The organism is Microlunatus kandeliicorticis (assembly GCF_014137855.1).
In the GTDB taxonomy this organism is placed as follows: Bacteria; Actinomycetota; Actinomycetes; order Propionibacteriales; family Propionibacteriaceae; genus Microlunatus; species Microlunatus kandeliicorticis.
The window spans coordinates 56,913-114,583 of sequence record NZ_JACGWT010000003.1; the positions used below are offsets into that span (position 1 = coordinate 56,913).

Annotated in this window: 47 protein-coding genes and 1 tRNA gene (2 of these 48 cut by a window edge); 10 read left to right on the forward strand and 38 right to left on the reverse strand. The window is 72.3% G+C overall.

What is annotated here, in order from left to right; genetic code table 11:
• Positions 1–1,805: the 3' portion of an ADP-ribosylglycohydrolase family protein gene (locus FHX74_RS09375; protein WP_182559886.1), read on the forward strand. The gene continues 79 nt to the left of window position 1, outside the view; only the last 1,805 of its 1,884 coding nucleotides appear in the window; its start codon lies off the left edge, out of view; the stop codon is at positions 1,803–1,805.
• Between the two features lie 442 nt (positions 1,806–2,247).
• On the opposite strand, the gene uvrA is transcribed toward FHX74_RS09375, so the two are convergent.
• Positions 2,248–5,346 carry an excinuclease ABC subunit UvrA gene (gene uvrA, locus FHX74_RS09380; protein WP_328823733.1) on the reverse strand — a complete coding sequence of 1,033 codons (3,099 nt, stop codon included), beginning with the start codon at positions 5,344–5,346 and terminating at the stop codon, positions 2,248–2,250.
• Positions 5,347–5,389: 43 nt separating this feature from the next.
• Here uvrA and FHX74_RS09385 point away from each other — a divergent pair, with 43 nt between their 5' ends.
• From FHX74_RS09385 to FHX74_RS09395, 3 genes are all read left to right on the forward strand, one after another.
• Positions 5,390–6,169, forward strand: a complete 780-nt coding sequence (locus tag FHX74_RS09385; protein WP_182559888.1) for a maleylpyruvate isomerase family mycothiol-dependent enzyme — start codon at positions 5,390–5,392, stop codon at positions 6,167–6,169.
• Between the two features lie 86 nt (positions 6,170–6,255).
• On the forward strand, positions 6,256–6,918 hold the full coding sequence (locus tag FHX74_RS09390; RefSeq protein WP_182559889.1) for an MBL fold metallo-hydrolase: 663 nt from the start codon (positions 6,256–6,258) through the stop codon (positions 6,916–6,918).
• 10 nt (positions 6,919–6,928) lie between these two features.
• Entirely contained in the window at positions 6,929–8,281 is a 1,353-nt protein-coding gene (locus FHX74_RS09395; protein ID WP_182559890.1) for an ADP-ribosylglycohydrolase family protein, read from the forward strand.
• Positions 8,282–8,306: 25 nt separating this feature from the next.
• On the opposite strand, the gene FHX74_RS09400 is transcribed toward FHX74_RS09395, so the two are convergent.
• From FHX74_RS09400 to rpsA, 6 genes are all read right to left on the reverse strand, one after another.
• Entirely contained in the window at positions 8,307–9,317 is a 1,011-nt protein-coding gene (locus FHX74_RS09400) for a TerC family protein (protein ID WP_328823734.1), read from the reverse strand.
• Positions 9,318–9,593: 276 nt separating this feature from the next.
• Positions 9,594–11,687: an excinuclease ABC subunit UvrB gene (uvrB, locus tag FHX74_RS09405; RefSeq protein ID WP_220483745.1), complete on the reverse strand. Its 2,094-nt coding sequence runs from the start codon at positions 11,685–11,687 to the stop codon at positions 9,594–9,596.
• Positions 11,688–11,750: 63 nt separating this feature from the next.
• Positions 11,751–12,755, reverse strand: coding sequence for a hypothetical protein (locus FHX74_RS09410; protein WP_182559892.1), 1,005 nt, complete (start codon positions 12,753–12,755; stop codon positions 11,751–11,753).
• The gene (locus tag FHX74_RS09415; RefSeq protein WP_182559893.1) at positions 12,752–14,140 is read right to left on the reverse strand and encodes a PrsW family glutamic-type intramembrane protease; all 1,389 of its coding nucleotides are present in this window, start codon (positions 14,138–14,140) and stop codon (positions 12,752–12,754) included. The genes FHX74_RS09410 and FHX74_RS09415 overlap by 4 nt, the downstream gene beginning before the upstream one ends.
• Before the next feature lie 127 nt (positions 14,141–14,267).
• Positions 14,268–14,879, reverse strand: coding sequence for a dephospho-CoA kinase (gene coaE / locus FHX74_RS09420; protein WP_182559894.1), 612 nt, complete (start codon positions 14,877–14,879; stop codon positions 14,268–14,270).
• A 117-nt stretch (positions 14,880–14,996) separates the two neighbouring features.
• Positions 14,997–16,490 (reverse strand): 30S ribosomal protein S1, encoded by a 1,494-nt coding sequence (gene rpsA / locus FHX74_RS09425; RefSeq protein ID WP_182559895.1) that lies wholly within the window; start codon positions 16,488–16,490, stop codon positions 14,997–14,999.
• Positions 16,491–16,886: 396 nt separating this feature from the next.
• Here rpsA and FHX74_RS09430 point away from each other — a divergent pair, with 396 nt between their 5' ends.
• A complete protein-coding gene (locus tag FHX74_RS09430) occupies positions 16,887–17,219 on the forward strand; it encodes a hypothetical protein (RefSeq protein ID WP_182559896.1) in 333 nt (110 codons plus the stop codon).
• Between the two features lie 6 nt (positions 17,220–17,225).
• On the opposite strand, the gene FHX74_RS09435 is transcribed toward FHX74_RS09430, so the two are convergent.
• The 4 genes from FHX74_RS09435 to polA all read right to left on the reverse strand — a co-directional run bounded on the left by FHX74_RS09435 (position 17,226) and on the right by polA (position 23,063).
• The gene (locus FHX74_RS09435; protein WP_182559897.1) at positions 17,226–17,930 is read right to left on the reverse strand and encodes a response regulator; all 705 of its coding nucleotides are present in this window, start codon (positions 17,928–17,930) and stop codon (positions 17,226–17,228) included.
• The gene (locus FHX74_RS09440; protein WP_235970564.1) at positions 17,927–19,300 is read right to left on the reverse strand and encodes a sensor histidine kinase; all 1,374 of its coding nucleotides are present in this window, start codon (positions 19,298–19,300) and stop codon (positions 17,927–17,929) included. The genes FHX74_RS09435 and FHX74_RS09440 overlap by 4 nt, the downstream gene beginning before the upstream one ends.
• A 152-nt stretch (positions 19,301–19,452) precedes the next feature.
• Entirely contained in the window at positions 19,453–19,971 is a 519-nt protein-coding gene (locus FHX74_RS09445; protein WP_182559899.1) for a hypothetical protein, read from the reverse strand.
• A 278-nt stretch (positions 19,972–20,249) separates the two neighbouring features.
• Positions 20,250–23,063, reverse strand: a complete 2,814-nt coding sequence (gene polA / locus FHX74_RS09450; protein WP_182559900.1) for a DNA polymerase I — start codon at positions 23,061–23,063, stop codon at positions 20,250–20,252.
• A 65-nt stretch (positions 23,064–23,128) separates the two neighbouring features.
• Between polA and FHX74_RS19830 the strand changes: the two genes are divergently transcribed.
• Positions 23,129–24,178: a CG0192-related protein gene (locus tag FHX74_RS19830; protein WP_220483746.1), complete on the forward strand. Its 1,050-nt coding sequence runs from the start codon at positions 23,129–23,131 to the stop codon at positions 24,176–24,178.
• Here the strand turns inward: FHX74_RS19830 and FHX74_RS09465 are convergent.
• The 6 genes from FHX74_RS09465 to FHX74_RS09490 all read right to left on the reverse strand — a co-directional run bounded on the left by FHX74_RS09465 (position 24,160) and on the right by FHX74_RS09490 (position 30,437).
• Positions 24,160–24,867: an ABC transporter ATP-binding protein gene (locus FHX74_RS09465; RefSeq protein ID WP_182559901.1), complete on the reverse strand. Its 708-nt coding sequence runs from the start codon at positions 24,865–24,867 to the stop codon at positions 24,160–24,162. The two genes, FHX74_RS19830 and FHX74_RS09465, sit on opposite strands and share 19 nt — an antisense overlap.
• 1 nt (position 24,868) lies before the next feature.
• Positions 24,869–25,726, reverse strand: coding sequence for an ABC transporter ATP-binding protein (locus FHX74_RS09470; protein WP_220483747.1), 858 nt, complete (start codon positions 25,724–25,726; stop codon positions 24,869–24,871).
• Positions 25,723–27,450: a branched-chain amino acid ABC transporter permease gene (locus FHX74_RS09475; protein ID WP_182559902.1), complete on the reverse strand. Its 1,728-nt coding sequence runs from the start codon at positions 27,448–27,450 to the stop codon at positions 25,723–25,725. Before FHX74_RS09475 ends, FHX74_RS09470 begins: the two co-directional genes overlap by 4 nt.
• Complete coding sequence (locus FHX74_RS09480; protein WP_182559903.1) at positions 27,447–28,391, reverse strand: branched-chain amino acid ABC transporter permease; 945 nt, start codon at positions 28,389–28,391, stop codon at positions 27,447–27,449. The genes FHX74_RS09475 and FHX74_RS09480 overlap by 4 nt, the downstream gene beginning before the upstream one ends.
• 105 nt (positions 28,392–28,496) lie before the next feature.
• Positions 28,497–29,729 carry a branched-chain amino acid ABC transporter substrate-binding protein gene (locus tag FHX74_RS09485; RefSeq protein WP_182559904.1) on the reverse strand — a complete coding sequence of 411 codons (1,233 nt, stop codon included), beginning with the start codon at positions 29,727–29,729 and terminating at the stop codon, positions 28,497–28,499.
• A 138-nt stretch (positions 29,730–29,867) separates the two neighbouring features.
• The gene (locus FHX74_RS09490) at positions 29,868–30,437 is read right to left on the reverse strand and encodes an ANTAR domain-containing response regulator (RefSeq protein ID WP_328823790.1); all 570 of its coding nucleotides are present in this window, start codon (positions 30,435–30,437) and stop codon (positions 29,868–29,870) included.
• A gap of 302 nt (positions 30,438–30,739) precedes the next feature.
• Here FHX74_RS09490 and FHX74_RS09495 point away from each other — a divergent pair.
• Positions 30,740–30,825: transfer RNA gene (locus FHX74_RS09495), tRNA-Leu, on the forward strand.
• Between the two features lie 17 nt (positions 30,826–30,842).
• Here FHX74_RS09495 and FHX74_RS09500 read toward each other — a convergent pair.
• The 5 genes from FHX74_RS09500 to FHX74_RS19835 form a co-directional block, all read right to left on the reverse strand.
• A complete protein-coding gene (locus FHX74_RS09500; protein ID WP_182559905.1) occupies positions 30,843–31,574 on the reverse strand; it encodes a hypothetical protein in 732 nt (243 codons plus the stop codon).
• Between the two features lie 36 nt (positions 31,575–31,610).
• A complete protein-coding gene (gene pyk, locus FHX74_RS09505) occupies positions 31,611–33,026 on the reverse strand; it encodes a pyruvate kinase (RefSeq protein WP_182559906.1) in 1,416 nt (471 codons plus the stop codon).
• A gap of 86 nt (positions 33,027–33,112) precedes the next feature.
• Positions 33,113–34,036 (reverse strand): RluA family pseudouridine synthase, encoded by a 924-nt coding sequence (locus tag FHX74_RS09510; RefSeq protein ID WP_182559907.1) that lies wholly within the window; start codon positions 34,034–34,036, stop codon positions 33,113–33,115.
• Positions 34,033–34,650: a signal peptidase II gene (locus FHX74_RS09515; protein WP_328823735.1), complete on the reverse strand. Its 618-nt coding sequence runs from the start codon at positions 34,648–34,650 to the stop codon at positions 34,033–34,035. The genes FHX74_RS09510 and FHX74_RS09515 overlap by 4 nt, the downstream gene beginning before the upstream one ends.
• Before the next feature lie 35 nt (positions 34,651–34,685).
• Entirely contained in the window at positions 34,686–35,072 is a 387-nt protein-coding gene (locus FHX74_RS19835) for a TraR/DksA family transcriptional regulator (RefSeq protein WP_235970568.1), read from the reverse strand.
• A 130-nt stretch (positions 35,073–35,202) separates the two neighbouring features.
• Here FHX74_RS19835 and FHX74_RS20715 point away from each other — a divergent pair, with 130 nt between their 5' ends.
• Positions 35,203–35,772 (forward strand): hypothetical protein, encoded by a 570-nt coding sequence (locus FHX74_RS20715; protein WP_268926002.1) that lies wholly within the window; start codon positions 35,203–35,205, stop codon positions 35,770–35,772.
• A gap of 126 nt (positions 35,773–35,898) precedes the next feature.
• Here FHX74_RS20715 and FHX74_RS20720 read toward each other — a convergent pair whose 3' ends face one another.
• From FHX74_RS20720 to mraZ, 16 genes are all read right to left on the reverse strand, one after another.
• Complete coding sequence (locus FHX74_RS20720; RefSeq protein ID WP_182559910.1) at positions 35,899–36,795, reverse strand: DivIVA domain-containing protein; 897 nt, start codon at positions 36,793–36,795, stop codon at positions 35,899–35,901.
• 220 nt (positions 36,796–37,015) lie between these two features.
• The gene (locus FHX74_RS09530) at positions 37,016–37,312 is read right to left on the reverse strand and encodes a YggT family protein (protein WP_182559911.1); all 297 of its coding nucleotides are present in this window, start codon (positions 37,310–37,312) and stop codon (positions 37,016–37,018) included.
• A gap of 86 nt (positions 37,313–37,398) precedes the next feature.
• Complete coding sequence (locus tag FHX74_RS09535) at positions 37,399–37,983, reverse strand: cell division protein SepF (protein ID WP_182559912.1); 585 nt, start codon at positions 37,981–37,983, stop codon at positions 37,399–37,401.
• 232 nt (positions 37,984–38,215) lie between these two features.
• On the reverse strand, positions 38,216–39,460 hold the full coding sequence (gene ftsZ / locus FHX74_RS09540) for a cell division protein FtsZ (protein ID WP_182559913.1): 1,245 nt from the start codon (positions 39,458–39,460) through the stop codon (positions 38,216–38,218).
• Between the two features lie 421 nt (positions 39,461–39,881).
• Complete coding sequence (locus tag FHX74_RS09545) at positions 39,882–40,625, reverse strand: cell division protein FtsQ/DivIB (protein WP_182559914.1); 744 nt, start codon at positions 40,623–40,625, stop codon at positions 39,882–39,884.
• Complete coding sequence (gene murC, locus FHX74_RS09550) at positions 40,622–42,199, reverse strand: UDP-N-acetylmuramate--L-alanine ligase (protein WP_182559915.1); 1,578 nt, start codon at positions 42,197–42,199, stop codon at positions 40,622–40,624. Before murC ends, FHX74_RS09545 begins: the two co-directional genes overlap by 4 nt.
• On the reverse strand, positions 42,196–43,380 hold the full coding sequence (gene murG / locus FHX74_RS09555; protein WP_182559916.1) for an undecaprenyldiphospho-muramoylpentapeptide beta-N-acetylglucosaminyltransferase: 1,185 nt from the start codon (positions 43,378–43,380) through the stop codon (positions 42,196–42,198). The genes murC and murG overlap by 4 nt, the downstream gene beginning before the upstream one ends.
• Positions 43,377–44,687, reverse strand: coding sequence for a putative lipid II flippase FtsW (ftsW, locus tag FHX74_RS09560; protein ID WP_328823736.1), 1,311 nt, complete (start codon positions 44,685–44,687; stop codon positions 43,377–43,379). Before ftsW ends, murG begins: the two co-directional genes overlap by 4 nt.
• A gap of 39 nt (positions 44,688–44,726) precedes the next feature.
• On the reverse strand, positions 44,727–46,217 hold the full coding sequence (murD, locus tag FHX74_RS09565; protein ID WP_407941473.1) for a UDP-N-acetylmuramoyl-L-alanine--D-glutamate ligase: 1,491 nt from the start codon (positions 46,215–46,217) through the stop codon (positions 44,727–44,729).
• A gap of 11 nt (positions 46,218–46,228) precedes the next feature.
• Positions 46,229–47,317, reverse strand: coding sequence for a phospho-N-acetylmuramoyl-pentapeptide-transferase (gene mraY / locus FHX74_RS09570; protein ID WP_182559918.1), 1,089 nt, complete (start codon positions 47,315–47,317; stop codon positions 46,229–46,231).
• Positions 47,314–48,780, reverse strand: a complete 1,467-nt coding sequence (locus FHX74_RS09575) for a UDP-N-acetylmuramoyl-tripeptide--D-alanyl-D-alanine ligase (RefSeq protein ID WP_182559919.1) — start codon at positions 48,778–48,780, stop codon at positions 47,314–47,316. The genes mraY and FHX74_RS09575 overlap by 4 nt, the downstream gene beginning before the upstream one ends.
• Positions 48,777–50,480, reverse strand: coding sequence for a UDP-N-acetylmuramoyl-L-alanyl-D-glutamate--2,6-diaminopimelate ligase (locus tag FHX74_RS09580; RefSeq protein ID WP_182559920.1), 1,704 nt, complete (start codon positions 50,478–50,480; stop codon positions 48,777–48,779). The genes FHX74_RS09575 and FHX74_RS09580 overlap by 4 nt, the downstream gene beginning before the upstream one ends.
• Positions 50,481–50,562: 82 nt before the next feature.
• Positions 50,563–52,728 carry a peptidoglycan D,D-transpeptidase FtsI family protein gene (locus FHX74_RS09585; RefSeq protein ID WP_235970542.1) on the reverse strand — a complete coding sequence of 722 codons (2,166 nt, stop codon included), beginning with the start codon at positions 52,726–52,728 and terminating at the stop codon, positions 50,563–50,565.
• Between the two features lie 4 nt (positions 52,729–52,732).
• A complete protein-coding gene (locus tag FHX74_RS09590) occupies positions 52,733–53,374 on the reverse strand; it encodes a hypothetical protein (RefSeq protein WP_182559921.1) in 642 nt (213 codons plus the stop codon).
• Positions 53,375–53,465: 91 nt separating this feature from the next.
• On the reverse strand, positions 53,466–54,497 hold the full coding sequence (gene rsmH, locus FHX74_RS09595; RefSeq protein ID WP_328823791.1) for a 16S rRNA (cytosine(1402)-N(4))-methyltransferase RsmH: 1,032 nt from the start codon (positions 54,495–54,497) through the stop codon (positions 53,466–53,468).
• 318 nt (positions 54,498–54,815) lie between these two features.
• Positions 54,816–55,244: a division/cell wall cluster transcriptional repressor MraZ gene (gene mraZ / locus FHX74_RS09600; RefSeq protein ID WP_182560402.1), complete on the reverse strand. Its 429-nt coding sequence runs from the start codon at positions 55,242–55,244 to the stop codon at positions 54,816–54,818.
• A 267-nt stretch (positions 55,245–55,511) separates the two neighbouring features.
• Here mraZ and FHX74_RS09605 point away from each other — a divergent pair, with 267 nt between their 5' ends.
• The gene (locus FHX74_RS09605; protein WP_407941474.1) at positions 55,512–56,522 is read left to right on the forward strand and encodes an AAA family ATPase; all 1,011 of its coding nucleotides are present in this window, start codon (positions 55,512–55,514) and stop codon (positions 56,520–56,522) included.
• Between the two features lie 11 nt (positions 56,523–56,533).
• Positions 56,534–57,671: the 5' portion of a DUF58 domain-containing protein gene (locus tag FHX74_RS09610; protein WP_182559923.1), read on the forward strand. It continues 152 nt past the right edge of the window; 1,138 of the gene's 1,290 nt are visible here — the first part of the coding sequence; it begins with the start codon at positions 56,534–56,536; the stop codon falls past the right edge of the window.

The window sequence follows — 57,671 nt, forward strand, 5'->3', positions numbered from 1 at the left end:
GCAAGAACGCGGGCGGCACGCTCGGCACCCCGGTCGAGGAGGTCTGGGGGCGCGACGAGCCGTTCGACCTCGACTGGTACCCGGAGCTGCGGTCCGGGGGGTTGCCCAACGACGACCTCGAGATGCAGCTGGTCTGGCTGACCGCGCTGAGCCAGGTCGGGCCGGAGCTGCGGGCCGCCGACCTGGCCCGCTACTGGCTCGACCACATCGGCTACAACTTCGACGAGTACGGGCTCAATAAGGCCAACCTCCGGCTCGGGCTCCAGCCACCGGTCAGCGGGTCCTGGAACAACTGGTTCGTCGACTGCATGGGCTGCCCGATCCGCTCGGAGGTGTGGGCGTGTGTGGCGCCGGGGGTGCCGCGGGTCGCGGCCCGGTACGCCTACGAGGACGCGATCTGCGACCACGCCGGCGGCGAGTCGGTGTGGGGCGAGTTGTTCAACGTGGCGATCCAGAGCGCCGCGTTCGTGGTCGACGACGCCGACACCCTGCTCGACATCGGGCTCAGCTACGTGCCCGAGGGGACGGCGACCGCGCGCGCGGTGCTGGCGGCCCGGCGGGCGCACGCCGAGGGGCTGGACTGGCTGGCCGCCCGACGTCGGGTGCTCGAGGAGACGCCGAGCCGGGTCGCGCAGTACTCGCCGATCAACCTCGGGTTCCAGACCATCGGGCTGCTCTACGGCCGCGACTTCGGCGAAGCGCTCTGCCTCACCGTCAACTGCGGCTGGGACACCGACTCCTCCGGCGGCAGCCTCGGCAGCTGGTGGGGCATCCGGGCCGGGCGTTCCGGGCTGCCGGAGAAGTGGATCGAACCGTTCGGGACCGGGCTGTCGACCAACGAGTCGTGGGGCGGGGTCCGGCACCTCACCGACGGCAGCGCGCCGATCCCGACCGACGTGGTCGAGCTGACCGCGGCGATCCGGGAGCAGGCCGCGCGAGTGCTCGCGCACCACGGGGTGCCGGTCGAGAACGGCGTGATCACCGTCGAGCGGGAGTCGCTCTACGCTGACGACGGCGTGCGCGCGCTGTGGGCCCGGTCGCCGTGGACGGTCGCGCACGACCTCGGTCAGCTGCGGGTCGATGTCGACTACCAGGGCTCGGCGGCCGCGCGGCCCGGCGGCGTCCGCGAGCTCGCGCTGACCGTGCACAACCCGCACCCGGACCCGGTGGTCGTGGGGGTGTCGACGCTGGTGCCCGACGGCTGGCGTCCGGCCGTGCCGCAGACCGTCGAGGTCGCGGCCGCGGGCGCGGCGTCGGTCCGGCTGGAGATCGGCGTCGGCGGCCGGGCGGCGGTCGAGCAGAGCAACGTGGTGCTGGTGCGGGCCCAGCCGCAGGGCTACCCCACCGTCGCCCCCGTGCCGGTGACGCTGGCCGGCGCGCAGGCCTGGCGGTGGCGGACGGTCGGCGGCGAGGAGTGGACGGACTTGGCGGTCGACGGCAACGCCCTACCGCTGGCCGAGCTCCTGTCGAGCGCGACCGGTCCGGTCGAGCTCCGCGGCTGGATCGAGGCGACCGAACCCACCAAGGTCCGGCTCGGCGTCGACACCACCGTGGACACGGTGGTGCGGGTCAACGGCACGGTGTTGCTCGACTACGCGGGCCCGCGGCTGATCCGCCCGTCCTACGGCGTCGAGGAACTGGTCAACCGGGTGGTCGAGCTCCGTCCCGGCTTCAACGAGGTGTCGGTCACCCTGACCGTCCCATCGGGCGCGACCGAACTGGCCGGGCACACCTTCCTGTCCACGCCCGACCGGCTCCGGCACGGCATCGTCCATCTCCGCCGGACCCGCACCCCCGAGGACTGACCCCGTCCGCGCACCACCTCCGCGCGCTGAGCCTCTGGGGCGCATGGTGCCTGAGCCTGTCGGAGCGCAGCCGCCCGCTGAGCCTGTCGAAGCGCCGAGCCCGAAGGCCCTTCGACAGGCTCAGGGCACGGTGCACGGGTCGATCACGGAACGCGCGCTGAGCACCGTGCACGGGTGATCGCGAAACGCGCGCTGAGCTTGTCGAAGCGGTGCCACCCAACGCCCTTCGACAGGCTCAGGGCAGGGTGAGCGGGTCGATCACGAAACGCGCCCTGAGCTTGTCGAAGCCCAGACGCCCGCTGAGCCCGTCGAAGCGCTGCCGTTCAACGCCCTTCGACAGGCTCAGGGCACAGTGAGTAGGTCAACGCCTATCGGCAGGCTCAGGGCGCCGTGAGTGGGTCAACGCCCTTCGACAGGCTCAGGGCAGCGGATCGGGTTCGGATCAGGCGGCGGAACGCTTGGCCGGCGCTTTCTTGGTGGTCTTCTTGGCGGTCGTCTTCTTGGCGGTAGTGGTCTTCTTGGCCGCGGTGCTCTTCTTGGCCGCGGGGGCCTTCGTCGCAGCGGTCTTCTTCGCAGCAGTCTTCTTCGCAGCGGTCTTCTTGGTGACCGGAGCGGTGGAGACCGGGCGGCGGGCGTCGGTGGCGGCGACCAGCTCGCTCTGCGGCGACCCGACCGGGACCTCGTGGCCGGCGAGGATCGGGGCCAGGAAGGCGCCGGTGTGCGAGGCCTCGTGGCGGGCGACCTCCTCGGGCGTCCCCTCGATCAACACGGTGCCGCCACGCGAGCCGCCCTCGGGACCCATGTCGATCAGCCAGTCGGCGGTCTTGATCACGTCGAGGTTGTGCTCGATCACCACCACGGTGTTGCCGGCGTCGACCAGCCGGCCGAGCACGCCGAGCAGCTTGCGGATGTCCTCGAAGTGCAGACCGGTGGTCGGCTCGTCGAGTACGTACAGCGTCCGGCCCGTCGAGCGCTTCTGCAGCTCGCTGGCCAGCTTGACCCGCTGCGCCTCGCCGCCGGACAGGGTCGGCGCCGGCTGCCCGAGCCGGACGTAACCCAGACCGACGTCGACCAGGGTGCGCAGGTGCCGGGCGATCGCCGGGATGGCGGCGAAGAACTCGACCGCCTCCTCGATCGGCATGTCGAGGATCTCGGCGATCGTCTTGCCCTTGTAGTGCACCTCGAGCGTCTCGCGGTTGTACCGAGCGCCGTGACAGACCTCGCACGGCACGTAGACGTCCGGCAGGAAGTTCATCTCGATCTTGATCGTGCCGTCGCCGGTGCAGTTCTCGCACCGGCCGCCCTTGACGTTGAAGGAGAACCGGCCCGGCTGGTAGCCGCGGACCTTGGCCTCCGGGGTCTCGGCGAAGAGGTTCCGCATGTGGTTGAAGACCCCGGTGTAGGTGGCCGGGTTCGACCGCGGCGTCCGCCCGATCGGCGACTGGTCGACGTGGATGATCTTGTCGATCTGGTCGTCGCCGGTGATGGTCCGGTGCCGGCCGGGGACGTCGCGGGCGTTGTAGATCTTCTTGGCCAGCGCCGTGTAGAGGATGTGGTTGACCAGCGTCGACTTGCCCGACCCGGACACCCCGGTGACCGCGATCAGCTGCCCGAGCGGGAACGAGACGGTGACGTCGCGGAGGTTGTGCTCCACCGCGTTGTGCACGGTGATCGCGCGCCCGGGCGTGCGCGGACGGCGCTGCGCAGGCAGCGGGATCTGCCGCCGACCCGACAGGTAGGCCCCCGTCAGCGACTCCTCGCTGTCGAGCAGCTCCTGGACCGGCCCCGACACGACCACGTGACCGCCGTGCTCGCCCGCGCCCGGACCGATGTCGACGGCCCAGTCGGCGGTGCGGATGGTGTCCTCGTCGTGCTCGACCACGATCAGCGTGTTGCCCAGGTCGCGGAGCCGCACCAGGGTCTCGATCAGCCGACGGTTGTCGCGCTGGTGCAGCCCGATGCTCGGCTCGTCGAGGACGTAGAGCACCCCGACCAGCCCCGATCCGATCTGGGTGGCCAGCCGGATCCGCTGCGCCTCCCCGCCGGACAGCGACCCGGTGGGCCGGCTCAGCGACAGGTAGTCCAGACCGACGTCGAGCAGGAACCTCAGCCGCTCGTTGATCTCCTTGAGCACCCGCTCGGCGATCTGCCGCTCGCGCGCGTTGAGCTCGAGCGAGCCCAGGAACCGGGCCGCCTCGTCGATCGACATCGCCGAGACCTCGGCGATGTTCTTGTCGCCGATGGTGACCGCCAGCGAGGTCGGCTTGAGCCGGGCGCCGTGGCAGACCCGGCACGGCACCTCGCGCATGTAGCCGGCGAACCGCTCCCGCGAGCTGTCGGTCTCCGCCTCGGCGTGCCGACGCTCGATGTAGGACACCACGCCCTCGTAGCGCGCGTGGTAGCTGCGCTCGCGGCCGTAACGGTTCTTGTACCGGACGTGCACCTCGTCGCCGACGCCGTAGAGCAGCATCTTCTTCGCCTGGATCGGCAGCTCGTGCCACGGCTTCTTGGTGCTGAAGCCCTCCTGCTTGGCCAGGGCGTCGACCAGCCGGATGAAGTAGTCGGCGACGTGCGCCGACGCCCAGGGGGCGATCGCTCCGTTCTCCAGGCTCTTCTCCTGGTCGGGCACGACCAGCTCCGGGTCGACCTCCATCCGGGTGCCGATGCCCGAGCACTCCGGGCAGGCGCCCCAGGGCCCGTTGAACGAGAACTGGCGCGGCTCGAGCTCCTCGATCGCGATGTCGTGGTCGTTCGGGCAGGCCATCTTCTCGGAGTACCGGCGCTCGCGGTTCCGGTCCTTCGGGTCGAGGTCGACGAAGTCGATCGACACCACACCCTGCGCCAGCGCCAGCGCGGTCTCGACCGAGTCGGTGAGCCGCTGCTTGGCCGAGGCCTTGACCGCCAGCCGGTCGACGATCACGTCGATGTCGTGCTTGTACTTCTTGTCCAGCGTCGGAGGCTCGGTCAGCGGATAGACCTGGCCGTCGACCCGCACCCGGCTGAAGCCGCCGGTGGCGAGCTGGCGGAACAGGTCGACGTACTCACCCTTGCGGCCACGGACCACCGGGGCCAGCACCTGGAACCGGGTGCCCTGCTCGAGCCCGAGGAGCCGGTCGACGATCTGCTGCGGGCTCTGCCGGCTGATCGGCTCGCCGCAGACCGGGCAGTGCGGGTGCCCGGCGCGCGCGTAGAGCAGCCGCAGGTAGTCGTAGACCTCGGTGATGGTGCCGACGGTCGAGCGGGGGTTGCGGCTGGTCGACTTCTGGTCGATCGAGACCGCCGGCGACAGACCCTCGATGAAGTCGACGTCCGGCTTGTCCATCTGCCCGAGGAACTGACGGGCGTAGGCGGAGAGCGACTCGACGTAGCGGCGCTGCCCCTCGGCGAAGATGGTGTCGAAGGCGAGGCTCGACTTGCCCGAACCCGACAGCCCGGTGAACACGATCATCGCGTCGCGCGGCAGGTCCAGCGACACGTTGCGGAGGTTGTGCTCGCGCGCGCCGCGGATCTGGAGCCGGGAGATGAGGGAGCCGTCAGTCACGCCCGCCATGCTATGACCCACCACCGACAGTAGGTTGGGCCTCATGAGCACGCCGGACGCCGACGGCCAGCCCGCCCCCGACGGCCCCGCCGAGGACGGTCCGGGGACCGGCCCGCTCAACACCGTCCGCGGCCTGCTGGCCGCCGCCACCCAGCGACTGCTCGGCGACACCATCACGCTCGACGACGACGGCTGGCGGGCTCCGTCGCGGCTGCCGGGCTGGTCCCGCGGGCACGTGGCCAGCCACCTCGCCCGCAACGCCGAGGGGATGACCCGACTGGCGACCTGGGCCCGCACCGGCGAGCGCCAGGAGATGTACCCGTCGCGGGAGCAGCGCGACGCCGACATCAATGCAGGCGCCGGACGTTCCGGCCTCGACCTCCAGGTGGACCTGGACACCACGGCCGGCGCCCTGGACGCCGCGCTCGCGGCGCTGGCCGACGCGGACCGCTGGGACGCCGCGATCGAGATCCGCGGCGAACCCCAGCCGGCCCGGCTGCTGCCGCTGCTGCGGCTGTCCGAAGTGGCCCTGCACCACGTCGACCTCGATGTCGGCACCGAGCTCGCCGACCTCGACCCCGAGCTGGTCGGCTGGCTGCTCGAGCTCGTCGCGGTGCGGCTGCACAACCGCGAGGACTACCCGGCGCTCGAGCTCCGCACCGACGCCGGCCACCACGCCGTGCTCGGCCGCCCCGACGCGACCCCGACGGTGGTCGGCGGTCCGGACGCCGCGGTGCTGGGCCGGCTGACCGGACGCACCACCGCCGGATCGGCCGACGGCGTCAGCGGGCTCGACGGGATCGAGCTGCCCGCCTTCGCGTGAGCGGCGGCGCCGACGCCCGGTCCCTGCGACCACGACCCCCGAACCACCACGAGAACCGTCACCACATCGATCCGAGGAGTGTCCCGATGCCCGGTCTGCACCACGTCGATCCCGGCGGTCGCCCGCTCCGGCTGGCCCTGTCCGACCGCGTCGGGCTGACCAAGCTGTCGGTCGGCCCGATGGACAACAACGCCTACCTGCTGCGGGCGCCGGGTGGGTCGCTGCTGATCGACGCCGCCAACGATCCCGAGCGGATCGACGCCGCGGTGGAGGGCGAGCCGCCGGCGACCGTCGTCACCACGCACCGGCACGGCGACCACCTGCAGGCGCTCCCCGACCTCGCCGCCCGCTGGAGCAGCCGGCTGGTCGCCGGTCGCCCGGACGTCGCCGCGATCGCTGAGGAGACCGGGGTCCCCGAGCCCGACGGCGTCTGGGACGGCGACACCCTGGCGTTCGGCGACGCGGTGGTCGAGGTCGTCGGCCTGGTCGGCCACACCCCGGGATCGATCACCCTGGTGTTCCGCCCGGAGAGCGGGCCGGTGCACCTCTTCACCGGCGACAGCCTGTTCCCCGGCGGCCCCGGGAAGACCTGGTCGACCGAGGACTTCGGCAGCCTGATGGACGACCTCGAGACCAAGGTGTTCGGCGTCTTCGACGACGACACCGTGGTGCACCCCGGGCACGGCGACGCCACCACCCTCGGCATCGAACGACCGCAGCTCGCCGTCTGGCGCGCCCGGGGCTGGTGAGGAGACCCCGATGACCGTCCAACCGCTCGCGGCCCGGTTCCGCGACCACCGCAGCACCTTCGACGCACTCGTCCCCGCCGACCTGCTGGTCGACGAGCTCACTCAGCGCGAGGAGTCCGGCTACGACCTGACCGGCGTCCGCGCCGAGGTGGAGGCCGTCGACCTCGGCGACCGCGACGCGGTGCTGGCGCTGCTCGACCGGCTGTCCGACCTGCCCCGTCGGCCCGACTGGGCCCACGACGAACCCGACGCGCTGGAGGCCATCGAGGCGGCCGCCGCCGGAGCCACCGCCCGGCCGTACGACCGGGCCGGCGCGGCCTACGCCGAGCGCCTGCACGCCGCCTGGCTCGGCCGCATCGCCGGGTGCAACATCGGCAAGCCGGTCGAGGACGGCGACCACTGGACACCGGCCCACCTGCGCGACTACCTCGAACGCGCCGACGCCTACCCGCTCGCCGACTACGTCCCCGCCCTCGAGCCGATGCCCGAGGGCTTCCTGTTCCGCGACAACTGGCCGGAGACCACGCGCGGACGGGTGAACGGCTCGGCCCGCGACGACGACATCGACTACGCGATCCTCGCCCTGCACCTGCTCGAGACCCACGGCGCCGGCTACACGACCGAGCAGGTCGGCGCCGCCTGGCTGCGGCTGTTCCCGGTGCTGCAGACCTACACCGCCGAGCGCGCGGCCTATCTCAACCTGACCGACGGCGTCCCGGTGCCCGCGACCGCGTCCTACCGCAACCCCTACCGCGAGTGGATCGGCGCGCAGATCCGCGCCGACGTCTTCGGCTGGGTGCATCCCGGCGACCCAACCGCGGCCGCCCGGCTCGCCTACCCCGACGCCCGGCTCTCGCACACCGGCAACGGCATCTACGGCGAGCTGTGGTCGGCCGCGCTCAACGCGGCCGCGTTCGTGGCCGCCGACGCCGCCGAGGCACTCGAGATCGCGCTCGGGGTGGTGCCGGAGCGGTCACGGCTGCACGACGTGCTGACCGGGGTCACCGCGCTGCACGAGCGCGGGCTCGACTGGGAGCAGGCGCTCGAGGCCCTGCACGCCGAGCACGGCCACTACGCCTGGATCCACACCCTGAACAACGCGGCCGCCGTGGCGGCGGCGCTGCTCTGGTCGGAGGACTGGATGGGCGCGGTCGGCAAGGTGGTGATGAGCGGCTGGGACACCGATTCCAACGGCGCCACCGTCGGCTCGGTGGCTGGGGTGCTCTACGGACGCGAGGGGTTGCCCGCCCACGTCGTCGATCCGCTGCACGACCGCACCCGGTCGGCCCTGTTCGGCTTCGACCACTCGGTGATCTCCGACCTGGCCGACCGGACGGTCGCGGTGGCCCGCCGGATCGGCTGAACCGGCCGGCGGCTGCCCCCCGCGGTCAGTGCGCCGCGGTGGCGTCCTCCTTCTCCGAGACGTCACCGCGGGACTTGACCAGACTGGCCACGGTGGTGACGGCGAGCACGCCGACGATCACCGACAGCGACAGCCAGATCGGGATCTCGACGGAGAAGGGCAGTCCGAGCTTCTCGTCCAAGTGGTACTCGTGCACCGCGTGCAGCACGAGCTTCACCCCGATGAAGGCGAGGATCACCGACAGCCCGAGCGAGAGGTAGACCAGCCGCTTGAGCAGCCCGCCGATCAGGAAGTACAGCTGGCGCAGACCCATCAGGGCGAAGACGTTGGCGGTGAAGACCAGGTAGGGCTCCTGGGTCAGGCCGTAGATCGCCGGGATCGAGTCGAGCGCGAACAGCAGGTCGGTGCTGCCCAGCGCGAGTATGACGAAGAGCATCGGGGTCAGGTGGCGCACACCGTCGCGCTTGACCGTGAGATGGGTGCCCTCGAAGTCCTCGGTCGCCCGGAACCGCTTCTTGACCAGCCGGACGGCGAAGTTGTCGCCGGAGTCGTCGTTGGACGGATCGTCGTCGTTGTGCTTGCGGTAGTCGATGACGAGCTTGACCGCGGTGTAGATGAGGAACGCGCCGAAGAGGAAGAAGATCCAGCTGAACAGGCTGATCAGGCCGGCGCCGAGGGCGATGAAGATCGCCCGGAAGATCAGCGCGATGACGATGCCGACCAGCAGCGCGAACTGCTGCAGGTGCCGGGGCACCTTCAGCTTGGTCATGATGATGACGAAGATGAAGAGGTTGTCGACCGAGAGGCTGTACTCGGTCACCCAGCCGGCGAAGAACTGGGCGGCGTAGTCGCCACCGGAGACGAAGTAGACGCCGATGCCGAAGGCCACCGCCAGCGCGACGAACACCGCGATGGCGAGCCCGGCCTCCTTCATCGAGGGCTCGTGCGGACGCCGACCGATGATGAAGATGTCGACGGCCAGGATCACCACCATGATCGCCACGGTGATGATCCAGGCATACAGATGAACGTCCACGGGGCCTCCGAGAGCGCGTACGGGCATGACGACGTGTCTCGGAGGTCTCTCCCACCGGGTCGGACGCTGTCCGGTCTCCGGTCGACGGCCCCGGGCGCCGGTGTGAACCGGGCGCCGTGATGACGATGCCGCCGCGAGCGGGATACTCCCCTCCGCCGATGAAGTATTCCACCCGGGGGGAACCCAGGGAAATCCTCGTGCGTTCCGCTGCCGCCCGGTCTCGAGGGAACGGGCGCGACGCGCGGGACCCGGCCGAGCGGTCAGCCGGGCCGGGACCTACTTGGTGGCCTCCACCATCTGCCGGAGCTCCTTCTTGAGGTCGGAGATCTCGTCCCGGAGCCGGGCGGCGAGCTCGAACTGCAGGTCCGCGGCGGCGGCGGTCATCTGGTCGTTGAGCTCCTGGACCAGCGCGGCCAGGTCCCCCGCCGGCAGCCCGGAGAGGTCGCGCGGGGCGCTGGCGTCGGTCCGCATCACCGGCGACTTGCGACGCACCCCGCCCTTGCGCTGCTGGCCGGACAGCAGCTCCTCGGTGTCGGCACCCTCGCGGGCCAGCAGATCGGTGATGTCGGCGATCTTCTTGCGCAGCGGCGTGGGGTCGATGCCGTGCTCGCGGTTGTAGGCGAGCTGCCGTTCCCGACGGCGGTTGGTCTCGTCGATCGCCAGGGTCATCGAGTCGGTCATCCGGTCGGCGTACATGTGCACCTCACCGGAGACGTTCCGGGCGGCGCGGCCGATGGTCTGGATCAGGCTCTTCGCGCTGCGGAGGAAGCCCTCCTTGTCGGCGTCGAGGATCGAGACCAGCGACACCTCGGGCAGGTCGAGACCCTCGCGGAGCAGGTTGATCCCGACCAGCACGTCGTACTCGCCCATCCGCAGCTCGCGGAGCAGCTCGACCCGGCGCAGGGTGTCGACCTCGGAGTGCAGGTAACGGGTGCGGACCCCGTTCTCCAGCAGGTAGTCGGTGAGGTCCTCGGCCATCTTCTTGGTCAGCGTGGTGACCAGGGCCCGTTCGTTGCGCTCGGCCCGGACCTTGATCTCCCCCATCAGGTCGTCGATCTGGCCGCGGGTCGGCTTGATGATCACCTGCGGGTCGACCAGCCCGGTCGGGCGGATGATCTGCTCGACCACGCCCTTGCTCCGGGCCAGCTCGTAGTCGCCCGGCGTCGCCGAGAGGTAGACGGTCTGGCCGATCCGCTCGACGAACTCCTCGAACCGGAGCGGACGGTTGTCCATCGCCGAGGGCAGCCGGAAGCCGTGGTCGACCAGCGTCCGCTTGCGGGACATGTCACCCTCGAACATGCCGCCGATCTGCGGGACGGTCACGTGCGACTCGTCGACGACCAGCAGGAAGTCCTTCGGGAAGTAGTCGAGCAGACAGTTCGGAGCCTCGCCCGGTCCGCGCCCGTCGATGTGCCGCGAGTAGTTCTCGATGCCCGAGCAGGTGCCGATCTGGCGCATCATCTCGATGTCGTAGCTGGTCCGCATCCGCAGCCGCTGCGCCTCGAGCAGCTTGTTCTCCCGCTCCAGCTCGGCCAGCCGCTCCTCGAGCTCGAGCTCGATGGTGCTGATCGCGCGCTCCATGGTGTCCGGCCCGGCCGCGTAGTGGCTGGCCGGGAACAGGTGCATGGTGTCGTCCTCGGCGATGATCTCGCCGGTCAGCGGGTGCATCACCATCAGCCGCTCGATCTCGTCGCCGAAGAACTCGACCCGGACGGCCATCTCCTCGTACTTCGGGAACACCTCCAGGGTGTCGCCGCGGACCCGGAAGGTCCCGCGGGTGCCGGCCAGGTCGTTGCGGGCGTACTGGATGCCGACCAGGTCGCGGAGCAGCTGGTCGCGCTCGATCTCCTGACCGACGTGCAGCTGGATCATCCGGTTGGCGTACTCGACCGAGCTGCCCAGGCCGTAGATCGCGGACACGGTGGCGACCACGATGCAGTCCCGCCGGGTCAGCAGCGAGTTGGTGGCCGAGTGCCGCAGCCGCTCGACCTCCTCGTTGAGCGAAGAGTCCTTCTCGATGTAGGTGTCCGTCTGCGGGACGTACGCCTCCGGCTGGTAGTAGTCGTAGTAGGAGACGAAGTACTCCACGGCGTTGTTCGGGAACAGCTGCCGGAGCTCGTTGGCGAACTGCGCGGCCAGCGTCTTGTTCGGCTGCATGACCAGGATCGGCCGCTGGACGCGCTCGGCCAACCAGGCCACCGTCGCGGTCTTGCCGGTACCGGTGGCCCCGAGCAGCACGACGTCCTGCTCGCCGGCGCGCACCCGACGCTCGAGCTCGGCGATCGCCGCCGGCTGGTCGCCGGACGGTTCGAAGTCGCTGACCACCTCGAACGGCGCGACCTGGCGCTGCAGCAGCTCGGTTGACGTCATGTCGTCGAGCCTATGCCCGGCCACCGACAGTTTCACCCGGTCGGCGGCCGGGCCCGGGGATGGTCAGCCGGCCTGGCCCTTGAGCATCGAGTTGACCATCGTGGCGAAGTCGCTGGAGAGCTGGTCGGTGTCGCTCGACGGGCTGAAGTAGACCGTCCCGACCACGGTCACGCCGTCGCTGCTGCGGACCGAGGCGACCGAGTAGATCACCACCTGACTGGTCCCCGACCCCCCGCTCGAGGTGCCGGTCATCGACCCCTTCGCGCCCTTCAGCTTGCTGCTGCCGAGGTCGGTGCTGGTCGCCTTGGTGTACTTGACGTCGGTGAGGTTCTTGGCCAGCTGCTGGTGGTAGCTGTCGACCACCTGCCGCGGGTCGTCACTCCCCGACAGCTGGGCGACCTGGCCGACGAAGATCTCGTCGCCCTTGGTCAGCACCGCCAGGTTGGTCTTCTGCGACTCGACGTCCCAGCCCTCCGCCGGGGTGAGCGAGATCCCCTTGCCCAGCTCGATCGCGCTGCCGCTCTGGCCGCCACCTCCGCCGCCACCGGTCGGACTGCTGCTCGGCTCCGGCGAGCTGCCGCCGGTCGGGCTGGCGGTGGCCGGCGGCGGACCCGAGGCGTCCGGGGTAATCGGCGCGGTCGGGTCCCCGCCCGCGCTGTTCCCGCCGCTGCCGAGGGCGATGAAAATGCCGCCGACGGCGACCAGCAGCACCACCGCGGCCGCGACGATCCCGAGGATGAGCAACGGGCTCTTGCGGCTGCTCGGGCCGGGCGGCGGCCCGGCGTACCCAGGCCGGCCGTACGGCGGCTGACCGTAGGGCTGCTGCTGTCCGTAGGACTGCTGCCCAGGAGCCTGCCCGTACGGCGGTTGTCCTGGTTGCTGCTGCCCGTACGGCTGCTGCCCGTACGGTTGCTGGCCGTACGGTTGCTGCCCGTACTGAGGCTGGCCGTACTGGGGTTGCCCGTACTGGGGTTGCCCGTACGACTGCTGGCCGGAGGGCTGGCCCTGACCCGGCTGGCCCGGCTGGTCCCCGTGCGGCGGACCACCCCAGCTGCCCTGGCCGCTCACCGGTCACCCCACGGGTCGTCGCCGGACCGGGCCGGGGGGTCGCCCGCCTGCCCCTCGGTGCCGCCGGCGTCGCGTGGCCGGGAGAGCGGCGTCGGCTGGGAGCGTTCGGGGGGCGGGTAGTCGGTCCAGGCGGGAGCCTCGGTGGACGGCGACAGCGCGTCACCGGCCGAGCCAGGGCCGGTCGGGACGGCACCGGTCACCGGGCCGGGCGCGCTCTCGGCGCCCACCCCGGCCGGGGTGCGCGGCACCGGCCGCTTGGCCCGGGCGCGGACCGCGGTGCCGCAGGCGTTGCAGAACGCGGCGCCGGCCAGCAGCGGCATCTCGCAGTGCGCGCAGAAGTCGAGCTCGCCGTCCTCACCCACCCCGCGGTCGCGGGCGCTGCGTTCGAGCGCCGCCTCCATCAGTCCGGTGTGCAGCACCACCCGCACCCGCAGGATCAGCACCGCCAGGATCAGCAGGCCCCAGCCGAGGTTGAGCAGCACCCCGAGCGACGGGGTGAGGAAGCTGAACAGGTAGCTGCCGGCGGCGAACGCGATGTTCGCGACGACGGCCTCGGCGACGCCGCGGGCGTAGCGCAGGCTGAAGCCGTCGTAGCCCCGGCCGAGGCCGGAGAACTCGGCGCAGGCGATCCCGGTGGCGGTGCCCATGATCAGCGGCTTGACCAGGCCCTCGAGGAAGATCAGCGTGACCCAGAAGCCGGGGTCACTGGTGCCGGCCAGCCCGCCGAACAGCTGGTCGCCGTGCCGGACCAGGGTGTCGAAGGTGGCGTAGGCGACGCCGGAGATGACGCCGAAGGTCAGCCCGTCCATGAGGTCGTCGAACCGGGGCCGGCTGGCCAGGAAGCACGGGCCGAGCTGGCGGATCGCCTCGCCGACGATCGGCACCAGCACCGCCACCAGCAGGAAGGTGCCGACCCGCGGGCCGGACTCCGCCGCTCCGCCGAGGTCGGCGACGTGCAGGCCGGGATCGGCGAACTGCGTCCAGATCAGGGTGAACGCCAGCGCGAGCACCCCGGTCAGCACGAACGCGGCCCCGGTCACCGGGACGGGTTCATCCTCCCAGAGGTTCACGTCGTAGAGGTAGACGATGTAGACGATCGGGACCGCGAAGGCCGCGACCAGCACCGCGATGGGCAGCGCCCCGAAGATCGCCGCGATCAGCGCCACGGTGAGCGCGATGACCAGCGCGATCCGGTAGGTCTGCGGCCGCTGCCCGGCGCCCCGCGGCATGATCGTCGAGATCAGCGCGAAGGAGGCCACCGGCTCGTCGGGGCGGGCGGCGAACGACCTCCGCCGCGCCTGGTCGGGGGTCCTCAGGTCCAGTCCGCAGGTCTGACAGAAGTGCGCGACCTCCGGCAGCTCGGCCCGACAGCGTGGGCACTCCACCCGTTCGTCCTCCGCTCCCCCGGCCGGGGTCGGATCTCGGGGGATCGGGCCGGGACGCGCTAAGCGTGTCCGAAAGCGGGCTCACAGGCAACGACGACCGCGCCGCCCCGGACCGGTCGGTTCGGTCTCAATTCGGTAACGCCCAGCGCTGGGCGAGGTCGTCGACCTGGCGGTGCAGGTCGTCGAGGTCACCGTCGTTGTCGATCACCACGTCGGCCGCCTCGAGCCGTCGGGACCGGTCGACCTGGGCGGCCAGCCGCTGCCGCGCGGCGTCCGGATCGAGCCCGTCCCGGTCGCGCAGCCGGGCCAGCTGGGTGCGTTCCTCGACGTCGACCACCACGCAGACGTCGAAGTCGTCGGCCTGCCCGGTCTCGACCAGCAGCGGGATCACGTGCACCACCACCGCGTCGGCCGGTGCCGCTGCCTCCAGCTCGGCGGCCCGGGCGCGGACCGCGGGGTGGACGATCGCCTCCAGGTCGCGCCGGGCCGCGGGGTCGGCGAACACCAGCCGTCCGAGAGCCGGTCGGTCGAGCACCCGACGGCCGTCCTCGTCGGTGCCCAGCACCGCGGGGCCGAACCGGCGCTCGATCGCCGCCAGCCCCGGGGTCCCCGGCCCGACCACCTCGCGGGCCAGGCGGTCGGCGTCGATCACCACCGCGCCACGCGCGGCGAGCCGGTCCGAGACCGCCGTCTTGCCCGAGGCGATCCCGCCGGTCAGTCCCACCCGCAACCGCGCCATGGCCGGAGGCTACCGGGCGGCTCCGGGGGACGCGGGTCCGGAGACGACGGATCCCCCGCCGGCCGAGACCGACGGGGGATCCGGGGACGTGCTCCGCTCGCGCGGGCCGATCAGCGGTCAGTGACCGCCGGTCAGCTTGTCGCGCAGGGCCTGCAGCGCCTCGTCCGAGGCGAGCGAGCCCTCCGGGGCGTGCGGGACCGCCGGGGCGGAGTCCGACGAACCGGACGCCGCGCCACCGGTGCTGCCGCCCGAGGAGTACGTGGTCGGCGCGGACGCCGCAGCACCTTCGGCCGCCTCGGCCTCCTCGACCTGCTTCTTGTGCGCCTCCCAGCGGGCGTGGGCCTCGGCGTACTGGCTCTCCCAGGCCGCGCGCTGCTCCTCGTAGCCCTCGAGCCACTCGCCCGTCTCCGGGTCGAAGCCCTCCGGGTAGAGGTAGTTGCCCTGGTCGTCGTAGGACGCCGCCATGCCGTAGAGCGTCGGGTCGAAGTCCTCGGCGTTGGTGTCGACACCCTCGTTGGCCTGCTTGAGCGACAGCGAGATCCGCCGACGCTCGAGGTCGATGTCGATGATCTTCACCATCACGTCGTCGTTGACCTGGACGACCTGCTCGGGGATCTCGACGTGACGCTCGGCCAGCTCGGAGACGTGCACCAGACCCTCGATGCCCTCCTCCACCCGGACGAACGCACCGAACGGCACCAGCTTGGTGACCTTGCCCGGGACGATCTGACCGATCTGGTGGGTGCGGGCGAAGGCCTGCCACGGGTCTTCCTGGGTCGCCTTGAGCGACAGCGAGACGCGCTCGCGGTCCATCTCGACGCTCAGCACCTCGACCGTGACCTCCTGGCCGACCTCGACCACCTCGGACGGGTGGTCGATGTGCTTCCAGGACAGCTCGGAGACGTGCACCAGACCGTCGACCCCGCCGAGATCGACGAAGGCGCCGAAGTTGACGATCGAGGAGACCACACCCTTGCGGATCTGGCCCTTCTGCAGCTGGGTGAGGAAGTTCTGCCGGACCTCGGACTGGGTCTGCTCGAGCCACGCGCGGCGCGACAGCACCACGTTGTTGCGGTTCTTGTCCAGCTCGATGATCTTGGCCTCGAGCTCCTGGCCCACGTAGGGCTGCAGGTCGCGGACCCGACGCATCTCGACCAGCGACGCCGGCAGGAAGCCGCGCAGCCCGATGTCGAGGATCAGACCGCCCTTGACGACCTCGATCACCTGACCGGTGACCACACCGTCCTCGTCCTTGATCTTCTCGATCGTGCCCCAGGCGCGCTCGTACTGAGCCCGCTTCTTGGACAGGATCAGCCGGCCTTCCTTGTCCTCCTTCTGCTGGACGAGGGCTTCGACCTCGTCACCGACGCTGACCACCTCGAAGGGGTCGACGTCGTGCTTGATGGAGAGTTCCTTCGAAGGGATGACCCCTTCGGTCTTGTAGCCGATGTCGAGCAGGACCTCGTCCCGGTCGACCTTGACCACGGTGCCGGTGACGATGTCACCGTCGTTGAAGTACTTGATGGTGGCGTCGATGGCCGCCAGGAACGCTTCGGGCGAATCGAAGTCGTCGACCGCAACCTGCGGAGGTGCCTCGAGTGAGGACGTCATGTAGTAGGGCTCCGGAAGTGGATTGAGTTGGACGTGGCGCCGCAGCCCGGTCCGTAGCGAGGGCGCAGGAACGAGGTCCCCGCGCGGTCGTCGCCGTGCTCTCAAACCACCCCGGCCGGGATCCGGCGGAGTTGCCCAACAGTCGACCTACGAGCGCGACCTGCTCTGTCCGAAGTCGCACAGGCCACAGCGCACAGACAAGCCTACCCGCGGTCACGGAAGGCGGTCAAAAGCCACCGCGGGCCGCACGGGCCCGCCGTCGTCGTGGACGGGCCTCGCGCGTGGAGGGCGCCGTCAGCAGAGGACAACGGTACGGGGCCGAGGCTGGTTCCCGGAAGCCCGGGAGCCGTCCCGGCGCGGCGGGGCCGTGCGGGCGCGGGTGGCAGGATCGCCGCCATGACGGAGTCCCGTTTCGTGGTCCGCGACGCCGCCGGCACGGTGGTCGACCCGGTCCTGCCCGAGTCGCTGCACCCCTTCCTGCTCGACCGCGCCGGCACCCCCGGCGAACGGGTCGCGCTGACCGAGCACGAGGACGGTGCCGACAGCGCCGAGCCGCGGCGGAGCGCCGTGGCCGAGCCGGAGCCCGACGGCGGGTGGCGGGTCCGCGTCGATCACGACGGCGGGATCGTCGCCCGCGCGGTCAACACCGACGCGGTCTATGACCTGCTGCGGTCCTGGGCCGCCGACGACGACTGGTGGCTCGAGGCCTTCGGCTGGGAGCGCGGCTGACGACCCTCAGCGGTCGCCGAACACCTCGAGGGCCAGCCGCACCGCGTGCGGCCGGTCGCGGAGCCGGAGCTTCGCGAAGAGGTTGTTGATGTGGGTCTTCACCGTCGAGGTGCTGACGAACAGCCGCTCGGCGATCTCGGTGTTGCTGAGCCCCTCGCCGATCAGCCGGAGCACCTCGCGCTCGCGTGCGGTCAGCTCGGCGGTCCGCGGGTCGTCGGTCGGACGGCCCGGCACCGGCCCCGACGCCGACGGCGTCGCCGGTGACGGCTGCGTCGGCCCCGGAGCGGCGGCCAGACCGGAGATCAGCCGGGCCGAGACCACCGGGTCGAAGGTGGCCTGCCCGCGGGCCACCGCCCGGATCGCCACCGCGATGTCCTCGCGCGAGGCGTCCTTGGTCAGGTAGCCCCGGGCGCCGGCCCGCAGCGCCCGGGCGATCGAGGTGTCGTCGGCGTAGGTGGTCAGCACCAGCACGGCGACCTCGGGCTGCTCGGCGAGCAGCGCCGCGGTCGCGTCCGCGCCGTCGAGCACCGGCATCCGCAGGTCCATCAGCACCACGTCGGGCCGGGCGCTGCGGCAGAGCTCGACGGCGGCCCGCCCGTCGGCGGCCGAGCCGACCACCTCGAGATCGTCGAGCAGGCCCAGCACGGTCACCAGCCCGTCGCGGACGATGTCCTGGTCGTCGGCCACCAGCACCCGGATCGGCTCGCTCACCGCAGCTCCCCCACCGGTCGGGTCGACCGGTCCTCGTCGGTCGTCGGGGTGTCGGCCACTGGTCCGGCCGACCGCGGCTCCGGCGGGACCGGGCACTCGGCGGCGAGCACCCAGCGTCCGCCCTCGCGCCCGGCCCGGAGCCGGCCGCCGACCAGCGCCAGCCGTTCGCGGAGCCCGGGCAGTCCGGCGCCGGCGCCGGTATCGGCCAGCGCGGGATCTGCCAGCCCGGGGTCGGCCAGGCCGGGGGCGGTTTGGCCAGGGGCGGTCAGGCCGGTGCCCGTCGCGCCCCCGTCACCGGCGCCGGGCTCGACCAGGGCGTTCACCAGCTCGAGCAGGACCCGGTCGGTGGCGAACACCAGGGTGGCCGAGCCGCGACCGCCGGGCGCGTGCTTGTTGAGGTTGGTCAGCCCCTCGCGGGCCACCGCCGCCAGCGTCTCGGCGACGGGGCCGCCCACCGGCCGGGGGTCGCCGACCACGTCGAGCTCGATCCCGAGCTGGACGCCGACCGGGCCCTGCAACACCGCGCGGACGGCGTCGACCAGGTCGACCGGACCGCGCTCGGCCGGCTCCGCTCGGAGCTCCTGGACCGCGGCGCGGGCTTCGCGGAGCCCCTCGACGGCCAGTGCGCGCGAGGCGCGGAGCCGGGCTGCGGCCTCGTCGGTGCGGCCGCGTTCGAGCTCGGCGCCGGCCGCGTCGAGCTGGACGACCAGACCGCCGAGCGCGTGCGCCAGCAGGTCGTGCAGGTCGCGGGCGATCCGGCTGCGCTCCTCGAGGGCCGCGGCGCGGGCCGCCTCCTCGCGGGTGCGTGCGGTCTGCGCCGTCAGGGCCGCCTGGCGCTCCTTGAGCTGGGCGTTGCGTTCGGCGAGCGTCAGCTCCTGCTGCCGGCGCAGCACCCGCTGCCGCCGGTTGGTGCCGAAGAGCACCACCGCGGCGACGCCGGCGGTGTTGCCGAACACCGAGCTCCAGTGCACGCCGTGGACCAGGCCGGTGAGGACCAGCGCCACCCCGAGGACGGACGCCCAGATCACCCCGGTCCGGACCCGGACCTCGGGCTGGCCGACGAGCATGATGCCGCCGATGACGTAGTAGACGCTGCCGAGCGAGCTGATCCACGGGTTCGCCGCGATCGCGGCGGTCATCATGACCAGGGTGAGGGCGAAGGCGAGCCGGTCGTAGCGACGCCGCACCCTCAGGAGCATCAGGGCGAAGGCCAGGGCCACGCAGAGGCTGGTGCAGAGTGCCACCCAGAGCGGCCCGGAGAAGGCGCCGTCGCGCCAGAGCAGATAGCCGAAGGCGCTGTTCCCGACCAGGCGGACGAGCAGCCGGACGGTGCCGTTCCCGCCGCCCCAGCGATCGTCGACCGCCTCCATCCAGCTCACCGGAGCGATCCTAGGCAGATCGGCCGGTCGGGGACGTCGGCGCACGAGCCGTGCCCCGGCTCCCGTCGCCCCGACCCCGACCGGGGTGGCGACGACGGGGACCGGGGCACGGTGCTGACCGGGGACACGGCGGTGGGTGGGCGTCAGAACCCGACGGCGGCGTACTCGCGCTGCCGCTCGGCGGCCTGGTGCCGGTCGATGCGCTCGCGGATCATCAGCGCCTGGACCGTCTTGATGACGGCGACGACGATCAGGATGGTGCCGGTCTGCTCGGCCAGTCCGGCGTCGACCACGTGGGCGACGACCGCCAGACCGATGCGCACCACCAGGAAGCCCAGCCAGACCCCGATGCCGGCCGCGCCGAGCCGGGACTTGAGCTGGTCGCCGAACCGGCGGATCTGGGTGAACCGACCCATCAGCCAGCCGGCCAGCAGCCCGAGCGCCAGCTCGGTGCCGATGATCAGCACGTCGACCGCGCCGACGTGCAGGTGGCTCAGGGCCCGGGCGCCGGTGACCAGGCTGACGACGCCGATCAGGCCGAAGATCACCGGCATCCGCAGCAGTCTGGTGAGGTTGACCGTCTGCCAGACGCTCTGCCGGACGGTGATGAAGGCGATCACCAGGACGGCGATGCCGATGGTCTCCAGGGTGTCCATGTTCATGGTCGTGCTCCTCGTTTCCGTTTCTCGACGACGACCTCAGTCTTCGAGAAACGGCTCCGGGACCCCACCACCCAAGGATGGAATCCCGGGTGGAGACGCGGGTGGAGAAACCGGGTGGAGAACGCGCTTCGACAGGTTCAGCGGTCGTCCCAGTGCGCTTCGACAGGCTCAGCGCGCGTCCCGGGTGCGCGCCGACAAGCTCAGCGGTCGTCCCCGTGCGCTTCGACGGGCTCAGCGCGCGTCCCGGGTGCGCTTCGACAGGCTCAGCGGCCGGGGCGTCAGTGGGCGGCTTCGTGCCAGGAGCGGCCGACGCCGACCGACACGTCGAGCGGGACCTGGAGCTCGACGGCGTGACCCATCTTGTCACGGACCAGCGCCTCGAGCGCCTCACGCTCGCCCGGCGCGACCTCGAAGACCAGCTCGTCGTGCACCTGGAGGAGCATCCGGCTGGCCAGTCCCGCCTGGTCGATCGCCGTCTCGACGTCGAGCATGGCGATCTTGATGATGTCCGCGGCCGAGCCCTGGATCGGGGCGTTGAGGGCCATCCGCTCGGCCATCTCGCGACGCTGCCGGTTGTCGCTGGTCAGGTCGGGCAGATACCGGCGACGACCGAGCAGGGTCTCCGTGTACTCGGTCCGCCGGGCGTCCTCGACCAGGGAGCGCAGGTAGTCCCGCACGCCGCCGAACCGCTCGAAGTACTCGTCCATCAGCTCCTTGGCCTCGGACGTCGAGATGCCGAGCTGTTGGCTGAGCCCGAAGGCGCTGAGTCCGTAGGCGAGCCCGTAGTTCATCGCCTTGATCTTGGCCCGCTGCGCCGGCGTGACGTCCTCGGCCGCCACCCCGAAGACCCGCGAGGCGGTGATGGTGTGGAAGTCGAGCCCGGAGTGAAACGCCTCGATCAGCCCGGCGTCGGCGCTGTTGTCGGCCATGATCCGCATCTCGATCTGGCTGTAGTCGACCGACATCAGCGAGTCGTAGCCCGGCCCGACCACGAAGGCCTCGCGGATCCGTCGACCGGCGTCGGTGCGGATCGGGATGTTCTGCAGGTTCGGGTCGGTGCTCGAGAGCCGCCCGGTGGCCGCGATCGTCTGCACGTAGGTGGTGTGGATCCGGCCGTCGTCGGCCACCGACTTGAGCAGCCCCTCGACGGTCTGCTTGAGCCGGATCGCGTCGCGGTGGATCAGCAGCTGGGCCAGGAAGGGGTGCTCGGTCTTGGCGTAGAGACCCTGGAGCGCGTCGGCGTCGGTGGTGTAGCCCGACTTCGTCCGCCGGGTCTTCGGCATGTCGAGCTCCTCGAACAGCACCACCTGGAGCTGCTTGGGAGAGCCGAGGTTGATCTCCTTGCCGAGCACCCGGTAGGCCTCGTCCGCGGCCTGAGTGACCACCGCACCGAACGAGCTCTCCAGCGCGTGCAGGTGGTCGAGGTCGACGGCGATGCCGATCCGTTCCATCCGGGCCAGCGTGCGCTGCAGCGGCATCTCGACCTCGCGCAGCAGCCGGGTGCCGCCGCGGGTGTCGATCTCGGCCTCGAGCGCCTCGGCGAGGTCGACCACCGCACGGGCGCGGACCATCGAGGCCTCGGCGGCCAGCTCGGTGCCGCTGTCGTCGTCGCCGAACTCGAGCGCCAGCTGGTTCGCGTCGGCCTCGTCGGCAGCCTTCGGGTCCTCGACCTTGAGCTCGCGCTTGAGGTAGCGGACGGTCAGGTCGGCCAGGTCGTAGGTGCGCTGGTCAGGCCGGGTCAGGTAGGCGGCGAGCTGGGTGTCGGACACCAGCCCGTGGAGGTCCCAGCCGCTGGCCCAGGCGGCCAGCATCGGCCCCTTGGCGTCGTGGACGACCTTGGCCGCCGACGGGTCGGCCAGCCAGTCGGCCAGGGCCGCGTCGTCCTCGGGGGTCAGGTCGGCGAGCACCACGTAGCCGGCGGTGGCGGCGGGGCTCGCGGCGTCCTCTTCCGTCCCCGGGTCACCGTCGCGCGGCTCGGCGGTGGCGAACGCCAGCGCCTCGAGGTCGCCGGTGCCCGAACCCCAGTGCCCGATGACGTCGACGCCGGTCCGCCGACCCGGGGTGTGCTCGGCCAGCCACCCAGCCAGGCTGCCGGGCGCCAGGATCGTCCCGGACAGGTCGAACCCGCCCTCGGGCAGCTCCTCGCCGTGGTTGGGCAGCGCCTCGAGCAGCCGGTCGCGGAGCACCCGGAACTCGAGCCCGTCGAACAGCTGGTGGGTGGCCTCGCGGTTCCAGTCGCGCCGGGCCAGGTCGTCGATGGACAGGCCGAGCTCGAGGTCGCAGACCAGCCCATTGATCTGCCGGTTGAGCCGGACGTCGGGGATCCGTTCGCGGAACGCCTCGGCCGCCTTGCCCTTGAGCTCGCCGGCGTGCTCGATCAGGTTCTCCAGACCGTCGTAGGTGGTCAGCCACTTGGCCGCGGTCTTCGGTCCGACCCCGGGCACGCCGGGCAGGTTGTCGCTGCTCTCCCCCACCAGCGCGGCGATCTCCGGGTAGCGGGCCGGCGGCACGAAGTAGCGTTCCTCGACCGCCGCCGGGGTCATCCGGGCCAGGTCGGAGACGCCCTTGCGGGGGTAGAGGATCGTCACGTGGTCGTCGACCAGCTGGAAGGTGTCGCGGTCGCCCGAGCAGATCAGCACGTCCAGCCCGGCCGCGGTGGCCTGCTTGGTCAGCGTGCCGATGACGTCGTCGGCCTCGAAGCCCTCCTTGTCGAGGTAGACGATGTTGAGGGCGTCCAGTACCTCCTTGACCAGCGCCACCTGGCCGCTGAACTCGGCCGGTGAGCTCGACCGGTTCGCCTTGTACTCGGTGTAGACCTCGGAGCGGAACGTCTGCCGGGAGACGTCGAAGGCGACCGCCAGGTGGGTCGGGGCCTCGTCGCGGAGGACGTTGATCAGCATCGAGGTGAACCCGAAGACGGCGTTGGTGTGCTGGCCCGTCTGGGTGGAGAAGTTCTCCACCGGCAGCGCGAAGAAGGCCCGGTAGGCGATCGAGTGGCCGTCGATCAGCAGCAGCTTGGGCCGGGCCGGCTCGCTCGACGCGGCGCTCGCCGCCTTCTTCGCGGCGGTCTTCTTCGCGGTCGTCGCAGGCACGGTCCGACTCTAGTTGTGGGGTCGGACACCGCGGGCGCCCACCGAGCCACGGCTAGAGTCCGGCCATGGCACAGATCCACCGGGCCACGCTTGACCCCGGCAAGCTCGACCTCGTCGAGGCCTGGCTCTCCCGGCAGCCGTGGGCCACCCTCGCCGGGGAGCTGACCCGGGTCGGGGCGTACCGGTTCGACGACCCGGCCGGCGAGGTCGGGGTGGAGACCTTCCTGGTCCGCTCCGGCGACGTCGTGCTGCAGGTCCCGATGACCTTCCGCGGCGCCCCGCTGGACGGCGCCGAGGCGTTCCTGATGGGCACCACCGAGCACTCGGTGCTCGGCACCCGGTGGGTCTACGACGGCTGCGGCGACCCGGTCTGGGCGGCCACCCTGACCGCGGCGATCCGGGACGGGGGCCGGCAGGCCGAGGAGCTGGTCGAGACCCCGGACGGACCCGAGGCGCGGGTCCCGACGGTCTTCGTCGCCGGGCACCCGCCGACCACCTCGGGCGGGGCCGGGACGGAACCGGCCGACGGGACGCTCCCGGCGGTCGAGCAGCGCGACGGGCTGACCGTGGTCCGGCACGCGGGCGTCGAGCTGACGCTGGCCCGCACCGCGGGCGCCCTCGGCGACGAGCCCCGGCCCGGCACCCTGGTCGGGCACTGGGCCGACGGCGACGGCGTGCTGGCCGTGCTGCGGACCGGCCCGGCGGTGCCCGACTGGTACGGGCAGCTGTCGAGCGCGCTCGACACCCGGATGGGGTTCGAGGTGCTCGAGCTCGGCGCCGAGCGGGTGGTCGGCCGGATGCCGGTCGAGGGGAACACCCAGCCGATGGGACTCTGGCACGGCGGGGCGTCCTGCGTGCTGGCCGAGACCCTGGCCTCGATCGGGGCGGTCGCGCACGCTCTCCCCGACCGGCTGGCGGTCGGGGTGGACCTCAACGCCACCCACCACCGCTCGGTCCGGTCCGGCTGGGTCACCGGGACCGCGACCGCGCTGCGGCTCGGCCGGACGGTGGCGATGTACGAGGTGGTGCTGGTCGACGACGACGGCCGCCGGGTCTGCACCGCCCGGGTCACCTGCCAGCTGGTGGCGGGGCCCGGTCAGTCCTCGCCGAGGTAGGCCTTACGCACCTTGTCGTCGGTGAGCAGCGACTTCCCGGTGTCCTGCAGCACGACCTGGCCGACCTCGAGCACGTAGCCGTAGTCGGCCAGCGACAGCGCGGCCTGGGCGTTCTGCTCGACCAGCAGGATCGTGACGCCCTCCTGCTGCAGCTCGGTGATCGTCGACATGATCCGCTGCATCATCAGCGGGCTCAGCCCCATCGAGGGCTCGTCGAGCATCAGCAGCTTGGGCCGGCTCATCATCGCCCGGCCGATGGCCAGCATCTGCTGCTCGCCGCCGGAGAAGGTGCCGGCCGGCTGCGTGCGGCGCTGCCGGAGGATGTCGAACAGCGTGTAGACCCGTTCGAGGTCCTGCGCCACGCCGGCCCGGTCCCGGCGGGCGAAGGCGCCGAGCTTGAGGTTGTCCTCGACGGTGAGCCGGGGGAAGATCTTGCGCCCTTCGGGCGAGTGCGCCAGCCCGAGGCCGAGGATCTTGTGCGCCGGGGTCCCGTCGATCCGCCGGCCGTCGAACCAGATCTCCCCCGACTCGGGCTGCAGCAGCCCGGAGATGGTCTTCAGCGTGGTGGTCTTGCCCGCGCCGTTGGTGCCGACCAGCGTGACCACCTGGCCCTGCTCGACGGAGAAACTGATCCCCTTGACCGCGCGGACCCGGCCGTAGGCGACCTTGAGGTCCTTCACCTCGAGCACGTCAGGCCTCCTGCTGTTCGTCGTGGTGGCCGTCGGTCTGCGCAGCCTCGTCGGTCTCGGGACCCTTGCCGATGTAGGCCTCGATCACCCGCGGGTCGGACTGCACCTCGTGCGGGGTGCCCTCGATCAGCGCCTTGCCCTGCACCAGGCAGAGCACCCGGTCGCAGAGGTTGAAGATGAAGCGCATGTCGTGCTCGATCACCACCACGGCGAGCCCCTGGTCGCGGATCTTGAAGATCAGCTCCTCGGCCTGCCGGGTCTCCTGCGGGTTCATCCCGGCGGTCGGCTCGTCGAGCAGCAGCAGCTTGGGGTCGGTGGCCAGCGCCCGGGCGATCTCGAGCCGCCGCTGGTCGCCGTAGGGCAGGTTGCGGGCCAGGCTCTCGGCCGTCCCGTCGAGCCCGACGAACTCGAGCAGGGCCTGGGCCCGGGCCCGGGTCTCGGCCTCCTCGCGCCGGAACTTCGGCCCGCGGATGATGGAGGTGAACGGCCCCGCCGACGTCCGGCAGTAGCGCCCGACCATGACATTCTCGAGCGCGGTCATGTTGGCGAACAGCCGGATGTTCTGGAACGTCCGGGCCATCCCGGCCTTGACCACCCGGCGCGGCTTGGGCGGCAGCACCGACCCGTCGAACAGCACCCGCCCCGAGGTCGGCAGGTACAGCCCGGTCAGGCAGTTGAAGAAGGTGGTCTTGCCCGCACCGTTCGGGCCGATCAGCCCCATGATCTCGCCCGGGTAGACCCGGAAGTCGACCGAGTCGACCGCGACCAGACCGCCGAACCGCATGGTCACCTGTTCGGCGGCCAGCAGCGGCTCCCTGCGGTCGAGCTCGGCCACCCGGTCGGTGTCCACCGCGGTCATGCCTGACCTCCCACCGGCACGACGCCGGTCGCCTCGCGTTCGTCGATGTCGCTCTGGATCTTCTCGGCCAGCTCGTCGTCGTCGTCGTGGAACTCGAGCTGGCGGCGCTTGCTGGCCACCAGGCCCTCCGGCCGGAACCGCATCATCACCACGAGCAGCAGCCCGAAGATCAGCAGCCGGTACTCCTCGACGAACCGCAGCTTCTCCGGCATCAGCTTGAGCAGGGTCGCCCCGACCAGCACGCCGAGCACGGTGCCCATGCCGCCCAGCACCACGGCGGCCAGCAGGAACGCCGACTCGAGGAAGATGTACTGGTCGGGTGTCACCGAGACGTCGTGGTGGGCCTTGATCGACCCGGCCACCCCGGCCAGGAAGGCGCCGCTGGCGAAGGCGAACAGCTTGAGCCCGAAGACGTTGACGCCCATCGCCTCGGCGGCCTTCTCGTCCTCGCGGATGGCCACCCAGCCGCGGCCGATCCGCGAGTTGTTCAGCCGGACGAAGATCAGGATCACCACCGCGATCAGCACCAGCAGCAGGAAGTAGTAGTTGGCGAACCGGCCGAGCTGGATGCCCAGCACGGTGTGGGTGTCCTTGAAGTCGAGCCCGAACAGGTTGAGGTCGGGCACCCCGGGGATGCCGTTCGAGCCGTTGGTCAGGTCCGGACCGTCGGTGCCGTCGAGGTTGATCATCCCGAACCGGAAGATCTCCCCGAAGGCCAGCGTGACGATGGCCAGGTAATCCCCGGAGACCCGCAGCGTCGGGGTGCCGATGATCAGGCCGAGGGTGCCGGAGACGGCACCGCTGATCAGCACCACCACGATGAACGGCGGGTGCCAGTCGACCGTGGAGAACACCGAGTTCGACAGGATCGCCGCGGTGAAGGCCCCCGCCCCGAGGAAGGCGATGTACCCGAGGTCGAGCAGCCCGGCGAGGCCGACCACGATGTTCAGCCCGAGGGCGGTGACGGCGAAGATCAGCACCTGGGTGGCGATCGACATGTTCTCGTCCGAGCCGTTCTGGGTGAACGGGAAGGCGAACGCGGTCAGGAAGGCCGCAAAGATCAGCACCTTGCGGTGCCGACCGGAGACCGCCGAGAGCCAGCGCATCACGCCGAGCCGGAACAGCACCGCCACGGCGCCGATGGCCACCACCACGAACGAGACGAAGCCGCCGGCGTCCTCCTGGTCGAGGCCGTAGTAGGCGGCGTAGAGCACCACGGCCATCGCCGCGGCGATCGACAGGATGCCCAGCCAGGCCGGCGGCACCCGGCGGGCCAGCCGGGGCGGCCGGCCGCTGACCAGCAGCCGGCTGCCGACCAGCGCCACCAGCGCACCGACCAGCGCCACCCAGCCGCCGTAGACCACGTTGACCAGACCGCCGAGCTCGAGGCCGATCGAGCCGAGGATGACCACCAGGTAGACGGCAGCGGCGACCGAGGCGGTCTTGGCGCCGCGGGTCCAGCCGACGACCTGGCGCCCGTCACCGCGGGCCAGCCGGCGACCGAGGAAGGCGAAGACCGCGGCCCCCAGCCCGAACCCGGCGGCGTAGAGCTGCAGGGTCGACGGGTAGCCGAGGATCGTCATGTCGTCGAGGGCCGCGCTCGAGTAGGCCCAGGGCAGGAACGTGGAGGCCAGCAGCACCAGCCCGCCGACCACGGTGAGCACGGTGCCGATCGGGTGCAGCCGCTGCTGCTGCTCGGGACTGACCAGCTGCGGGATCCTCATGCCCGGTCCACCACCCGCGCGCCGAGCAGACCCTGGGGCCGGAACACCAGCACCAGGATCAGGATGATGAAGGCCCAGACGTCCTTCCAGGCCGATCCGCCGAAGACACCGGGCACGTAGGTCACCGCCATCGACTCGGCGACGCCGAGCACCAGCCCGCCGAGCACCGCCCCGTAGATGTTGCCGATGCCGCCGAGCACCGCGGCCGAGAAGGCCTTGAGCCCGGCGATGAAGCCCATCCGGAAGTTGATGTTGTGGTTGAGCAGGCCCTGGGCCATGCCCGCCACCGCGGCCAGCGCCGCGCCGAGCGCGAAGGCGATCATGATGATCTTGTCGATGTCGATGCCCATCAGCCGAGCGGTGTCCGGGTCCTGCGAGGTCGCCTGCATGGCCCGCCCCAGCCGGGTCCGGTTGACGAAGCCGTAGAGGAAGATCGTGCAGATCACCAGGGCGACCACGGTGAACACCGCGGCCCGCTGGATGGTGACCCCACCGATCACGAACGGCGACCCCGTGACCCCCTGGATGTTGGGGAACTGGACGTTCGACTTGGCGTCCGGGAAGCCCGGGATCCGGCCGTAGAACAGCCGGACGGCCTCCTGGAGGAACACCGAGATGCCGATCGCGGTGATCAACGGGGCCAACCGCGGTGCGTTGCGGAGCGGCCGGTAGGCCAGCCGCTCGGTGGCCAGCGCGACCAGCACCGCGGCGACGATGCCGCCGGCGAGCATGATCGGCAGCACCCACCAGGCGAGCGTGCCGCCGCCCAGGACGACGAAGGTGGCCACCGCACCGAACGCGCCGACCATGAAGATCTCACCGTGGGCGAAGTTGATCAGCTGCACGATGCCGTAGACGACGGTGTAGCCCACCGCGATCAGCGCGTAGAGCGAGCCGAGCGTCAGCCCGTCGGCCAGCGCTTGGAAGAAGGACTGGGTCATGCGACGACCTCCCCGAGGTCCGGGCCCGGTGCGTCCGGGCGGCCGACAAGCAGGTGACACGGAACGGGCGCCCGACCCCCTCGCGGGGGCCGGGCGCCCGGCCGGTCACTTGAACTCGTCGGTCTTCTCGGCCTTCCACTCGCCGTTGTCGACCTTGTAGACGGTCAGCACGCGGGTGGTGGCGTCGCCGTACTGGTCGAAGCCGACCTTGCCGGTGGCACCCTCGAAGGAGACCGAGCTCATCGCCTGGATGGTCGCCTGACGGGCCGACTTGGCGTCCGAGGCGTTGGCCAGGCTGGTCTTCAGCGCGTTGATGATCGCGTTGGCCGAGTCGTAGGCGTAGGCCCCGTACGCGCCGTAGGGATCGCTGTACCCGCCGGCCTTGTAGTCGGTGACGAACTGCTTGGCCGAGGCCAGGGTGTCGGTCGGCGCGCCGACCGAGGTGGCCAGGTCACCGTCGGCGACCTTGGCGCCGCCGGCCTGCTTGATGTAGTTCGGGTCGTAGATGCCGTCGCCACCCATGAGCGGGATGTCGAGGTCGGCACCCTTCATCTGCTGGCTGAGCGGGCCGGCCTGCGGGTACTCGCCGCCGTAGTACAGGGCCTGCGGGGCGCCCGGCTTGATCTTGCTGATCACCGGGCCGTAGTTCGAGTCGTCCGGGTTGATCGTCTCGGCGTCGGTGATGGTGCCGCCGAGCTTCTTGAACTCGGTGGTGAACGCCTCGACCAGACCCTGGCCGTAGGCCTTCTTGTCGTGCACCGTCGCGACCTTCTTGATCCCGACGCCGAACAGGTACTGGGCCGCGAACGGACCCTGGATGCTGTCGGTGGTGCAGGTGCGGAAGTAGTTCGCGTACGGCCGCTTCGGGTCGTCGAGGTTCGGACCCTTGGTCAGCGTCGGGTTGGTGTTGGCCGGCGAGACCTCGACGATGTTGGCCGAGTTGAGCACCGGCTGGACGGCCTGGGCCACCGACGAGTTCAGCGTGCCGACGACCCCGACGACCTCGTCGTCGGCGGCCAGCTTGGTGGCGGCGTTCCGACCGGTGTCCGGGGTGGCGGTGTCGTCCTCGGCGTCGATCTCGAGCTTCCAGCCCGGGATCGTGCCCTTCTCGTTGGCCTGCTTGATGGCCAGGTCGACCGAGTTCTGGATGCCGAGGCCGAGCGGCGCGAGGTCACCGGTCAGCGGAGCGATGACGCCGATCTTGGCGACCTTCTGGCTCCCGCTGCCGGAGCCGCCGGCCTGACCACCGGTGTCCGCGCTGCGAGTCCCGCAGCCGGTGATCGTCAAGGTGGCCGCGAGCAGGGTCGCTCCCGCGATGACAAGGCGCTTGTTCCGCACATTTCCTCCTGGGTGTTCGCGTCTGTCGCGAGCAGGAGGACTCTACGACGAGCACACCGGGTTGAGAGGGCGCTGAGTGCCGATTCGACCGTTCGTTACCCGATCGCAAACTGCGCGTCCCGACCCGCGGGAACCGAACTATTTGGCGGCTTTGGTTCCGTGCGCGATGACGCCTTCGGCGACCTCGCGCATCGACTTACGCAGGTCCATCGCGGTCTTCTGGATCCAGCGGAACGCCTCCGGCTCGGTCAGCCCGAGGCCGGTCTGCAGCAGCGACTTGGCCCGGTCGACCGCTTTGCGCGACTCCAGCCGCTCCTCGAGGTCGGCGACCTCGGCCTCGACCGCGCGGATCTCGGCGTAGCGGGAGATGGCGATCTCGATGGCCGGCACCAGGTCGGCCTTGCCGAACGGCTTGACCACGTAGGCCATCGCCCCGGCCTGGCTGGCGCGGTCGACCAGCTCGCGCTGGCTGAAGGCGGTCAGCATCACCACCGGCGCGATCCGCGCCTCACTGATCTTCTCCGCCGCCGAGATGCCGTCCATCTTGGGCATCTTGACGTCGAGCACCACCAGGTCCGGCCGGTGCTCGGTGGCCAGCGCGACGGCCTGCTCGCCGTCGCCGGCCTGCCCGACGACCTGGTAGCCCTCCTCGGTGAGCATCTCGACCAGGTCGAGCCGGATCAGCGCCTCGTCCTCGGCCACCACCACCCGCGGGCCGCGACCGGCCTCGGGAGCGGCGTTCTCGCTGCTCGGCGCGTCCGCCGCGTCCGGGGCGGGACCGGTGTTGCTCGCCACCGTCGCGGGGGTGGCCTGCGGCTCGCCGGGGGCGGCCGCGGGCTTCTTGCTGGTGCTGCTCGACTCGGTCACCCGACCACCTTAGAGCAGCCCGACGGGGGCGAAGACCGGTGTCACTCAGCCGTCACACCGGCGGTACGGGCGGTGCCGGACGGCCGCCGGATCGGGTCGGGGGGACGCGCCGCTGTGACAGAATGACGGTCGCTTCGCGCCCGGCCGGGGTGGCGGAATGGCATACGCGGACGGCTCAAACCCGTCTGTCCGAAAGGACATGGGGGTTCGACTCCCCTCCCCGGCACCAGCCTCGGCGGCGCGGCCTCAGCCGTGCCGGCAGGCCTGCCCCGCCCAGGAGTCGTCCGGCGCGCGGGCCCCCAGGTCCTGCGTCCCGAGCCGGCAGAGCACCGCCCCCTGCGCGGCAATGGTGCTGAAACTGCTCCACCGCCCGGCGGACGCCCGCCAGAATCCGTCCTGGCACCAGCGCAGCGACCACCGACCGCTCCACCGGGTCCGACCGGTCCAGGCGACGTAGCGCCGGGTCAGGTCCACCCGCCCCTCGGGCAGCCGGATCCGGCGGTCTGCGGTCGGAGTGGTCGCGCCGGGAGCGGCGAGCGGCGTGCCGATCCGGTGCCCGGCCTCGATCAGCACCTGCTCGGGCGTGGTGGTCACGGCGCCGGTGACGGTGACACCGGCCCGCAGCACGGTGGAGGCCGGGACCGTGGCCGGGCGGTCGGGGCCGGCCCCGGCGGGCACCGTGACGGTGCTGAGGCCCGTGAACACCTGGCTCGACACCGCGGTGATCCCCCAAGCGGCCGCCCCCGTTCGGCAGGTGCCGAAGTGGTCGTCCGCGCCGGTGCCCTCGGACCCGCCGGACGTGGCCAGCCGGATCGGACCGAAGGTCGGCCGCGCCGTCGCCGGCGGTCGGTCGGGCTCGGAGCGGGATCGTCCGGTCAAGTCGAGACCGGCCAGGTTCACCGCGACCAGCACGCCGACTGCGACGGCTCCGACGGCGGGATAGCCCCACCGCCGGGCCAGCGATCCGCCGCGGCTCACCGGACGATCATGCTCCTCGGGCGGAGCACCCGGCGCTCAGAGCGGGTTGCCGATCCGCCGCACCCGGATCATGTTGGTGGTGCCGGCCACGCCGGGAGGCGAACCGGCCACGATGACCACTCGCTCGCCGTCCTCGATCAGCCCGGACTCGGTGAGCGCCTTGTCGACCTGGCGGATCATGTCGTCGGTGTGGGTGACCATCGAGGTGAGGATGGTCTCGGCTCCCCACAGCAGGGTCAGCTGGCTGCGGGTGGTCTCGAGCGGGGTGAAGAACAGCATCGGGATCTGCGACCGGAGCCGGGACAGCCGGCGGGCGGAGTCGCCCGAGTGGGTGAAGGCGACCAGATAACGGGCACCGACCCGGTCGGCCACCTCGGCGGCCGCCTTGGCGATCACGCCCGAGACGGTGTGCGGGTCCCAGTCGATGGCGTGCATCTCCGCCATCCCGTGGGCCTCGGTCTCCTCGACGATCCGGGCCATCGTCTGGACGGTGACCACCGGGTACTGCCCGACCGAGGTCTCGCCGGACAGCATCACCGCGTCGGCGCCGTCGAGGATCGCGTTGGCGACGTCGGAAGCCTCGGCCCGGGTCGGGCGCGGAGCGGAGATCATCGACTCGAGCATCTGCGTGGCCACGATCACCGGCTTGGCCCACCGACGGGCCGCGGTGACGATCCGCTTCTGGACCAGCGGCACCTCCTCGAGCGGCAACTCGACGCCGAGGTCGCCGCGGGCCACCATGAAGGCGTCGAAGGCGTCGATGATCTCGTCGAGGTTCTCGACCGCCTGTGGCTTCTCGATCTTGGCGATCACCGGGACCCGGCGACCCTCCTCGTCCATGATCTTGTGGACCTCGTCGATGTCGGAGGCGCTCCGGACGAAGGACAGCGCGATCATGTCGACGCCGTTGCGGAGCGCCCACCGGAGGTCGGCGGAGTCCTTGTCGCTCATCGCCGGGACGCTGACCGCGACACCGGGCAGGTTGATGCCCTTGTTGTTGCTGACCGGGCCGCCGACCACCACGGTGGTGGTGACGTCGGTCGCGCTGACCTCGGTGGCGCGGAGGGCGATCCGTCCGTCGTCGATCAGGATCGTGTCGCCGGGGTGGACGTCACCCGGCAGTCCCTTGAACGTGGTCGAGCAACGGGTCACGTCGCCGGCGCAGTCGTCGACGGTGATGGTGAACGAGGCCCCGACCTCGAGGTTGACCTTGTCCTCGGCGAACCGGCCGAGCCGGATCTTCGGGCCCTGGAGGTCGGCGAGCACCCCGACCGGGCGGCCGACCGCGTGCGCGGCGGCACGGACGTTCTGCAGGTTGGTCTCGTGGTCGGAGTAGTCGCCGTGACTCATGTTGAGCCGGGCCACGTTCATCCCGGCGTTCACCAGCTCGATCAGGCGCTCGGGGGCCGAGGAGGCCGGGCCGAGCGTGCAGACAATCTTCGCTCTACGCACGTCTCGACCCTAGCCGAGCGCTTCTCGGCCCCGCCCGACCACTGCGGCCGGTGGACTGGCCGCGGGGCGGTGGTCGTGGCTGGTTCTCAGACTTCGCTCACGATGCGGAGCGCGCGCTCGAGGTCGGGCGGGTAGGGCGAGGAGAACTCGAGCCACTCGCCGGTGGCCGGGTGCCGCAGACCGAGCCGGACCGCGTGCAGCCACTGCCGGGCCAGCCCCAGCTGTTCGGCCAGCACCGGGTTCGGCCCGTAGGTGGGGTCGCCGACGCAGGGGTGCCGGATGGCGTCCATGTGCACCCGGATCTGGTGCGTGCGACCGGTCTCGAGCTTGACCTCGAGCAACGTGGTGCCGACGAACGCCTCGAGCGTGCGGTAGTGGGTGACGCTCGGCCGGCCGCCCTCGAGCACCGCCATCTTGTAGTCGTGGCCGGGGTGTCGCCCGATCGGCGCGTCGATCGTGCCCTCGAACGGGTCGGGGTGGCCGCGGACCAGCGTGTGGTAGGTCTTGTCGACACTGCGGTCGCGGAAGGCCTGCTTGAGCACGGTGTAGGCCAGCTCGCTCTTGGCCACCACCATCAGCCCGGACGTCCCGACGTCGAGCCGCTGGACGATGCCCCGCCGTTCCGGCACCCCGGAGGTCGAGATGCGGTACCCGGCCCCGGCCAGGTGGCCGAGCACGTTCGGTCCGGACCAGCCGACGCTGGGGTGCGCGGCGACGCCGACCGGCTTGTCCACCACCACGATGTGGTCGTCGTCGTAAACGATCCGGAGATCCTCGACGAGCGCGTCACCGACGTCCGCGCGGCGCTCGTCGGGGAGCTCGATGTCCAGCAGCACTCCGGCGGCGAGCCGGTCGGACTTGGCCGCCGGGGCGCCGTCGAGCCGGACCAGCCCGTCCGCGGCGAGCTCGGCCACCCGGCTGCGCGAGAGCCCGAGGAGCTTGGCCACCCCGACGTCGACCCGCTCGCCGGCCAGGCCGTCGGGGACGAAGACGGTACGCGAGTCGGTCACTCGCTCCTCTGCTCGGCGGGGGTGTGCTCGCTGGGGCTCTGCTGATCGGGGCTCTGACCGCTGGAGCCCTGACCGCTGGGGCTCTGATTGCTGGGGCTCTGGGCGCCGGCCGCCGGCGCAGGACGCGGCTGGCGGGTGTGCACGACGCCGTCGAGTCCGACGCCCTTGACGATGGCCAGCACCACGATGAACACCGCCGCGCTGCTGATGCACATGTCGGCGACGTTGAAGATCGGCCAGTGCGGCAGCTGGAGGAAGTCGACCACGCGTCCCCGCAGCGGCGCGGGTTCGCGGAAGATCCGGTCGCTGAGGTTGCCGGCGACCCCGGCGCTGAGCAGCCCGAGCGCCACCGCCCAGCCGCGGTGGGCCACCCGGGGGATCAGCCGGACCAGGACGAAGAGCAGCACCAGCAGCGACAGCACGGCGAAGACCGCGGTGACGTTCTCGCCGAGGCTGAAGGCGGCACCGGAGTTGCGGATCAGCTGCAGCCGCAGCAGCCCACTGGCCAGCACCACCGGGTTCTGCGGGTCGAGCAGGTCGACGGCGAGCAGCTTGGTGACGACGTCGAGGCCGAGCCCGGCCAGCGCGACCACGGCGAAGAGCGGACGAGCCACCCGCCGCCGGCGCCGCAGTCGTTCGGGGTCCGGGCCTACCGACGTTCCTCGCGCTGCTTGCATGTCACGCACAGTGTGGCACGCGGGAACACCTGCAACCGTCCCTTGCCGATCGGCTGACCGCAGTTGTCACAGACGCCGTAGGTGCCCTGCTCGATGTGCTTCAGCGCCAGCTGCGACTGCTCGAGCATCACCCGGGCGTTGTTGGCCAGCGACATCTCGTGGTCGCGCTCGAAGTTGGTCGAGCCGACGTCGGCGGCGTCGCGGCCGGCGCCGTCGCTGCCGTCGCGGAGCAGGCCGACCAGCTCGGCGTTCGAGGTCTCGATCTGGCCGGAGAGCCGTTCGACCTCCTGCTCGAGCTCGGTGCGGACCTCGTCGAGCTCCTCGGCGGTCCACGGGTCCTCACCCGGGCGGACCGGCAGGTCCTCGGGCCGGACCGTGGCGCGGCCGCGGCTCCTGGTCTTGGTGGTGCCGGGCGACGCGGTGCCGGTGGGCAGGCTGTCGGTCTCGGCGCCGGCGGTCGCGGTACGACCCGCGGTCGCGGTCTTCTTGGTGGTCACTCTGTCCTTCTCGGAGGTCTGCTGGGTCGGCGGGTCGGCCGACCTCGTGGTCCCGGCTCGGGTCGTGCCCGACCGGGTCGTCGCGCCGGTGTGCTTCGGCGGATGTCCATTCGTCGCCGACGGCCCGCCGGACGCAGCGGTGGCGGTCTTCTTCGCCGTGGTCTTCTCAGCCGACGCCGTCGTCGGTGCCTTCTTCGCCGGTGTCTTCTTCGCCGAGGCCGTCTTCGCCGGCGCGGCGGCCGGGGTCTTCTTGGCGGCTGCTGTCGTCTTCGCGGCTGCTGTCTTCTTCGCGGCCGCTGTCTTCTTCGCGGCCGGCGTCTTCTTGGCGGCTGGTTTGGTGGCTGGCGCCTTCGCCGCCGTCTTCTTCGCAGCCGGGGTCTTCTTCGCGGCCGGCGTCTGCTTCGCGGCTGTCTTGGCGGCCGGCGCCTTCGCCGCCGTCTTCCTGGCAGTCATCGTCGACCCACGCCCTGTCGTCGTCACGGCCGTCGTCCCGGCCGCCGGTGCGCAGACAGTAGGGCTCGGGGCGCGCGGGTTCAATGACCCGAGGGCAAATGTTTCCTGACCGATGTTTCTCGAGGCGTTCCTCGACGGCGCTCCGTCGATAGACGCCGACGCCCGACCGCGAGCGGTCGGGCGTCGGTGTGGTGGTCGATCGGTGCGGGTGGGGTCGGTCCCCCGCTCGGCCGGATCAGTGCTGGTCGCCGAGCAGCGCGTCCAGTCGCGGCGTGTCGCTGGTCTGACCGTTCGCGCCGTGGTCGCCCTGGTCGGCGGCGCCGTCCTGGTGCTGGGCGGTGTCCGGGGCGTCCCCGTGGGCGGCAGTGCCGGACGGCTGCGCAGCCTGGTCGAGCAGCGCCGGGTTGCCGGCCGGGCGCGCCGAGTGGTTCTCGACCGTCTCGAGCTGCTGGCGCAGGTGGGTGCGCAGGTTGTCGCGGTACTGCTGCTCGAACGAGCGGAGCTCGGCGACCGACTGGGTCAGCCCCTCGCGCTCGCGCTCGAGCTGACCGAACAGCTCGGACCGCTTGCTGTTGGTCTCCTGGTCGAGCTGGTCCGCACGCTGCTGGGCCTCGGTGCGGACGCGGTCGGCGTTGACCCGGGCCTCGCTCTCGATCCGCTCGGCGCGGGTGCGGGCGCCGGTGGTCACCTGGTGCGCGGTCCGGTTGGCCTCGTCGCGGATCCGCTTCGCGTCCTCCTCGGCCTCGCTGACCAGCTTCTCGGCCTGGTCGGTGGAGAGCTCGACGAGCCGGACGACGGCGGCGCTGGCTTCCTTGCTGGTGGTCACCACGATGGTCTCGCGGCCGGCCGGGGCCGGGGTCTGCGCGACCGGCTGCTCGGTCCGGGTCTCGACCTCCGGCTCAGGCTTCGGCTCAGGCTTCGGCTCGGGCTTCGGCTCAGGCGCCGGCGCGGCCTGCTCGGCCGGGCGCCCGCCCTCGGCGACCTGCTTCTTGAGGTTCTCGTTCTCCTCGAGCAGCCGGGCCAGGCCCTCCTCGACGTGGTCGACGAACTCGTCGACGTCGAGCACCTCGTACCCCGAGCGCTTGGCCATCCGGAACTTGATGTTCCGCACCTCGTCCAACGTCAGCGACATCTTCCACCTCGAACGGTCCGTCAACTCTGATGTGCGCCGCACGGATCCGCGCAGAGCGGGTCGACGTGCGGTCGCAGGATGCGGCATCCCCCCGACGCACCCCGGCGGCCAACGTTAACCGATGGCTCAGGTGCACTGCACGGCAGCACCGCGCGCACTGCCCGCACGCTCAGCCGAGCCGGCGGGAGCGGGCGGGTGGTCCGACCGGATCAGGCGAGGATCAGCGGGCGAAGAAGACGTAGGAGTTGATCCGCATCAGCACGCTGACGAGGATCGCCAGCCCGATGAAGGCCAGGTCGAGCATCATGTTGCCGATCCGCACCGGCGGGAGGATCCGGCGGAGCGCGCGGAGCGGCGGGTCGGTGATCGTGTAGATCACCTCGGCGACCACCAGGAGGGCGCCGCGCGGCTGCCAGTCACGCACCAGGACGGGCACCCAGGACAGGATCATCCGGCCGAACAGCACCAGCAGGAAGATCCACAGGATCCAGTAGATGATCGTTCCGATGATGAGCACTTGCGGTCGTGCCTCGCGTCCTTCGTCGGGGTGACCGGGCGGTCCGGCCGTGGAACCTCGTCACCGGCCGGCGCGCAGGCTGCGGCTCAGCTCTGGTTGAAGAAGCCGCCGGCGATGCGCTCCTTGTCCTCCGCAGCCACGTTCACGTTCTGCGGCGACAGCAGGAACACCTTGCTGGTGACGCGTTCGATAGTGCCACGCAGACCAAAGATGAGACCAGCCGCGAAGTCGACCAGGCGCTTCGCGTCGACGTCCTCCATGCCGGAGAGGTTCATGATGACCGGGACGCCGTCGCGGAAGTGCTCACCGATCGTGCGCGCCTCGTTGTAGGTGCGCGGGTGCACGGTGACGATCCGCGACAGGTCGGCGCGCTGCGGGGTGGCCGGCGCCGCCGGCGGGGTCGGACGACGCGGTTCGAGCGTGGTCACGCTGGCGCTCCGGTTCTCGGGACGGCCGTAGAGCTCGGCCGAGGACGCGGCGGCCGGTGCCGTCTCGCGCCCGGTCCCCCGGATCGGCTGCGAGGGCTCGTCGAGCAGCTCGTCACGGTTGACGCTCTCGGTGTTCTCGTTGTCGTCCGGGTAGTCCGCGTAGCGATCGTCGGCGTAGTCGGGGTAGCGGTCGTCGGTGACCAGACCCAGCCACGCCGCTGCCCGCTTCAGCCGTTCCGCCATGTGTGTTGCCCTCTCCTGCCGCGGTTCCCGGGGTCACCCGGGCCGCCCGAACCTCCGACGCGTCGAGGCTACCGGCCGGGGCCCGGTCCGCCGCCCAACGGGACGGGACGACACGCCAGGAGTTGACCGGTTCGCCGTGCGCCCGGAACGCGGACGGCCCGGTCCCCTCGGGTGAGGGGCCGGGCCGGGCGTGGCTCGAGCCGGACTGCTCGGACGGACGACCTGTCTCGGACTACTTGAGGAAGTCCGGGACGTCGAGGTCGTCGTCGTCGGCTGCCGGGCGGGGCGGCCAGCTGCGGGTGGTGCCCGGCGTCTGCGGCCCGGTGGTCGGGGCGGTCGGCGCCGGCTGGGCGGCCGGGGCCGGGGCCTCGGCGACCGGAGCCGGCTGCTGCGGCGCCGGAGCCTGGCCGGCGGGCGCGCCGGCCGAGCTCCCGGTTGCCGGACCCGCACCGACCGGCGGGCGGGCCGGCGTGCTGCCGGGACGGACCGCAGGACGCCGCGAGATCCCCGACTCGCGGGCCGGCGGTGCGCCGCCCTCGAAGCCGGCGGCGATCACGGTGACCCGCACCTCGTCGCCGAGCGCGTCGTCGATCACGGTGCCGAAGATGATGTTGGCGTCCTCGTGCGCGGCCTGCTGGATCAGCGCCGCCGCGTCGGAGACCTCGAACAGACCGAGGTCGGAGCCGCCGGCGATGGAGAGCAGCACCCCGTGGGCGCCGTCGATGCTGGCCTCGAGCAGCGGCGAGCTGACCGCCATCTCGGCGGCGGCCCGGGCCCGCTCCTCGCCGCGGGCCGAGCCGATGCCCATCAGGGCGGAGCCGGCGTTCGACATGACCGACTTCACGTCGGCGAAGTCGAGGTTGATCAGACCGGGGGTGGTGATCAGGTCGGTGATGCCCGAGACACCCTGCATCAGCACCTGGTCGGCCTGCCGGAACGCGTCCAGGATCGCGACCTGGTGGTCGGTCATCTGGAGCAGCTTGTCGTTGGGGATGACGATCAGCGTGTCGACCTCCTCGCGGAGGTTGCCGATCCCGTCCTCGGCCTGGACGGTGCGCCGCCGGCCCTCGAAGGTGAACGGCCGGGTGACCACGCCGATGGTCAGGGCGCCGAGGGCGCGGGCGATCCGGGCCACCACGGGCGCGCCGCCGGTGCCGGTGCCGCCGCCCTCGCCGGCGGTGACGAAGACCATGTCGGCGCCCTTGAGCACCTCCTCGATCTCCTCCGCGTGGTCCTCGGCGGCTTGGCGGCCCTTGTCCGGGTCCGCACCGGCGCCGAGACCGCGGGTGAGGTCGCGGCCGATGTCGAGCTTGACGTCGGCATCACTCATGAGCAGGGCCTGGGCGTCGGTGTTCACCGCGATGAACTCGACGCCGCGCAGCCCGGACTCGATCATCCGGTTGACGGCGTTGACGCCGCCGCCGCCGACCCCGACGACCTTGATGATCGCCAGGTAGTTCTGTGATGCAGAGACCACGAATTCCGCCTCTTTCGCCTCGGGTACGTCCGGTCGCACGCCAAGTCTCAACCTGAGGTCCATGGGGAAGAGACACACACTGCATCTGACCGGCGCGCTGGTCAGGCTATGAGAAAGCCGAGAAGGGTGTCCAACAGATCGAGCGTGTCCCGGCGGTGACCTGGAAAAGGCCGGAATTGTCTCGACGTGAGGTTGACCCTGATGCGCTTCGACAGGCTCAGCGCGCGGAAGGGAGCGGCTCAGCGCGCGGGAGCGCTTCGACAGGCTCAGCGCGCGGGGAGCGCTTCGACAGGCTCAGCGCGCGGGGAGCGCTTCGACAGGCTCAGCGCGCGGGGAGCGCTTCGACAGGCTCAGCGCGCGGAAGCGCTTCGACAGGCTCAGCGCGCGGAAGGAGCCGCTCAGCGGGTGGAGCGGAGTGAGGTCAGCGCCGGATGGCCGGGAAGTCCGGAGCGGAGACGTCGTAGCGGGAGCCCTTGTGGTCGAGCAGGGCGGCCAGCACCCGCGCCTTGTCGGCGTTCCGCTCGGCGTCGCCCCAGAAGACGGTCCGGTTGCGGGTCAGCTGCAGGGTGATCGAATCGACGGTGGTCGCGCCGACGGTGTCGACCTGGCGGGCGATGTCGGGCGGCAGCGAGCCCATCACGGTGGCGACCTGGGTGAGCAGGGTCGCGTTGCCCGGGTCGACGGTGGCCAGAGCGGTGCCCGCGGGCCGGTCGGCCTGGACCCGGTAGGCGACGCCGTTGGCGTCGATCAGCACGTACCCGGCGGCCTGCTGGACGACCAGCGCCGGCGTCCGCTCGGTCACCGTGATCACCACGGTGTCGGGCCAGGACCGCTGGACCCGGGCGTTCGCGACCTCGCGGAGCGCATCGACCCGGCGGGTGATCGCGCCCAGGTCGAGCCGGGCCAGCGAGACCCCCGGCGGCACCGCCGCGGCGCGGCGGACGTCGGCCTGGGTCAGCACCCGGGTGCCGTGCACCTCGACGGTGCGGGCGGCGAACAGCGAGCTGAAGCCGACGACCACGATCGCGGCGGCGACCAGCACCAGCGCCAGCAACGGGATCAGCACCTTGAGCAGCAGCCGCCGCCGACCCCGCCGACGGCGCCAGTCGAGGGCGACCGTCGCGTCGGTGACCGGCTCGCGGTTCTTCGTCGCCACCGGGCTCATCGGGACTCCCCTCGGTCGGCGCGGGACGGGTCGCCGGACGGACCGGCACCGGACGGACCGGCACCGGACGGACCGGCGGTCTCCGGATCGGTGGTCGCGGCCGCGAGCGCCGTCTCGGCGGCGGCGAGCTGCTCGACGATCAGCGGCGCGATCTTGGTGACGTCACCGCAGCCGAGCGTGACCACCAGGTCCCCGGGCCGGGCCAGTCCGGCGACGGTGGCCGGGGTCGCGGCCCAGGTCGGTTCGTAGGTCACGTGCGCAGTGCCGGGCGGCACCGCGTCGGCCACCAGGGCGCCGGTGATCCCGGGGATCGGGTCCTCGCGGTCGCCGCAGACGTCCATCACCACCGCCTCGTCGGCGGGCACCAAGGCCTGGCCGAACTCGGCGAAGAAGTCCCGGGTGCGGGTGTAGAGGTGCGGCTGCATGACCGCGATCAGCCGGCCGCCGTCGAGCCCGGTCCGGGCCGCGCGGACGGTGTTGGCCACCTCGGTCGGGTGGTGGGCGTAGTCGTCGAAGACCCGGACGCCCGCCGCGGTGCCGACCAGCTGGAAACGGCGGTAGGTGCCCGGGAAGTGGCTCAGCGCGTCGCGCACCTCGGCGTCGGGGTGGTCGAGCCAGCGCGCGACCGCGTAGGCGGCCGCGGCGTTGGAGACGTTGTAGTCCCCCGGCACCGCCAGCCGCACCTCGCCGCCGGTCCCGGGGACCCCGAGGGCACCGGTGGCGTCGGTCAGCCGAAACGCCGAACCGGTGCCGCGGTAGCTCTCGTCGGTGATCCGGACGTCGGCGTCGGCGGCCCGGCCGAAGGTGACGATCCGGGCGGCGGTGCCGCGCTCGCGGAGCCGGCCGGTCAGCTCGACCGCACCGGGTTCGTCGGCGCTGACCACCAGCAGCCGGAGCCCGGGCGCAGAGGCGAACCGGGCGAATCCCTCGCGGTAGTTCTCGCCGGTGCCCCAGTTGACCAGGTGGTCGGGGTCGACGTTGGTGACCACCGCGACCTCGACCGGGTACTGGAGGAACGACCCGTCGCTCTCGTCGGCCTCGACCACGAAGTCGGGACCCGCGCCGTGGTGCCCGCCGGTCTTGCTGCCGCCGACCCGGCCCGGGTGGTAGAGCGCGCCGCCGATCACGTACGACGGGTCCGCGTCCAGCCGGGTGAGCACCTCGGCGATCATCCCGGTGGTGGTGGTCTTGCCGTGGGTACCGGCCACGGCGATGCCGCGCTTGCCACGGACCAGGGCGGCCAGCGCGACGCTGCGGTGCAGCACCGGCAGCCCGCGACGGCGGGCCTCGGCCAGCTCCGGGTTGTCCTCGCGGATCGCCGAGCTGGCCACCACCGCGCGGGCGTCGCCGAGCTGCTCGGCGGCGTGACCCACGTGGGTGCGGACGCCGGCCGCGGCCAAACTGCGCAGGTAGTCCGAGTCCTGCCGGTCGCTGCCGCTGACTGCGATCCCGCGCTGGGCGTAGACGGTCGCGACACCGTTCATCCCGGAGCCGCCGATGGCGATGAAGTGCAGCGGGCCGAGGGCCTCGGGGTCGGGCAACCGGTCGACCGGCACCGGGTCGATCAGACTCACCGCTCCCCCTCCGTGTTCCCCGTCGTGGTCCGTCGGCCGGGCGTCCCGCCGGCGGCGACCTCGAGGGTCAGCCGGGCCAGCCGCTCGGCCGCGTCGACCACGGCGACACTACGGGTCGCCGTCGCCATCGCGGCCAGCTGTTCGCGGTCGGTGATCAGCCCGGGCACCAGGTCGGTCAGCCGCTCGGCGGTGCAGTCGGCGTCGGGCAGCAGGCGACCACCGCCGACCCGGACCACCGCGACCGCGTTCTTGGCCTGCTCGCCGTTGCCGACCGGGTAGGGCACGAAGAGGGCCGGCAGCCCGGCCACCGCGGTCTCGAGCACCGTGCTGGCCCCGGACCGGCAGAGCACCAGGTCGGCGGCGGCGTAGGCCCGTTCCATCCCGTCGACGTAGCCGACCGGACGGTAGGCCGCCCCGGTGCCGGGGTCGACCACCTCGACGTCGGCGGCGGTGACGTTCTTGCCGCCGAGCACGTGCAGTACCTGGATGCCACGGGCCAGCAGCTGCTCCTTGGCCCCGAGCACCGCGGTGTTGATCGACCGGGCCCCCTGCGACCCGCCGGTGACCAGCAGCAGCGGCTGGTCGTCGCGGAAGCCCCAGTCGGTCCGGGTCTCGCGGCGGAGCGCGGCGCGGTCGAGTCCGGGGTCCGCCAGCGCGGTGATCGCGGTCCGCAGCGGGAGCCCGAGGTGCCGGGCGTGCGGCAGCGGGGTGTCCGGGAACGAGGTGGCGACGTGCTCGGTGAACCGGGCGGCCAGCCGGTTGGCGAGCCCGGGGACGGCGTTCTGCTCGTGGATGACGATCGGCACCCGGAGCCGTCGGGCGGCCAGGTAGACCGGGGTGGAGACGTAGCCGCCGAAGCCGAGCACCACGTCCGCCTCGACCCGCCGGAGCACCGCGGCGGCGTCGGCGACGGCACGGCGGAGCCGGCCGGGGACGGCGAGCAGGTCGGGGCCGGGTCGGCGCGGCATCGGCACCGGCGGGATCAGCTCGAGCGGCAGCCCGGCGGCCGGGACGGTGTGGGTCTCGAGCCCGCGGGCCGTGCCGACGGCGGTGAGCCGGACGCCGGGCGCCAGCACCCGGAGCTGTTCGGCGGTGGCGATCAGCGGCGAGGTGTGGCCGGCGCTGCCGCCGCCGGCCAGCACGACGCTCACCGGCGGCACCGAGGGGGTCGGCTCGCTCATCGGCGACGGCCACCCCGGCTACCGACCACGGTGGTCATCGCCGGCCGGTGCTTGGCGCGACGGGCGCCGAGCGCCTCGAGCGCCGCCGGCTCGCGCCGGGCGCAGCTGACCAGCAGGCCGAGGGCCAGGGTGTTGGCGATCAGCGCCGAGCCGCCGTAGGAGACCATCGGCAGCGGGACGCCGGCGATCGGCATCAGCCGGAGCACGACGCCGAGGTTGATCAGCGCCTGGACCATGAACCAGGCGGTGATCCCGGCCGAGACGTAGCGGTTGAAGCTCTCGGTCGAGCGCAGCGCGATCCGGATGCCGGCGTAGCCGAGGACCAGGAACAGCAACAGCACCATCAGGCTGCCGACCAGCCCGAGCTCCTCGCCGATCACGGCGAAGATGTAGTCGCTGTAGGCGACCGGCAGGCTGCCCCACTTCTGCCGGCTGGCGCCGAGCCCGAGCCCCCACCAGCCGCCGGAGGCGATCGCCAGGGTGGCTACGGTCGACTGCAGGTTGGTCCCGTCGACGTCGTGGGTCGGGTTGAGGAACGCGTTCAGCCGGGCCATCCGGTTGGGGCTGGTGACGAAGAGCCCGACCACGCCGAGCCCGCCGCCTACCCCGAGACCGAGCAGCACGCGGGTCGGCGCCCCGACGATCCACAGGATCGCTGCGACGATCCCGGCGACCACCACCGCGGTTCCGGCGTCGCCCTGGAAGACGATCAGCAGGATGACGATCGCCGAGACCGGCAGGAACGGGATCAGCAGGTGCTTGGGCTGGTCGAGCAGCTTCTCCTTGCGGGCCAGCACGTCGGCGGCCCAGACGATCAGCGCGAGCTTGGCGAACTCCGAGGGCTGGATCTGCAGCGCGGCGGTGCCCAGCCGGAGCCAGTTCCGGTTGCCGCCGACGGTCACCCCGAGCGGGGTGTAGGTGAGGATCAGCAGCACGCAGGCCAGGAACAGCGCGGGCCAGGCGACCAGCCGGATCCTGGACGGCGGCAGGGTGGCGGCGACCACCGCGCCGACCAGCCCGACCAGCAGGAAGACGACCTGGCGCTTGACGTAGTAGTAGGCGTCGCCGAACGACTCGAGCGCGACCACGCTGGAGGCGGAGAGCACCATCAGCACCCCGAGACCGAGCAGCAGGCCAGCGGCCGCGACCACCAGGTGGAAGCTGGTCATCGGCCGGTCGAGCACCGCGCGGACCCAGCCCCAGACGTCGGCCCGGCCGGTCTCCGGACGGGTGGCCAGCCGATCGGTGTCGCCGCCCTCGCCGCGGACCCGGCCGCGGACTCCGGGTGATCCGCTGGTCAACGTCACGGCGTCACTCTCCTGATCTGCGAGGCGGCCCCGACGCGGTCAGCGGACACCGTCGGCGTTGCCCACGGCCCCCTCGTCGAGGTCGTTCACGGCGGCGGCGAACGCGTCCCCGCGTGCGGCGTAGCTGGCGAACATGTCCAGGCTGGCGCAGGCCGGTGCGAGCAGCACCACGTCGCCGGGACGGGCCCGGGACGCGGCTGCCGCCACGGCCTGGGCCATGGCCCCATCCTCCGGTGCGTCGACGGTGATCACCGGGACCTGCGGCGCGTGTCGGGCCAGCGCCTCGGCGATCAGCGCGCGGTCCACGCCGAGCAGGACGGCGGCCCGCAGCCGGTCGGCGTGACGGCGGACGAGCTCGTCGAAGCCGACCCCCTTGGCCTGGCCGCCGGCCACCCAGACCACCGGGTCGAAGGCGGACAGCGAGGCGTCCGCGGCGTGCGGGTTGGTGGCCTTGGAGTCGTCGACGAACCGCACCCCGGCGAGGGTGCGGACGGTCTCGATCCGGTGCCCGGGGACGTCGGCGGCGCGCAGCCCGTCGCGGACCGCGGTGGCCGGCACCCCGAAGCTGCGGGCCAGCGCGGCGGCCGCGAGGGCGTTGGTCACGTTGTGCGGGGCGGCCGGGCTGACGTCGGAGACCCTGGCCAGCTCGAGCGCGGAGTCGCGGCGCTGGCTGATGAAGGCCCGGTCGACCAGCAGGTCGTCGACCACGCCGAGCATGGAGACCGCCGGCACCCCGGCGGTGAAGCCGATCGCCCGGGCGCCCTCCACCACGTCGGCCTCCTCGACCATCCGCTCGGTGGCGGGGTCGGTGACGTTGTAGACGCAGCTGTGCTCCACCCCGGCGTAGATCCGGGCCTTGTCGGCGGCGTACGCGGCGTAGGCGGCGTCGCGGTCCCCGCCGGCCGGGTCGTACCACTCCAGGTGGTCGGGCTGCAGGTTGAGCACCACCGCGCTGTGCAGGCTGAGCCGGTCGGCCCAGTGCAGCTGGAAGCTCGACAGCTCGACCGCGAGCACGTCGTAGCGGGTCTCGGTGTCGAGCACGGTCTCGGTCACCGGCCGGCCGATGTTGCCGACCGCGGCGGTGCTCAGCCCGGCCGCGGTGAGCATCGAGGCCAGCATCGTGGTGGTGGTGGTCTTGCCGTTGGTCCCGGTGATCCCCAGCCACGCCGGGGCCGGCCGACCGGGGCGGCTGCGGGCCAGCCGGAAGGCCAGCTCGGGCTCGCTCCACACCGGCACCCGCCGGGCCAGCGCCTGGCTGAGCAGCGGTGAGGTCGGCGGCCAGCCGGTGGTGACCACCAGGTCGACGCCGTCGGGCAGCGTGGCCGAGCTGCCGGGACCGATCCGGACCTCGGCGCCGAGCACCCCGAGCAGCTCGCCCTTCTCGACATTGGCCTCGCTGGCCACGTCCTCGAGCACCGTCACCCGGGCGCCGAACTCGATCAGCGCGTCGGCCGCGGCGAACCCGGCGACGCCGACGCCGGCGACCACGGCGTGCAGCCGGGTCCAGTCCGGGATGAGCTCGCTGATCACCGCACGTGCGTTCACTGGCTGCCCGTCACCCATTCCGCGTAGAAGAGGCCGAGTCCCCCGGCCACGAAGAGCCCGGCGATGATCCAGAACCGCATGACGATGGTCACCTGGGCCCAGCCGAGCAGCTCGAAGTGGTGGTGGAACGGCGTCATCTTGAACAGCCGTCTCGGGGTCCCGGTGATCCGCCTGGTGAGCTTGAAGTAGCTGGTCTGGAGGATGACCGAGCCCACCTCGATCACCAGCAGCCCGCCCAGGATGATCAGCAGCAGCTCGGTGCGGGTGAAGATCGCCATCCCGGCCAGCCCGCCGCCGAGGCTGAGCGAGCCGGTGTCGCCCATGAAGATCTTCGCCGGCTCGGCGTTCCACCACAGGAAGCCGAAGCAGGCGCCGGCGAGCGAGATGGCCACCACCGCCAGGTCGTAGGGGTTGCGGACCTCGTAGCACTTCGGCCCGGCCACGTCGGCGAACCCGCAGTACTGGTTGTACTGCCAGATGTTGACCAGGGTGTAGGCGCCGAAGATCATCACGCAGGCCCCGGCGGCGAGCCCGTCCAGCCCGTCGGTGAGGTTGACGCCGTTGCTGGCCGCGGCGATCAGCAGCAGCACCCAGACCACCGCGAGCACCAGCGGCAGGGTCAGCGGGTCGATGTCGCGGAGGAACGAGATGGCCCGGGACGCCGGGGTGATGCCCCGGTCGTCGGGGAACTGGAAGGACAGCACGGCGAAGATCACCGCGACGATCGACTGGCCGGCGATCTTGGCCTTGCTGCGCAGCCCGAGCGAACGCTGCTTGCTGATCTTGATGAAGTCGTCGACGAAGCCGACCACGCCGAGCCCGGTGAACAGGAACAGCACCAGCAGTGCGGAGACGGTCGGCGGGGTCAGGGTGACCAGGTGCGAGACGGTGTAGGCCAGCAGCACCGAGGCGATGATCACCAGCCCGCCCATGGTCGGGGTGCCGCGCTTGGTGTGGTGACTGGTCGGCCCGTCGTCGCGGATCAGCTGCCCGTAGCCCTTGCGGACCAGCACCCGGATCGCGTACCGGGTGCCGATCAGGGTCCCGAGCAGCGAGATGACGCCGGCGAAGACGATCAGCTTCACGCGCTGCTCCCCTGCTCCGGCCCGTCACCCAGCAGCGCGTCGGCGACGGTCTCGAGCCCGATGGCGCGGGAGGCCTTGACCAGCACCACGTCGGTGCTCGCGACCTCGGCGAGCAGCGCCTCGCGCAGGGCGTCGACCGTGTCGAACACCGCCGTCTCCTCCCCGCCGAGACCGGCCGCACGCGCTCCCTCGCGGATCACGTCGGCGTGGTCGCCCACCGTCAGCAGCCGGTCGATCCCGAGCTCGGCGGCCAGCCGCCCGACCGCCGCGTGCTCGTCGGCGGCGCTGTCCCCGAGCTCGAGCATCTCGCCCAGCACGGCCACGGTACGGGTCGGCTGGCCCGCCGCCCGGCGGGACGCACCGAGACCGGCCAGGGTGCGCAGCGCCGCGGACATCGAGCCGGGGTTGGCGTTGTAGGCGTCGTTGACCACCAGCAGGCCGTCGGCGCGCCGGTGCGTCTCCATCCGCCAGCGCGACCGCGGGCCGGCCGCGCTGAGCGCCTCGGCCACCGCCGCGGGTGCGAGCCCGAGCGCGGTGGCGGCGGCCGCGGCGGCGAGCGCGTTGCCGATCTGGTGGGCCCCGAGCAGCCGCAACCGCACCGGGTGGGTCTCCCCGGTCCCGGAGTCGCGCAGCCCGAAGCTCCAGCAGCCGGCGTCGTCGGCGGTCGGGTCGACCGCGCTGACCAGCCGAGCGGCGACCCGGAGCGCGGCCGCGTCGGGCTCGGCGTCCGGTTCGAGGAACCCGACCACCGCGGCCCGGGTCCGGGTGTGCATCGCCGCGACCAGCGGGTCGCCGAGGTTGAGCACCGCGACGCCGTCACCGGGCACCGCCTCGGCCAGCTCGCCCTTGGCCTGGGCGATCGCCTCGCGGCTGCCGAACATGCCGAGGTGCGCGAAGCCGACGTTGAGCACCATCCCGACGTCCGGCGGGGTGAGCTCGCAGAGATAGCGGATGTGCCCGATCCCGCGGGCGCCCATCTCGGAGACCAGGAACCGGGTGTCCGGACCGACCCGGCAGGCGGTCAGCGGGACACCGATCTCGTTGTTGAACGAGGCGACCGGCGCCACCGTGGGCGCCTGCGTCTCGAGCACCTGGGCCAGTAGGTCCTTGGTCGAGGTCTTCCCCTGTGAGCCGGTGATCCCGGTGACCCGCAGCCCTTGCGGGCGGGCCAGGTCGACCGCGAGCCGGCCGACCCGGCCGAGCGCCTGCTGGGCGTCCGGCACCACCAGGCAGCGGACGCCCGGCACCGGCCGGGTGGTCAGCGCAGCGACCGCACCGGCCTGCGCCGCGCGCGCGACGAAGTCGTGCCCGTCGACGTGCTCGCCGGGCAGCGCCACGAACAGCGAGCCCGGCTGCGCCTGCCGGCTGTCGACCACCACCGAGGTCACCTCGGCGTCAGGGCCGGCACCGGTGAGCTCGGCACCGACCGTCTCGGCCAGCCGGCCGAGCCCGACGGCGATCACCGGGACCCTCGGGCGGTCGGAACCGGCGCTGCTTCGCTCGGGACCGCCGGTTCGTCGGCCAGCTCGGCCCACAGCTCGGCGACCACCGCCGCGTCGTCGAACGGGTGCACCACGCCGGCGACCTCCTGCCCCTGTTCGTGTCCCTTGCCGAGCACGGCGACCACCGCGCCCGACGTCCGCGCCCGGCGCAGCGCCAGCGCCAGCGCGGAGCGCCGGTCACCGCCGTCGACCACCTCGGTCGCCGCGCCGGTGCGGGCCAGCTCGTCGCGGGCACCGGCCAGGGTGGCGGCCCGGATCGCCGCCGGTTCCTCGCCGCGCGGGTTGTCGTCGGTGATCACCACCAGGTCGGCACCGCGGACGGCCGCCGCGCCCATCGATCCGCGCTTGGCCGGATCGCGGTCGCCGCCGCAGCCGACCACGCAGACCACCGGACGCCCGTGCGCCCGCGGGGCGAGCGCCGCCAGGGCCGAGGCGACCGCCTGCGGGGTGTGGGCGAAGTCGACGTAGACCTGCGGCGTGCGCGCGTCGGGGTGGTCCGCGAGCGGCACCGGCTGCATCCGTCCGGGGACGGTCACCGCGCCGATCCCGGCGATCGCGCGGTCGCGGTCGAAGGCCGGCCCGGGCCCCGGGGCAGCGTCGGCGGTCAGCAGGTCGACGGCGGCCAGCGCGCTGACCGCGTTGTGCGCGTTGTGGTCGCCGGGCAGCTTCAGGTCCATCCGGACCGTCCCGGCCGGGGTGCCGACGGTGAGCCGGGTGACCGGCCCGTCGGCGTCGAGCTCGAGCAGCCGGTAGTCCGCCGCGGTCCCGTCGGCGGTGCCGGTGGTGACGACGGCGAGCCCCTCGGCCCGCGCCTGCGCGACCAGCGCGGGGCCGCGCGGGTCGTCGAGGTTGATCACCGCCCGGCGCGCCCGGGCGGCGGTGAACAGCGACGCCTTGGCCGCGAAATAGGCCTCGAGGGTGCCGTGGAAGTCGAGGTGGTCGCGACCGAAGTTGGTGAACACGGCGACGTCGAAGACCACCGCGTCGGCGCGGCCGAGTGCCAGCGCGTGCGAGGACACCTCCATCGTCACCGCCTGCGCGCCCGCCTCGCGGAGGGCGGCGAACAGCCCCTGCAGCTCGGCCGACTCCGGGGTGGTGACGGTGGTCCGGGGGCCGTCGAGCGGACGGTCGTCGATCCGGTAGCCGAGGGTGCCGATCAGCCCGGTGTGCCAGCCGCCGGCCCGCAGCCCGCCGTCGACCAGGAAGCTGGTGGTCGTCTTGCCGTTGGTCCCGGTGATCCCGACCGTGCGGAGGGCCCGGGCCGGGCGGTCGTAGACCTCCGCGGCCAGCCCGGCCATCAGCGCCCGGGGCCGGTCGACCACCACCACCGGGACGTCGGGGCCGAGGCTGCCGTCCCCCTCGAGCAGGGCGGCGCCGGCGGCGTCGGTGAGCACCGCGACCGCACCGGCCCGGACCGCCTGGGCGGCGAACCGGGCGCCGTGGGTCCGGTCGCCGGGGAGGGCCAGGTAGAGGTCGCCGGGTCCGGCCAGCCGCGAGTCCGAGGCCACACCGGTCACCGCCGGCAGCGGGCCGCGGCGCGGCCGGTCGTCGGCGAGGGCCCCGTCCGCGGCGAGCGCGGTCGCCAGGGCGTCGGCGAGCGGGACGGGACGACCGCGGTGCGGGCGGTGCGGGTTGCCCTGCCCTCCTGGTACGGCCGTCACGACACCAGACCGTACCGAGTCCGGACCACCGGTGCCCGGTGGCCGCGCGGGGCGCGGCCGCTCGGTCGCCCCATCGCCCGGGTCACCAGGTCAGCGGGAGCGTGTACTGGGCGGCCTGGTCGGCGAAGTCCTTCTGGTCCGGCTCGACCCCGTACCGCGGCAGCGCGAACTGCATGATGTCGTTCGCCACCGGGGCGGCGTTGCCGGTGCCCGTCGGGTTGCCCTGGCGCGGGTTGTTGATCACCACGTAGGTGAGGATGCTCGGGTCGTTCAGCGGCGCGAAGTTCACGTAGCTGGTGACGTAGCCGCGGTAGCAGCCGCACTTCGGGTCGGCCCGCTGAGCGGTGCCGGTCTTGCCGCCGGTCTGGTAGTGGTCCATCGACAGGCTCGAGCGGCTCTTGATCCCGTAGACCACGGCCTGCATCAGCCCGCGGACCTCGGCCGAGGTCTGGGCCGAGACCACCCGACGCGGAGCCGGCCGGTTGAGGTCGGCCGGGGTGCCGTCCGGGCTGGTGGCCGAGGCCACCACGGTCGGCGCGTGGTAGATCCCGCCGTTGATGATGCCGGCGATCGCGGCCGCCTCCTGGACCCCGGTGACGCTGAGTCCCTGGCCGAAGGCGATCTGGTCGCGGCTGTAGTCCGGCATCGAGGCCGGCGGGACGGTCCCCGAGGCCTCGGCCGGGAGCTCGATCCCGGTGGGCTGCCCCAGCCCGAAGCTGGACAGGTAGTTCACCAGGGTCGCCTTGGGCAGCTGCCGGGTCAGCAGCAGCATCCCGATGTTCGAGGAGTGGGCGACGATGCCGCGCATCCGGTAGTCGACCGTGCCGTGGTCCTCGACGTCCTTGATCAGCCCGCCGCCGGAGGCGACCCGGTTGGGCACCACGACCTTGGTGTCCGGGTTGGCGGTGCCGGAGTCGATCAGCGCGGCCGAGGTGAGGATCTTCTCCACCGAGCCCGGTTCGTAGGTCTCCTGGACCGCGCGGTTGCCGCGGTCGGCCGGGTCCGAGGCCCCCGGGTCGGAGGCGTCGTAGGACGGGGCGTTGGCCAGCGCGAGGATCTGCCCGGTGCGGACGTCCATGGTGATCGCGAAGCCGTAGTCGGCCTTGAGCTTGCTGACCTGGGCGGCCAGCCGCTGCTCGGCCACCCACTGCAGCTCGGAGTCGATGGAGAGCTGGTAGCTGACGCCGTTCTGCGCCGGGGTCACCACGCTGGTGCCGAGCGGGATCTTCGAGCCGTCGGGTGCGGACTCGTAGGACTCCTTGCCCTCGACGCCGGCCAGCTGCTTGTTGCGGGCGTACTCGAACCCGGCCACGCCGTCGTTGTCGCCGCCGACGAAGCCGACGATCCCCGCGCCGACCGCGCCGGCCGGGTAGGTGCGGATCGGGTCGCTCTCGCGGAAGACGCCGTAGTAGCCGGCGGTCGACAGGTCCTGCGCGATCTGGGTGTAGACCGCGGCCGGCACCTTCTTGGCCACGTAGGCGAACCGGGTGTTCGGCTTGGTCAGCGCCGCCACCGTCTGTCCCGGGTCCTGGTCGACGTAGCGGTCGATGATCGCCGCGATCGCCTGGGCGTTCTTGCTGGTCAGGGTGGGGTCGGCGGTGATGTCGACCGCGGGCTCGGTGGAGGCCAGCACCACCCCGTTGCGGTCGGTGATCTCACCCCGGGCGGGCAGTAGGGCCAGCGTGCGGGTCAGCTGCTCGGTCGAGGCGGCGGCGTAGGCCGAGGAGTCGAAGCCCTGCAGCTGGAGCAGCCGGCCGGCGCACAGCGAGACCGCCATGGCGATGACCAGCAGACCGATCCGGAGCCGGCGGGTCGACGACCCGAGCGGGATCCGCAGCGTGCGGCGCCGTCGGACCGGGGGCCGGCGCCCTCCCTCGGGCAGCCCGAGCCAGGAACCGAGCCGGGTGCTGCCGGCCGCGGTCGCGCCGGGCCGGGCCGACGGGCGACCTTGGGCCGGACGCCGCTGCGCGGGGCGCGGCTGGGCGGAACGGGACTGGCTGGTCCGGGACTGGCTGGTCCGGGACTGGGCGGTCCGGGACTGGGCGGTCCGGGACTGGGCGGTGCGGGACTGGCCGGCGCGGGACTGGGCCGGGCGCGGCTGGCCGGAGCGGGGTGCCGCCGGTCGGGGCTCCCGGTCCGACCGCGGGTGGACGCCCTGCGGAGCACGAGCGCGCGAAGCCGCGGAACCGGTCGTGCGCGACCGGGTCGGACGCGGCGGGTCGGGCGGGGTGCGGCGGTCAGCGGGCATCGGGTCAGTTCCGTCCGTTCTGGGCCGTGCTGGCGTTCTGGCCCTTCTGGTTCGTGCTCTTCCCGTTCTTCTGCGACGACTGCTTCGCCTTGGCCTGCTGCGCCTTGGCCTGGGCGGCGGCCTCGGCCGCAGCCTGCTTGGCCGCCGCCTCCTTGGCGGCCTGGGCGGCGGCCGCCTTGGCCGCGGCGGCCTTCGCCTCGGCCTGCAGCTGCTCGGGCGTCTTGACGATCTGGGTGGGCTCCTCGTTGCCCTGGACGACGTCCGGGTAGCCGATGATCTTGCCGTCGCTGGTGCGGATGAACGCAGGGTAGGGGTCGGCCCGCATCCCCAGCGCCGAGGCGCGCCGGGCGAGTTCCTGAGGAGCCTCGACCTGCTGGAGCTGCCGGGAGAGCGAGGCCTGCTCGTAGGTGAGCACGGTGGCCTGGTTGTTGAGCTTCTGGGCCTGGACGGCCTGGTTCTGCAGCGTGGTGTTGAGCATCAGCAGCCCCGCCATGCCGAGCCCGAAGATCACGATCAGCACCAGCACGAACGGGGTCCGCGCCATCCGCTGGCGGCGCCGCGGGACGGCCCGCAGCCGGCGGCGCGGCTGTTCGTCGGCGACCTCGTCGGACCAGTCGGGGGTCTCGGCTTCCCACACGGCGCTCATCGGTTCTCCTCGGGCCTGCTGGTCGGGGGTGTGCTGGTCGGGGTCGTGCGGGTCGGGCTCAGGCGGGTCGGACTCACGCGCGTCGGGGCGGTCATGCCGCCTCGGCGATCCGGACGGCGGCACGGAGCCGGGCGGAGGCGGCGCGCGGGTTGCGGCCGGCCTCGGTGGCGTCCGGCCGTTCGGCGCCACGGGTCAGCAGTTCGAGCTGCGGCCGGAGCTCGGGCGGCACCACCGGCAGGTCCCGCGGGGCCCGGTCGGTCGCGCCGTCCCGGAACGTCTGCTTGACCAACCGGTCCTCCAGCGAGTGGTAGGCCAGCACGGCGATCCGGCCGCCGACCGCGAGCGCGGTGACCGCGTCGGGCAGCACTCGGGCCAGGGCGTCCAGCTCGCGGTTCACCTCGATCCGCAGCGCCTGGAAGGTCCGCTTGGCGGGGTGTCCGCCGGTGTGCCGGGCCGCGGCCGGGATCGCGGCGGCGATCACCTCGACCAGGCGTCCGGAGGTGGTGAAGGGACGGCTGGCGCGCTCGGCGACGATCCGGCGGGCGATCCGGTCGGCGAACCGCTCCTCGCCGTAGCGGCTGAGGATGCGGCGCAGCTTGGCGGCGTCGTAGCTGTTGACCACCTCGGCCGCGGTGATCCCCTGCGTGCCGTCCATCCGCATGTCGAGCGGGGCGTCGGTGGCGTAGGCGAACCCGCGCTCGGTGCGGTCGATCTGCAGCGAGGACAGCCCGAGGTCGAGCAGCACGGCCTGCACCCGGCGGACGCCGAGCCGGTCGAGGACGTCGGCCAGCTCGTCGTAGACCGCGTGGACCAGGGTGACCCGGTCCTCGAAGCGGGAGAGCCGGCGGCCGGCCAGGTCGAGGGCCTGCGGGTCGCGGTCGATGCCGATCAGCCGGGCCTCGGGACAGGCCTCGAGCAGGGCCTCGGCGTGACCGCCGAGGCCGAGGGTGCCGTCCACCACGGTGAACCGGGACGCTTCCCCGGACGCCTCCCCGGACGCCGGGCGGGTGTGTCGGTCGGGCTGGGGGTGCAACGCCGGGGCCAGCAGGGCGACGATCCGCTCGACCATCACCGGCACGTGCACCGGCTCCCCGGAGGGAGCGGGCGCCGGCCGGTCGGGCACGGGCGGGGTGGGAGGTACGGACGCGTCCGTCACCGGTTCCCCTGTCGCGGCATCTGTCATCCCGGGCTGTCGTTTCGCGGCGCTGCCCCCGCAGCCTGACCTGCGAGCCTCGCGTCATCCCCCCGACGGGTCACGCGGAGCTCTGCGGCGGCAGCCGGTGCGGCTCGTGCCCCGAGGTTTCAGCCCGAGACCCTGGATGGCCCACCTGGCACCGGGGAAGGTGCGCCAGGGAGACCGGGTCTCGGGGCTGAAGCCCCGGGACACGGGCCGCGCCCGTCTGGCTGTCGCCAGCTCCCGGGCCTGTGCCGCCCCCACGGATCACAGGCCCGGGAAGACCTCTTCGTTCATCTCGGCGAAGGCCGATTCCTGCTCGGCGGAGTAGGCCTCCCACGCGGCGGCGTCCCAGACCTCGACCCGGTTGATGGCCCCGACCACGACGCACTCCCCGGTCAGGCCCGCGTAGTTCCGCAGCTGCGGCGGAATGGTGATGCGGCCCTGCTTGTCCGGTTTCTCGTTCGAGGCCCCGGCCGCCAGCATCCGCTGGAAGTCCCGGACCTGCTTGACGCTGGTCGGTGCACTGCTCATGGACTTGGTCATCTCGACGAACGTCGCCTCGGGGTAGATCGCCAGACACCGGTCCTGGGCCCGGGTGATGACCAACCCCTCGGCGAGCTCCTCGCGAAACTTCGCCGGCAGGAAGAACCGCCCCTTCTCGTCGATCTTGGGGGTGTGGGTTCCGAGGAACACGCCCACCTCCAGGCTCCACGATCGGACCGATCTCCTCCACTGCGCTCCACTCTACTCCACTTCGCTCCACCAAGCACCCTTTCGGCGCTCCCAATCGCCCCGCCGGACGGCGGTCGGCGCGAGCCGGGCGTCCGGCGGCGGTGCTGAAGAGTTCGGCAAGGTCGGGGGCCGGCCCGCTCGCGAGCCCGGCGGGGGCACGGGTGGGCCGCATAGCATGGCGAGCGACCGCGTGGCGATCAGGCACGCGACCCGGCACCGAGGGGAACCGTGACGCTGAGCTACGACGCCACCACCGGGACGGACCGCGCGGAGCAGCGCGACGTCCCGCCGCTCTCCCTGGACGACGTCGTCCGGGTCAGCGGCCAGGTCCGGACCGCGATCGAGCAGGTGATCGAGGGCAAGCGCGCCTCGATCGACCTGGCCCTGGCCGTGCTGCTGGCCGAGGGGCACCTGCTGGTCGAGGACGTCCCCGGGGTCGGCAAGACGATGCTGGCCAAGGCGCTGGGGCGCTCGATCGACTGCGCGGTGCGGCGGATCCAGTTCACGCCCGACCTGCTGCCCTCCGACATCACCGGGGTGAGCATCTTCAACGCCGAGACCCGCGAGTTCGAGTTCAAGCCGGGCGGCGTCTTCGCCAACATCGTGGTGGGCGACGAGATCAACCGCGCCTCCCCCAAGACCCAGTCCGCGCTGCTCGAGTCGATGGAGGAGCGCCAGGTCAGCGTGGACGGCACCACCTACGCGCTGACGCCGCCGTTCATGGTGGTCGCCACCCAGAACCCGATCGAGATGGAGGGCACCTATCCCCTCCCCGAGGCGCAGCGGGACCGGTTCATGGCCCGGATCGAGATGGGCTACCCGACGCCGACCTCCGAGCTCGACATGCTCGACACCCACGGGTCGGCCGACCCGCTGGCCGAGCTGCCGCCGGTCACCGACGGGGTGGTGGTCAGCGGACTGATCGAGGCGGTCAAGGCCGTCTACGTCGCCCCGGCGGTCAAGCAGTACCTGGTCGGCATCGTCAACGCCACCCGCAACTCCCGCGACCTCCGGCTCGGCGCCTCACCGCGAGCCACCCTGCAGCTGCTGCGGATCAGCCGGGCCTGGGCCGCGCTGGCCGGGCGCGACTACGTCAGCCCCGACGACGTCGCCGAGCTGGCCGTCCAGGTGCTCGCCCACCGGGTGATCCCCTCGGCCGAGGCCCAGCTGGCCCGGCGGACGGCCCCGGACATCATCGCCCACCTGGTCCGGGCGGTCCCGCTGCCCGACCGGCGCTGACGGGCGCCCCGGTGGGGAGGTTCTGGCGGCTGCTGACCCCGCGCGGCCGGGTGTTCCTGGTGCTCGGGCTCGGGGTGGTGGTCGGCGCGATGCTCGCCGGTCAGCGCGACGTGATGCGGCTCGGTCTGCTGCTGGCGGCACTCCCGGTGGTCGCCCTCGTGCTGGTGGCGGTGGCGCGGCTTCGGCTCTCCTGCGAGCGCTCGGTCGAGCCCGACCAGGTGCAGCTCGGCTCGGCCATGCACGGCCGGATCGTCCTCGGTCAGGAGGGCCGGCTGCCCGCCGGTCTGGTGCTGATGGAGGACCAGGTGCCGCACGAGCTCGGGACCGCACCCCGGTTCTGCGTCGACAAACCGGGTCAGGCCTGGCAGCGCGAGGTCGAGTACCCGCTGCTCGGCCGGGTCCGCGGCCGGTTCCACACCGGTCCGCTGACCGTCCGCACCGCCGACCCGTTCAAGCTGGTCCAGCTCGACCGCCGGTTCGTGGCCACCTCCGAGGTGCTGGTCACCCCGCAGATCGTCCCGCTGGCCAGCCTGCGCGGCGCCGGCGGCGTCGGCAGCGCCGGTGACGCCCAGCCGCACCGGATCGGTGTGGTCGGCCAGGACGACGTGCTGGTCCGCGAGTACCGCCAGGGCGACGACGTCCGCCGGGTGCACTGGCGGACGACCGCCCGCCGCGGCGAGCTGATGGTCCGGCGCGAGGAGCAGGCCTGGGACCCGAGCGTCAGCATCGTCCTCGACTCCCGCACCGGTGCGCACGCCGGCGAGGGCATCTGGTCGTCGTTCGAGTGGTCGGTCTCGGCGGCCTGCTCGATCGCGCTGCACTTCATCGACGCCGGCTTCGGAGTGGAGATCTTCGAGGCGGGCGGGTCGTTGCGGATTGCCACCACCGCCGGTCAGCCGGCGGTCGCCCGGCAGGCCGTGGTCAGCCGGCTCACCGACCTGCGGTCGCGGTCGACCCGCACCCTGCAGTACGCGGTCAACGCGGCCACGCTCGAGCGGTCGGGTCAGCTGGTGGTGGCGATCTGCGGCCGGTTGACCGTCGAGGACGCCGAGGGGCTCCGCCGGCTGCGCCGGAACCGGGCCCAGGGCATGGCCCTGCTGCTCGACGTGGACAGCTTCCGCGACGGGCCCGGTGGCCAGGGACAGGAGG

Excerpts from the sequence above, each read along its gene's own strand:
- FHX74_RS09385 (WP_182559888.1), top strand. The coding sequence starts at position 5,390 with ATGAGCACGCCGGACGCCGACGGCCAGCCCGCCCCCGACGGCCCCGCC.
- FHX74_RS09390 (WP_182559889.1), top strand. The coding sequence starts at position 6,256 with ATGCCCGGTCTGCACCACGTCGATCCCGGCGGTCGCCCGCTCCGGCTG.
- FHX74_RS09395 (WP_182559890.1), top strand. The coding sequence starts at position 6,929 with ATGACCGTCCAACCGCTCGCGGCCCGGTTCCGCGACCACCGCAGCACC.
- uvrB (WP_220483745.1), bottom strand. The coding sequence starts at position 11,687 with ATGACGTCAACCGAGCTGCTGCAGCGCCAGGTCGCGCCGTTCGAGGTG.
- coaE (WP_182559894.1), bottom strand. The coding sequence starts at position 14,879 with ATGGCGCGGTTGCGGGTGGGACTGACCGGCGGGATCGCCTCGGGCAAG.
- rpsA (WP_182559895.1), bottom strand. The coding sequence starts at position 16,490 with ATGACGTCCTCACTCGAGGCACCTCCGCAGGTTGCGGTCGACGACTTC.
- FHX74_RS09430 (WP_182559896.1), top strand. The coding sequence starts at position 16,887 with ATGACGGAGTCCCGTTTCGTGGTCCGCGACGCCGCCGGCACGGTGGTC.
- FHX74_RS09440 (WP_235970564.1), bottom strand. The coding sequence starts at position 19,300 with ATGGAGGCGGTCGACGATCGCTGGGGCGGCGGGAACGGCACCGTCCGG.
- FHX74_RS09445 (WP_182559899.1), bottom strand. The coding sequence starts at position 19,971 with ATGAACATGGACACCCTGGAGACCATCGGCATCGCCGTCCTGGTGATC.
- FHX74_RS19830 (WP_220483746.1), top strand. The coding sequence starts at position 23,129 with ATGGCACAGATCCACCGGGCCACGCTTGACCCCGGCAAGCTCGACCTC.
- FHX74_RS09470 (WP_220483747.1), bottom strand. The coding sequence starts at position 25,726 with ATGACCGCGGTGGACACCGACCGGGTGGCCGAGCTCGACCGCAGGGAG.
- FHX74_RS09475 (WP_182559902.1), bottom strand. The coding sequence starts at position 27,450 with ATGAGGATCCCGCAGCTGGTCAGTCCCGAGCAGCAGCAGCGGCTGCAC.
- FHX74_RS09480 (WP_182559903.1), bottom strand. The coding sequence starts at position 28,391 with ATGACCCAGTCCTTCTTCCAAGCGCTGGCCGACGGGCTGACGCTCGGC.
- FHX74_RS20720 (WP_182559910.1), bottom strand. The coding sequence starts at position 36,795 with ATGTCGCTGACGTTGGACGAGGTGCGGAACATCAAGTTCCGGATGGCC.
- FHX74_RS09535 (WP_182559912.1), bottom strand. The coding sequence starts at position 37,983 with ATGGCGGAACGGCTGAAGCGGGCAGCGGCGTGGCTGGGTCTGGTCACC.
- FHX74_RS09545 (WP_182559914.1), bottom strand. The coding sequence starts at position 40,625 with ATGAGCCCGGTGGCGACGAAGAACCGCGAGCCGGTCACCGACGCGACG.
- murG (WP_182559916.1), bottom strand. The coding sequence starts at position 43,380 with ATGAGCGAGCCGACCCCCTCGGTGCCGCCGGTGAGCGTCGTGCTGGCC.
- FHX74_RS09585 (WP_235970542.1), bottom strand. The coding sequence starts at position 52,728 with ATGCCCGCTGACCGCCGCACCCCGCCCGACCCGCCGCGTCCGACCCGG.
- FHX74_RS09590 (WP_182559921.1), bottom strand. The coding sequence starts at position 53,374 with ATGAGCGCCGTGTGGGAAGCCGAGACCCCCGACTGGTCCGACGAGGTC.